The sequence below is a fragment of the Blastococcus sp. Marseille-P5729 genome (genome assembly GCF_900292035.1).
In the GTDB taxonomy this organism is placed as follows: domain Bacteria; phylum Actinomycetota; class Actinomycetes; order Mycobacteriales; family Antricoccaceae; genus Cumulibacter.
The window spans coordinates 454,900-510,921 of sequence record NZ_OMPO01000001.1 but is presented as its reverse complement, the minus strand read 5'-3'; the positions used below and the strand labels follow the sequence as shown (position 1 = coordinate 510,921).

The window sequence follows — 56,022 nt, the reverse complement described above, 5'->3', positions numbered from 1 at the left end:
CCGGGCGCGGGACGCGGCCCTGATCCCGGTGTGGATCAGCGCCGTCCACGGGATCGTGGCCTACGGCCGCGACCGCCGCACCGCCTCCCCCGCCCAGACCCACGCGCTCATCGCCCGGGACGGCGGGTGCAGCTTCCCCGGCTGCCAAGCCCCACCCGACCACTGCCAGCGCCACCACGTGATCGCGTGGTGGTCCGGCGGGCACACCGACCTGGACAACCTCACCCTGGTGTGCGGGTATCACCACCGCGAATTCGAACGCCGCGGCTGGGCCGTGGACATCATCAACGGCATCCCCGTCTGGACCCCACCGGCGTGGCTCGACCCCGAGCAGAAACCGCAGATCAACGCCCGGATCAAGATCCCCTGCCAAAACGAGATCACCCACCTCGCCGAGACCGTCAGGCACGCTCGAGAACAACGAGCTCGCGGCGGAGGCAGAGATCCCGGAGACCCCGCAGACCCTCACGGGCTGCTCGGCGGGCTGCTCGACCCCGGCGAGGACATCGACGAGCTCATCCAGCTCATCGCCGCACACATCCCCGCCGAACACCGCGACGCCTTCTACCGCGACGCCGCCGACCTCATCACCACCCACCTCCCCGCAGTCGTCACCCGCGGCTGAGCGGGGGGCCGAAGTAACGGCCACCGGGCGCGACGATTGCCGGGGCGAAGGCGTCGCGCGAGATGTCGGGTGGCGCGGGCAGAATGTCAGGCGTGGTGAACGAGACACAGACCCCGCCGGCCCCGGATCCGCGTGATGCGGCCGAGCGACACGCGCAGCTGAGCGTAGAGATCGCCGAGCACCAGCGGCGTTACTACCAGGACGACGCGCCCACGGTGAGTGATGCCGAGTACGACGTGCTGTTCCAGGAGCTGCTCGACCTCGAGGCCACCTATCCCGACCTGGTCACCGACGCCTCGCCCACCCAGCGAGTCGGCGGGTCGGTCAGCTCGACCTTTGAGCCGGTCGAGCACCTGCAGCGCATGTACTCCCTCGACAACGCCTTCAGCGACGCCGAGATGCAGGCTTGGGCCGCGCGCGTCGAGCGGACCGTCGGGGAGGGTGCGCGCTATCTGTGCGAGCTGAAGATCGACGGCCTGGCCGTGGACCTCGTGTACGAGAAGGGCGTGCTGGTGCGCGGCGCCACCCGCGGCGATGGTCGCGTCGGCGAGGACATCACCAGCAACGTCCGCACCGTGAAGAACGTCCCGCACCGGCTCTCCGGCGACCAGATCCCCGAGCTGCTGGAGGTCCGGGGCGAGGTCTACTTCCCGGTTGCGGACTTCACCAAGCTCAACGAGCAGCTCGTCGAGCTCGGCAAGGCCCCGTACGCGAACCCGCGCAACACCGCTGCCGGGTCGCTGCGCCAGAAGGACGCCAAGGAGACCGCCAAGCGCGGCCTGATGCTGATCGTGCACGGCATCGGGGCATCGCAGGGAGCCAGCTGGAGCTCGCAGTCCGAGGCGTACGAGCTGCTGGCCGGCCTGGGCCTGCCGACCTCACCGCGCTACAGGGTCGTCGATGACCTGGACGAGGTGCGCGAGTTCATCGGGTACTACGGCGACCACCGCCACGACGTCGAGCACGAGATCGATGGTGTCGTGGTCAAGGTCGACAGCCTCGGCATGCAGCGGGAACTGGGATCGACCAGCCGCGCCCCGCGCTGGGCGATCGCCTACAAGTATCCGCCCGAGGAGGTTCACACCAAGCTCCTCGACATCCGGGTCAATGTCGGCCGCACGGGTCGGGTGACGCCGTACGGCGTGATGGAGCCGGTGAAGGTCGCCGGATCGACCGTAGAGATGGCGACGCTGCACAACGCCCACGAAGTCAAGCGCAAGGGCGTGCTGATCGGCGACACCGTCGTCCTCCGCAAGGCCGGTGATGTCATCCCCGAGATCCTCTCGCCGGTCGTCGCACTCCGCGACGGTAGCGAGCGCGAGTTCATCATGCCGACCCGCTGCCCGGAGTGCGGCACCGATCTGCGTGAGATGAAGGAAGGGGATGCCGACATCCGGTGCCCCAACGCCCGCACCTGCCCGGCGCAGCTCCGAGAACGGCTGGCCTACCTGGGATCGCGGGGCGGCTTCGACATCGACGCACTGGGGGAGAAGGCAGCGAGCGCGCTCGTCGAGTCACCGGGCTTCACCGATGAGGGCGATGTGTTCAGCCTGACCGCAGAGTCGTTGGCCGACATCCCGTTCTTCACCAAGAAGGACGGCACCCCGAACGCCGCCGGTCACACCCTGCTCGGCGCGCTGGACCACGCTAAGTCGCAGCCGGTGTGGCGGGTGCTCGTGTCGCTGTCGATCCGGCACGTCGGACCGACGGCCGCGCAGGCCCTGGCCACGCACTTCCGGTCGGTGCCGGCCGTCTTCGACGCCCCGGTCGAGCAGCTCGCCGAGGTCGAAGGCGTCGGGTCGATCATCGCCGAGTCCGTCAAGGCGTGGTGGGAGGTCGACTGGCACCGCGCGATCGTGCAGAAGTGGCAGGACGCCGGCGTCCGCATGGCGGACGACGCACCGGAGGCCAGCGACCTCCCACAGCACCTCGACGGCAGGTCGATCGTCGTCACCGGCACGCTCAGCGGCTTCACCCGCGACGAGGCGCAGGAGGCGATCACCAGCCGCGGTGGCAAGGCCGCGAGCTCGGTCAGCAAGAAGACCTCGTACGTCGTCGTCGGCGACTCCCCGGGAAGCAAGGCCAAGAAGGCCGAGGATCTCGGCGTGCCCATCCTCGATGAGGAAGGCTTCCGCATCCTGCTGGAGCACGGCCCCCAGGACGCCGAGGGCTAGTCGAAGTCGCGGCCCTCGACGTGGCGTAGCCACACCGACCGGCTGATGCCGACCAGGTGAGCCAATCGCGAGAGCTCGCTCGGCCGGAAGTCCGGACCCCCGGGACGACCCGCGACGAACGCCCACGTGTCGCCGGCCGGCGCCGCCATCAGCGAGGTGTCGAGCGTGGTCCACTCGGCCGGCACCCGATCGGCCACGGGGTCGAGGATCTTCGAGCGCACCGGCTGCTGCCACGGCGCCACCTGATCCAGCTCCGGGGCGCTGGCGCTCCGCGCGAACACCTCGCCGTCCGCGTTGACCAGCACGGCCCACCCCGAGCGGAAGATCCGCGGCAGCTCGTCGACCATGAGCTGCCCGGCTCCCTGGGGATCGACCGACATGGCCTCGAGCAGCTGTAGCTCGCGGTGCGTCGACAGCGCTCCGTCGAACGGCCGGATCGTCTCGACGCTCACGCCTTCGAGACTGTGCGCGGCACTCAGCACGGTGTCCGGGAGCTGGCCGGGCCCGATGTCGATGACGATGTCGTCGACGACGAGGTTGTCGTACTTGTCCACGATGTCGACGCTCACGATGTCGGCGCCCGTGGTGCCGATCGCGGTCGCGACCAGCCCGAGCGAGCCGGGCCGATCGGGCAGGATGACGCGCAGCAGGTAGGACATCTACAGCACCTCCGCGCCAACGAGCCCTATGACGATGACAAGTCCACAGATTAGTTGCAGCTTCCCGGACGCGGCGAGAACTGGTATCAGATCGCGACCCGTCGCACCGCTGAGCACCAGCCGGACCGGGCGCACCGCGAGCAGACCGGCCAGCAGCGGGAGGATGAGCCACGGCCAGCCGACGACCAACAGGGCGACTGCGAAGGCGCCGGCCACGCACGTCGTGTACGCGATCCGGGTGCGCTGGTCGCCCATTCGGACCGCCGTCGTGCGCTTGCCCGCCACCGCGTCTTTGGGCAGGTCACGCAGGTTGTTCACGATCAGCAGCGCCACCGACAGCAAGCCCGGCGGCACCGACGCCAGGACCGCCAGCCAGGTCACCTTCGGCGAGTCGCCGGCGACGTACGCCGTGCCGGTGACGGCTACCAGCCCGAAGAAGACGAACACCGACAGGTCGCCGAGGCCTAGATAGCCGTACGGATTCGACCCACCGGTGTAGAACCAGGCAGCCAGGATCGCTGCCGCACCGACCAGCAGCAGCCACCACGAGGTCGTCGCCGCGAGCGCGAGACCCGCCGCGGCGGCAAGCCCGAAGCTGACGAACGCGGCTACCTTCACTCGTCTCGGCGGGACCAGACCCGAGCCGGTGAGCCGCAGCGGTCCGACCCGGTCGGCGTCCGTGCCCCGGACACCGTCGGAGTAGTCGTTGGCGTAGTTCACGCCGATCTGCAGCAGTAGCGACACGAGCATCGCGAGTACGACTCGCCACCACGAGATGTGCTCGTACCACGGATCGGCGACGTAGCGCGTCGCGACGGCCGTGCCCACCGCCACGGGCACCACGGAGGCCGGAAGCGTGCGTGGCCGGGCACCCTCCCACCAGAGCGCGAGGCCGCTCGGCGGGTGGATGGACGATGACGGAATCGCTGCAGGCACGACCTCCATCTTGGCCGACCCGTAGAATCGAGCGGTCGCCGGCCTGGCGGCCGCACCCCGTACGACGCCGACCGAAAGCAGAGGCATGGCCGAGGAGAAGATCTCGCGCGAGGACGTCGCGCACCTGGCGCACCTGGCGCGGCTCGAGGTGACCGACGACGAGATCGACGTCTTCGCCGCGCAGCTCGAGAGCATCCTCGAGAGCTTCGCCGCGATCGGTGAGGTCGCAGCCGACGACGTCCCCCCGATGTCGCACAACGTGCCGATGACGAACGTGACCCGCCCGGACGTCGTGGGGGAGTCCCTGGACCGCGACGAGGTCCTGGCCCAGGCGCCGGCCGCCGAGCAGGACCGCTTCCGCGTCCCCCGCATCCTGGACGAGGAGTAGTGCGATGAGTGATCTCACCCGCCTCGGCGCGGCCGAGCTCGCCGCTGCGATCGCCGACGGCTCGACCAGTTCCGTGCAGGCGACTCGGGCACACCTCGACCGGATCGAGCAGATCGACGAGCGCACCGGCGCCTTCCTGCACGTCGGCAGCGAGCGAGCGCTGGCGGCCGCTGAACGCGCGGACGCCGCGATCAAGGCCGGTGCCGCCGGGCCCCTGACCGGCGTGCCCGTGGCGGTCAAGGACGCCTTCGTCACCCGGGGCGTCCCCACGACGGCCGGCTCCCGGATCCTCGAGGGCTGGCTTCCGCCGTACGAGTCGACTGTCACCGGGCGGCTCGCGGACGCCGGGATGGTCGTGCTCGGCAAGGCCAACATGGACGAGTTCGCGATGGGCTCGACCAACGAGAACTCCGCCTACCGCCCCGCCGCGAACCCGTGGAACCTCGAGCTGACCCCGGGCGGTTCATCGGGCGGCTCCGCGGTCGCCGTCAGCGCGTACGAGGCGCCGCTCGCGGTGGGCACGGACACCGGCGGGTCGATCCGTCAGCCGGCAGCACTGACCGGCATCGTCGGCATGAAGCCGACCTACGGCACCAGTTCCCGCTACGGCCTGATCGCCTTCTCCTCCAGCCTGGACACGCCTGGACCGTTCGGACGCAGCGTGCTCGACACGGCGCTGCTGCATGAGGCAATGAGTGGTTACGACCCGCGCGACTCCACCTCCATCGACGCTCCGGTCGCCCGCGTCGTCGAGGCCGCCCGGCGTGGCGCCACCGAGGGCCTGGCGGGACTGCGCGTCGGCGTGGTCACCGAGCTGCTGGGTGCGGGCCTGGAGGCGGGGGTGCGAGCCGAGTTCGACGCGGCGGTGCAGACCCTTCGTGACCTCGGCGCCGACATCGTCGAGATCTCCTGCCCACACTTCTCGTACGGCGTCGCGGCGTACTACCTGATCGCGCCGTCCGAGGCGTCGTCCAACCTGGCCCGCTTCGACTCGGTGCGCTACGGCCTGCGTGTCGGGGACGATGGCCGGCGTGGCCTCGAGGAGGTCGTGTCGATGACCCGCGAGGCTGGCTTCGGACCGGAGGTCAAGCGGCGCATCATCCTCGGCACCTACGCGCTGTCGGCCGGCTACTACGACGCCTTCTACGGCCAGGCGCAGAAGGTCCGCACGCTCATCGCCCGCGATTTCACCAGTGCCTTCGAGGACGTCGACGTCCTCGTGTCACCCACCGCCCCGACCGTGGCCTACCCGCGCGGAAAGGCCAATACCGACCCGCTCGCGGTGTACCTGCTCGATTTGACCACCCTGCCCGCCTCCCTCGCCGGCACCCCCGCCATGTCGGTGCCGATCGGGCTCTCCGACGATCCGCGGGCTCCGGGCGGGCAGCGGCTGCCGGTCGGTATGCAGATCATGGCCCCGTCCCAGGGCGACGAGCGCTGCTACCGCGTCGGTGCCGCGCTGGAGAAGGCACTCGTCGACGCGCGCGGCGGCCTATTCCTGGACGGAGCACCGGTCCTGTGAGCGCGCGCAAGAAGGAACCGGTCGACATCTCCCAGACCGACGAGCTCGGCCTCACCGGGTCGGGGCGGGCAGTCAACATCGCCGCCTGGGTGCTGTCGGCGCTGGTCATCATCGCCGGGATCGTCGCGCTGGTGACCACCGGCAAGAAGATCTTCATCCTGTTCATCGTGATCGGCGTCCTGACACCCCTGAACGTGCTGATGTACGACAACCTGATCCTCAAGCCCAAGGTCGCCCGGCTGAAGAAGGAGCGCGCTGATCAGCGCGCGGCGCAGACGCCGCTGGACAAGGAGGCCGAGCAGTGAGCACGCAGACCAGCCAGGATCCGCAGGTAGCCGAGGTCCTGCGGACCTACGAACCGGTCGTCGGGCTCGAGACGCACGTCGAGCTGGGCACCGCCTCCAAGATGTTCTGCGGGTGCGCCACCGCGTTCGGCGCCGAGCCCAACACCCAGATCTGCCCGGTCTGCCTCGGGCTCCCCGGGGCCCTGCCGGTGCCCAACGAGAAGGCCATCGAGTCGACCATCCGGATCGGCTTGGCGCTGCACTGCAGCATCGCCGAGCACTCGCGGTTCTCCCGCAAGAACTACTTCTACCCGGACATGCCCAAGAACTTCCAGACCTCGCAGTACGACGACCCGCTGTGCGCCGACGGATATCTCGACGTGCAGGTGGACGGCGAGAGCTTCCGCGTCGACGTCGAGCGCGTCCACCTGGAGGAGGACACCGGCAAGACGCTGCACGTCGGCGGGTCCACCGGTCGCATCCAGGGGGCCACGCATTCCCTGGTCGACTTCAACCGCGCCGGCATCCCGCTGGTCGAGATCGTCACCAAGCCGATCGTGGGCGCGGGCGAGAAGGCTCCCGCGGTCGCCCGCGCGTACGTGACCGAGCTGCGCGAGATCTGCCGCGCGCTCGGCGTCTCGGACGTGCGGATGGAGCAGGGCTCGTTGCGCTGTGACGTGAACCTGTCGCTGAACAAGCCGGGGGAGCCGTGGGGCACCCGCACCGAGACCAAGAATGTCAACAGCCTGCGCTCGGTCGAGCAGGCGGTGCGCAGCGAGATCGTCCGCCAGGCGCCGATCCTCGACGACGGCGGCCGGATCGTCCAGGAGACCCGGCACTTCCACGAGGACACCGGGCAGACCACACCGGGGCGCAGCAAGGAGGAGGCCACCGACTACCGGTACTTCCCCGAGCCCGACCTGCTGCCGATGACCCCGGACCCGGATTGGGTCCGGGGGTTGCGCGACGAGCTCCCCGAGCTGCCCAGCGCCCGGCAGGCACGCCTGCAGGGCGAGTGGGGGCTCAGCGACAAGGAGATGGCCTCCCTGATCGGCGCCGGAGCGATGGATCTCGTGATCGCCACGATCGACGCCGGCGCGCCGCAGGCCGACGCCCGCAAGTGGTGGACCGGCGAGCTGGCCAGACGCGCCAACGAGAACGGCATCGAGCTCGCCGAGCTCGCCATCACGCCCGCCCAGGTCGCTGGGGTCGTCGCGTTGGTCCAGGAGGGCAAGATCAACGACAAGCTCGCTCGCCAGGTCGTGGAAGGCGTGCTGGCGGGGGAGGGTGAGCCCGAGCAGGTGATCACCGACCGCGGGCTGGCCGTCGTCTCGGACACCGCCGCGCTGGGCAGCGCCGTCGACGAGGCGATCGCGGCCAACCCGGACGTGGCCGAGAAGATCCGCGGCGGCAAGGTGCAGGCGGTCGGCGCGCTGGTCGGTGCGGTCATGAAGGCCACGCGCGGCCAGGCGGACGCCGCCGCGGTCAAGACCCTCATCCTCGACAAGCTGGGCGTGTCCTAGCCACCGAGAGGAGCGCGACGACACGTGCTGGTCCTGACTCACGGCTCACCGGCGCACGAGGCACAGCGCCGTACCTTCAAGGTGCTGCACGACTTCGGCCTCGGTGCCCAGGAGCGCCGCGGCCTCGTGGTGCTCGGTGACGGCTTCGAGCGCTTCGGTCCCATCGCCGGCGTGGTGTGCACCCCCGAGGCGATGGCCGTGATCGCGGCGCACGAGATCACCGGGGCGGACGGATATCTCTTCGCGCCGCTGCGTGGCGGGTGGACGATCGGCGGGCGACCGGCGTTGGTCGACGGCAGCGGCACGAACCCGGTCCCGCAGGTCGACGCCGCGGCCAAGCAGATCGTCGCGGCCGCGCGCCGGGGCGGCCTGGACCCCGGCTACGTGCAGGCGATCCTCGTGCTGGACGGTCCGATCACCGGGATCGCGCAGCCAGAGACCCAGCGTGGCGGCGGGGTGGCGATCGTCCCGCTCAGCCCGGAGGGGCTGCGCCAGGCGGTCGACGTCGCGAGCACGAACCGCGAACCGGGGCTGGCCAGCATCTGGACGACCGCCGACGTCATCGAGCTGCTTCAGGTGCTGGGCTTCGACGCGCGCGACCTGGACGTCCAGCTGCTCACGGCCGAGGGCTTCCCGTACTCGCCGTACGTGCTGCGGCCGACGTCCACGGACGACGTGCCCTTCTCCCGGCCCGAGAGCACGCCGCGCGCGACCCGGGCACTGCGTCATCTCTCCGACCGCCCGGGAGGCCTCAGCATCGCCAGCGTGCTCGGCGCTGCGGCGGGGGATCAGCGCCCGACCGGCCCGGTGCCGCAGGTCACGCCGCCGCTTCGCGCAGCTCCGGTCGAAGCGCCACCGCCCACCGGCCCGGCCGCGCTCCTGGTGGACCCCGAGCACGAGCCAGAGCCGCGGCGCAGCCCGTGGCGGTGGCTGGTCCCCCTGCTCGCACTGGCCGTGCTCGTCGCCGCGATATGGATCGGTGCCACCACCCTGCTCGGGGACGCCGACAAGCCGGACGCCGATACCGTGCCGTCGTCCGCCGCGGAAGGCGACGGGCCCCCGGCTGGCGGCTCCGAGTCGGACCCCAGTGAGCCGGGCCCTCAGGAGGCCGGTGGATACACCTTCCAGCAGACCGCCGCCGACCAGGTGCAGGACTGCGCAAGCCACGCCTTCGGGCAAGCGGGGGACTTCCTGGCCGAGCACGCGTGCACGTCGATGGAGCGCGCGATCTACTTGACCACCGTGGACGGCAAGCAGGTGGTGATCTCGCTCGCCGAGGTACAGATGCCGGACGCCGGGTCGGCCGCCGAGCTCAAGGCGCTCCTGGACACCGAGGGCACCGGGAATGTCAACGACCTGCTGCGGGAGAACAAGGCGCCGGAAGGGTCGCCGCCGAAGGAAGTGCTCGGCGACAGCGAGTACGCATCGTCGGTCGACGGCGAGCAGGTGCGGATCGTGCTGGCGGCGTATGCCGACGGCGCGGCCCCGACTGCGAAGGTCGACGCTGCAGCGGACGCCGCCCTGGCGCTGAAGATCAGCCCGCGCTAGCTGATGTCCCCACCGTCTCCACCGCCGGCCGGCGGTGGGAGGTACAGGATCTTGTCGTCGTCCGCGGCCGGGTCGCCGACCCCGTCGCGGTTGTAGGTCCCGACCCACAACCCGCCCTCCACCGGGTCGAGAGCGAGCGCCCGCAGCCGGCCATACTCGCCCACCAGCGAGAGGGTCGGATCGCCGGTCGGCTGCAGATTCTGGTCGAGGACGGTCGTCATCAGCGCCTGCGAGTCGGTGCCCGCGGCGATGATCGCGACGCTGCTGGCGACGCACCCCGCCGCGCCGGCGTCCTTGCCCGCTGTGTAGCTGACCACGGGCTTCATAGCGCTGCCGAGGTTCCCGCCGCTCGTCTCCTCGCCGGCCACCTTGTAGATGGCGTTGCCGGTCAGCGACCCGGCCGGGCCCGAGCCGCCGTCGACGACATACACGTTGGTGCCGTCGGTGCACATGCCGACCGGGTTGGGGACGCCCTCCGTGACCACGAGGTTTACCTTGGCGGACCCGCCGGGGCCACCCCACGGATCGATGCTGAGCACCTGGCCGGCGTTCGGCGATCCGGATCCGCCGGTCGCCACCATCACGTCGCCGTCCGGCCCGATCGTCATCGCCGCCGGCGCCTTCGGCAGTCCGCCGACGAGGGTCTTGGGCACGCCGGAGGCGTTCAGCGAGACAATCCGCCCCTCGGTGGGAGTGGTGAGATAGGCGTAGACCAGCCCGTTCTCCAGGTAGTACGGCGAGGCGACCATCGCCAGCAGCCCGGTGCCGCCGGAGCCGTCCACCTCGGGGATCTGGTAGAGGGTCTCCTGCGGCTGGTCCTTGATCGGGTGGACGCGGGTGACGACGCCGCTGGAACGCTCGCCCACGAGCGCGGTGCCGTCCGGCAGCGCGGCGATGGCGGACGGCTGGTCGAGACCGGTGGCCCGGATCCCGTCGTCCTGCGGTTGACCGGGCTCGGCACCGCCGCCCGGTGGTCCGGGCTGCTGCGGCTTGGGGATCTCCGGCGGCTGCGCGCTCGGCTTCTGCTCCCAGGATCCCGAGCCGAGATAACCGTCCTCGCCGCAGCCGCTCAGCAGCACGCAGACGAGGGCCCCAGCGAGGCCCGTGAGGGCGCGGCGGGACCGATGTGTCATGCGGGAGGCCCTTCCTGGCAGGGGATCGTCGAGCCGGTACGACGCACCAGTCTACGGATCGGTGCCGCGCCCGCGCTCGCCCGCAAGCGCTCAGAGGTAGGCCTTGCCCGCCCCGCGGTAGGTCGACCACGCGCCGCTGAGACGATCACCGCTGATGACCTGCAGCTCGTTCAGCCGCTCGCACAGCTCGCCGGCCTTGGCGTGCCGCAGCCACACCCGGTCCCCGATACGCAACCGGTCCGCGGCCGGACCGGTCACCGGCGACTGGGTCTCGCCCGGCCCCTCCATCGACGTGAACGACAACCCCTCGGGCCAGGCGATCGCCGGCATCCGGTCTGCGCCCGGCGGACCGCTGGCGACCCAGCCGCCGCCGAGCAGCGTGGCGATGCCCGGCACCGGCCGGCGGACGACGTCCAGCCCGAACAGCATCGCCGGGCGCGGCGCCATGTCGACATAGCGGTCGAACAGCGCCGGCCCGACGAAGCCCGAGCCCGCGGCGATCTCGGTGACGCATGCCTCGGCGCCGGTCGAGTCGATCGATCCGCTGCCACCGCCGTTGACGAAGCGCAGCCGGGCCACGCGGCTCACCGCCTCGATCGCGGCGGCTCGCCGCTCGGCGAGCTCTCGGCGGGACACGGTCTTCATCGCGCGAACCGCGCGGGCACGCGGCCCGCCGCCGGCGTCCGCGACGCCCGCGATCTGTCCCTCGTACGCCATCACGCCTTCGATCCGTACCTCCGGGCGGCGGGCCAGCGTCTCTGCCAGCGCGACCAGCTGGCCCGGCGTGTGTATAGGCGAGCGGCGCGGCCCGAGGTGGACCCGTGAGCCCACGCGCAACCCGGCATCGAGCTCGAGGCACACCCGCAGCGGCCGTTGCCGGGATGCTCCGGTGAGCGACTGCGCCAGGTCGACCTGAGCGACCGAGTCCACCATCAGCACGACGGGCAGCTCGTCCTCGGCGGCGGCGCCCAGCCGGGCGAGTGCGGCGCGGTCCACGGTCGGGTAGCCCACCACGATGTCCTCGACACCGTGGGCGTGTAGCCAGAGGGCCTCGGACAAGGTCAATGCGAGGGCACCGTGGATGCCTGGCATCCGCAGCAGATGCTGGATGAGCGGGAGGCAGCGCAGCGACTTCGTGGACAGCCTGATCGGTGTGCCCGCGGCGCGGCGCAGCATGTCCGCGGCATTGTGTTCCAGCGCGTCCAGGTCCAGGATCCCCACAGGGGCGCTGAGCTCACCGGTCAGCCCCTGGTACCGGGCGAACCGGCCGGCCAGCGAATCGGTCATACGACCTAGTCTTGCACGGCCCGCAGGCGGGTGGCGAGGTACTCGCCGTACCCGCGCAGGGCGTCGTCGAGACCCGGGGTCGACGGATCGATGATGTAGCGCAGCGTCGTGCCGTCGAGGAAGGCCACGAGGTTGACCGCCAGCGTGTCGATGTCGTCGAGCCAGACGTACTGGCCGTCGGCCACGACATGGCTCAGGATCGAGACCGCGGCCTGATGGAACTGCTGGTACTGGAAGGCGCCCAGCTCGCGCAGCTCCGGGTCGTAGTACGACGTCATCGCGATATCGAAGAAGACCGCGTGCATCGCCGGGTTCTCGACCACGTCCTTCCAGTACGCGCCCAGGGTTCGGTGCGCGCGTTCGAGAACGGTGCCGGTGGTCTCCAGCTGCTCGACCGAGCGCTCGACATAACCGGGGATCCGACTGGTCACGACGATCTTCAACAGGTCGGTGCGGCTGTCAAAGCAGTAGTGGAAGGAGCTCTGCGGCATGCCCGCCTCGGCGCAGATCGCGCGCGTGGTGGCCGCGGCCACGCCGTGGTTGACCATGACCCGCCACGCCGCCGCGATCAGCAACTCCCGGCGCTCGGTGATGGCAAGGCGCACCACGTGTCCTCCTTCGGAGCAACGACCCTGGTCACAGGGGGTTGCGACATACTAATCGGCTGACGAGACCCCGTCCTGCGACGGGTCTGCATCGCCCGCGGCCGGCGGATCGTGACGAGCCCCGAACAGGACCGAGCGCAGCCGCGGCAGGTCGCGGGGGCGCACGGTCGGGATCCGTACCGTCGAGCCGTCGCTGCGCACCAGATGAACGTGCCGGGCGTCAGGCACGGCCAGGCCGGTCAGATCGTCGCGCCGGACGCTCAGTGACGACAGCGCGCCGCGCACCACGACCTCCTGCGCGGTGATGTCGGCGCCCACGCGCAGCAGCGCAATCGCGGCCAGCACGAACGGCACCAGCACCAAGAGGCCCCACGGACCCAGGCCGACCGCCAGCGGGACCGCGCAGATCACACCCATCATCAACGGCAGCAGCGCAGCCCTCGCGTAGCGGATCCGCATCACCGGGCGGCTCGGGTCTGACGCGACCGCGGATCCGGCGGCTCGGCGGTCGTGGGTGTCGGGCTGGGGCGATCTCACCCCCTCATGGTCGCACTTGGATGCCGCTGGGCTGTCGACCCCATACGCTCTAGGGCGGAGGTACCACGTGAGCCAGGACGACTCGGACCACACGCAGCAGCTGCACCACCTCATCGAGGAGGGTGCCGACCTGCCCACCGCGCTGACCGCACGGCCCGGCCACCCCGGCGCCGGCGGCTACTCGGTGTCCTCGCGTCAGCAGCGCGTGACCCTGGGCCGCGGCGGTCAGTGTGACGTCGTGATCGATGACGACCGGGTGTCGCGGCTGCACGCCGTCGTCCGGCTGCTGGGCACCCGCGCGGTCCTCGAGGACGCCGGGTCAACCAACGGCACCTATGTCGACGGGGTGCGGGTCGAGGGACCGGTCGAGCTGAACGAGGGTGCCATGGTGCGGTTCGGCCGCCGCGGCCCGGTCTTCCGGTACGGACGAAATATCGGGCGCCCGCCGGGCTCGGACGGCCTCATCAGGCCACCCAACTTCGGATGCTGAGGCGTCAGGATCCGAGGGTTGTCCCAGGATTCGAGCCATACGTCTCGCATCGTGGGACGGAGTTGACCTGCTTCGGCAGGGAGGAGGACGCTGGGCTCATGCAGTTCAGCGGAATGCTCGTACTCATTTCCTAGCGCGTCGGCTCGCCGACGCGCTACTCCCCGATGTGCCTGAGGCACACGGGGATTTTTCATGTACACATGCCGATGACCTGCCACAGCAGAATCGACGGGCCGACGGCCCGCACCGTCCCACAAGGAACCCGCACGGTCCTGAGCTCGTGATCCGAGGAAGGAAGCACCATGGCAAGCCCACCCGCAGCCGCGCCATCCGCACCGCGTCGCGGTGCCGCAGCACCCGAACCGCAGATCGTCGAGCACTGCAGCGGCGCACAGTCACTGGTGCGTTCGCTGGAGTGCGTCGGCGCGGAGACGCTGTTCGGCATTCCCGGTGGCGCCGTGCTGCCGGTCTACGATCCGCTGTTCGACTCCTCGTTGCGCCACATCCTCGTGCGCCACGAGCAGGGGGCAGGGCACGCCGCCGAGGGCTATGCCCAGGCCACCGGCAAGGTCGGCGTCTGCATCGCCACCTCCGGCCCCGGCGCGACCAACCTGGTCACGCCCATCGCTGATGCCCACATGGACTCGGTGCCCATCGTGGCCATCACCGGCCAGGTGTCCGCGAGACTGCTCGGCACGGACGGGTTCCAGGAAGCCGACATTTGCGGCATCACCACCCCCATCACCAAGCACAACGTCCTGGTCACCGATCCCGAGGACATCCCCCGCGCCGTCTCGGAGGCCTTCCACATCGCCGCCAGTGGCCGCCCCGGTCCGGTGCTCGTCGACATCCCCAAGAGTGTGCTGGAGGCGCAGACCGTCTTCCAGTGGCCGCCGCAGCACCACCTGCCCGGCTACCGACCGGTGACCCGCCCGCACCTCAAGCAGATCCGCGAGGCCGCCAAGCTCATCCACTCCTCCGTGCGTCCGGTGCTGTACGTCGGTGGTGGCGTGATCAAGGCCGAGGCATCCGCCGAGCTGCTCGCGCTCGCCGACCTCACCGGGATCCCGGTCGTCACGACCCTGATGGCGCGCGGCGCCTTCCCGGACTCGCACCCGCAGCACCTGGGCATGCCCGGCATGCACGGCACCGTCCCTGCCGTCACCGCGCTGCAGAAGGCCGACCTGCTGATCGCCCTCGGTACCCGGTTCGACGACCGCGTCACCGGTGACCTGTCGACCTTCGCGCCCGGCGCCAAGGTAGTGCACGCCGACATCGACCCCGCGGAGATCGGCAAGAACCGGGTCGCCGACGTGCCGATCGTCGGTGACTGCAAGGAGACGATGGTCGAGCTGGTCACCGCGCTGACGGCCCTGCGTGAGGAGTCCGAGCCCGCCGACATCTCGTCCTGGAAGCAGCAGCTCGAGCGGTGGCGCGAGAAGTTCCCGCTCGGCTACGACTGGCCGGCGGACGGCACGCTGTCTCCGCAGTACGTCATGGAGCGCATCGACGCGCTGACGCCGGACGGCGCGGTGTACGTCGCCGGCGTCGGTCAGCACCAGATGTGGGCCGCGCAGTTCGTGAAGTACGAGCAGCCCCGCACCTGGCTGAACTCCGGCGGGCTGGGCACCATGGGCTACGCGATTCCGGCAGCGATGGGCGCCAAGGTCGGTGCGCCGGAGAAGGTCGTGTGGGCGATCGACGGCGACGGCTGCTTCCAGATGACCAACCAGGAGCTGGCCACCTGCGCGATCGAGGGAATCCCGATCAAGGTCGCGGTCATCAACAACGGCAACCTCGGCATGGTTCGCCAGTGGCAGACGCTGTTCTACGACGAGCGGTACTCCAACACCGATCTGGGCACCCACAAGCTGCGCATCCCCGACTTCGTCATGCTGGCCGAGTCGCTGGGCTGCGTGGGGCTGCGTGCCGAGTCCAAGGAGGACGTCGACGACGTCATCGCGCAGGCGCTGCAGATCAATGACCGGCCGGTCGTCATCGACTTCACCGTCGGCAAGGACGCCCAGGTCTGGCCGATGGTCGCCGCGGGCCGAAGCAACGACGAGATCCTCGCCGCGCGTGACATCCGCCCCGACTTCGACGAGGAGTAGAAGCATGGCCACCACCCGCCACACCCTGTCGGTGCTCGTGGAGGACAAACCCGGCGTCCTGGCGCGCGTCGCCGGACTGTTCAGCCGCCGCGGCTTCAACATCGAGTCGCTTGCGGTAGGCCCGACCGAGCAGCCGGAGATCTCTCGCATCACCATCGTCGTCCAGGTCGAGGACAACCTCATCGAGCAGGTCACCAAGCAGCTCAACAAGCTGATCCAGGTCATCAAGATCGTTGAGCTGGAGCCCGCGAACTCGGTGCAGCGCGAGATCGTGCTGATCAAGGTGCGCATCGACGCGCACCACCGCACTCCGGTGCTGGAGACGGTCAATCTGTTCCGTGCCAAGGTCGTCGACGTCACCACCGACTCGTTGACCATCGAGGCGACGGGCACCCGGGAGAAGCTCGCCGCGTTGAGCTCGGCGCTGGAGCCCTTCGGGATCCGCGAGCTCGTGCAGTCCGGCGTCGTCGCGATCGGCCGTGGCCCCCGCGCGATCACCGCCTCCCAGCCCCGCCTGGCCGACCGGGCCGGCTGACCCGCAGCACCCACGAACCACCAGACACCCCAGGCCGCGAGGCCGCACCACACCGAAGGGAAGCCAACGATGGCAGCAACAATGTTCTACGACGACGACGCGGACCTGACCAAGATCCAAGGACGCAAGGTCGCCGTCATCGGCTACGGCAGCCAGGGCGAGGCGCACGCGCTGTGCCTGCGCGACTCAGGGGTCGACGTCCGCGTCGGCCTGCAGCCGTCGTCGAAGAGCGTGCAGAAGGCGACGGACGAGGGGCTGCGCGTGGTCACGCCGGCCGAGGCCGCCCAGGAAGCCGACCTGATCATGATCCTGGCTCCCGACCACGTCCAGCGCACCCTCTACGCAGAGGAGATCGCCCCGCACCTGAACGAGGGCGATGCGCTGTTCTTCGGCCACGGCTTCAACATTCGCTTCGGCTACATCCAGCCCCCGGCCAATGTCACCGTCGCGATGGTCGCCCCCAAGGGGCCAGGGCACCTGGTGCGCCGCGAGTACGTCGACGGCAAGGGCGTCCCGTGCCTGGTCGCGGTCGAGCAGGACCCGACCGGCGAGGGCATGGCGCTCGCGCTGTCGTACGCCAAGGCACTTGGCGGCACCCGCGCCGGCGTCATCCAGACCACTTTCACCGAGGAGACCGAGACGGATCTGTTCGGCGAGCAGGCCGTGCTGTGCGGTGGCATGAGCCGCCTCGTGCAGCAGGGCTTCGAGGTACTGACCGAGGCCGGCTACCAGCCCGAGGTCGCCTACTTCGAATGCCTGCACGAGCTGAAGCTGATCGTCGACCTCATGTACGAGGGTGGCATCGCCAAGCAGCGCTGGTCGGTCTCGGACACCGCGGAGTACGGCGACTACACCTCGGGCCCGAAGGTCGTCGACGATCGCGTCAAGGAGAACATGCAGCAGGTCCTCGCCGACATCAAGTCCGGTGAGTGGGCCAAGAACTTCATCGAGGACCAGGACAACGGCGCCGCCGACTTCAAGAAGCGTCGTTCCGAGCAGGAGACGCACCCGATCGAGGCCACCGGCAAGGAGCTGCGCAAGCTCATGAGCTGGGTCTCGGCGAAGGACGACTACCAGGAAGGCACCGCGGCCCGCTAAGCGGATCGCGAGAGGACGCAAGGGAAGCCCGAAGAGAATGAAGCTCGCAGTAATCCCCGGCGACGGGATCGGCATCGAGGTCACCGCAGAGGCGCTGAAGGTTCTGCAGGCCGCTGGCGTGGATGCCGAGCAGACCCACTACCCGCTCGGCGCGAAGTTCTGGCACGAGACGGGCGAGCTGCTGCCCGACTCGATGATGGAGGAGCTGCGCGGCCACGACGCGATCCTGCTCGGCGCGGTCGGTGACCCTTCCGTGCCGCCGGGGATCCTCGAGCGCGGCCTGCTGCTGAAGCTGCGCTTCGCCTTCGAGCACTACGTCAACCTGCGTCCGGCCAAGCTGTACCCCAACACCGACTCGGTCCTCGCGGGAGACAAGAAGATCGACTTCGTGGTCTTCCGCGAGGGCACCGAGGGCCCGTACGCCGGCAATGGCGGAACCCTGCGCCAGGGCACCCCCAACGAGATCGCCACCGAGGTCTCGCTCAACACCGCCTTCGGTGCCCGCCGGGTCATCGAGGCCGCCTTCCAGGCTGCCCAGCAGCGCGAGCGCAAGCACCTGACCCTCGTGCACAAGACCAACGTGCTGGTGCATGCCGGCGGGCTGTGGCAGCGCACGTTCGACGATGTTGCCGCGCAGTACCCGGACGTCGATACCGCCTACTCGCACGTCGATGCCGCCATGATCTATCTCGTCAACGATCCGCAGCGCTTCGACGTCATCGTCACCGACAACCTCTTCGGCGACATCGTGACCGACCTGGCGGCTGCGGTCACCGGAGGCATCGGTCTCGCGGCGTCCGGCAATATCGACGCTTCTCGAAGCAACCCGTCGATGTTCGAGCCGGTACACGGCTCGGCACCCGACATCGCCGGACAGGGGAAGGCCGACCCGACAGCGGCGATCCTCTCGGCCGGCATGCTGCTCGATCACGTGGGGGAGAACTCGCTTGCCGCCAAGGTCGAGCAGGCGGTCGCCGACGACCTCGCGACCCGCGAGCGCAGCAACCCCGGCTCGACGTCCGAGATCGGCGACCGCATCGCCAAGCTGGTAGCCGACTCCTAGACCTCCTGCACAGAAGGAAACCCCGCGATGACCACCGACGCGAGCCTGCCCCTGGGCGACTCCTTCCACGTCTACGACACCACCTTGCGTGATGGAGCGCAGCGGGAGGGGATCACGTACTCGGTGGCCGACAAGCTAGCGGTGGCCAGGTTGCTGGACGAGCTCGGAGTCGGGTTCATCGAGGGTGGGTGGCCCGGCGCCCTGCCGAAGGACACCGAGTTCTTCCAGCGGGCCCAGCGCGAGCTCGATCTGCAGACCGCCCAGCTGGTGGCCTTCGGCTCGACTCGCAAGGCCGGCGTGGACGTCGCCGGCGATCCGCAGGTACAGGCGCTGGTCGACTCGCAGGCGCCGGTGGTATGCCTGGTGGCCAAGTCCGACGTGCGGCACGTCGAGCAGGCGCTGCGCACCAGCCGAGAGGAGAACATCGCGATGGTGCGCGACACCGTAGCGCACCTGGTCTCGCTCGGCCGGCGGGTCTTCGTCGACTGCGAGCACTTCTTCGACGGCTACAAGTTCGACGCGGATTACACGGTGTCGGTGATGCGCGCGGCCTTCGAGGCAGGCGCCGACGTGGTCGTCATGTGCGACACCAACGGCGGCATGCTCCCGACCGGGGTGCAGCGAATCGTCGGCGAGGTCCGGGCGGCGGTCGACGGGCGGCTGGGCATCCACTGCCAGGACGACACCGGCTGCGCCGTCGCGAACACCCTGACCGCGGTCGAGTCCGGGGTCACCCACGTCCAGTGCACGGCGAACGGCTACGGCGAGCGGACCGGGAACGCGGACCTGTTCGCGGTGGTCGGCGGGTTGGCAGCCAAGCTGCAGATGCCCGTCCTGCCTCAGGGCCGGCTCACCGAGATGCAGCGCATCTCGCATGCCCTCGCCGAGAAGGCCAATCTCTCCCCGAACACCCACCAGCCGTACGTCGGGTCGTCGTCCTTCGCCCACAAGGCCGGGCTGCACGCCAGCGCGATCAAGGTCTCGCCCGAGCTCTACAACCACATGGACCCCGCCGACGTCGGCAACGACATGCGCATCCTCGTCACTGAGATGGCCGGCCGGGCGAGCGTCGAGCTCAAGGGTCGCGAGCTCGGCGTCGACATCGCCGAGCACCCCGAGGCGGTCGGCCGGGTCGTCGAGATCGTCAAGGCGAGAGAGGCCCAGGGCTGGTCGTACGAGGCCGCGGACGCCTCGTTCGAGCTGTTGATGCGCGACGAGCTGGAACCGGACCGCAAGCCGATCTTCACCCTGGAGTCCTACCGAGTCATCGTCGAGCACCGCGCGGACGACGCGGTCGTCTCCGAGGCGACTGTGAAGGTGGTGCTCGGCAGCGAGCGCGTCATCGCCACAGCCGAGGGCAACGGCCCGGTCAACGCGCTCGACGAGGCGTTGCGGCTGGCGATCATCGGACACTACCCGCAGCTGGAGGGGATCGAGCTCGCGGACTACAAGGTCCGCATCCTGGAAGGCCGGGCGGGCACCGACGCCACCACACGCGTGCTGATCGACACTACCGACGGCGAGTCGACCTGGACCACCGTGGGAGTACACCAGAACGTTGTCGAGGCATCCTGGAAGGCCCTGGTGGACTCCGTCGCTTACGGTCTGCAGGCCTAGCCGAGGGGGACTCGGCCCGCGGCCAGCCGGCGCACAGCGCGAATCACCTCGCGCAGCGCAGGCTCGGTCCGCCCGACCGGTACGACGTACGGCGTGGCATAGAGCCGCTCGGGACCGCTGATTCTCGGCTCGGGCTCGCGCTGCGGCGGTTGTTCCTCGTCTTCCGGCAGCGGCGTAATCTGCTCGAACACGGCGCGGTCGGGGGGGGGCATCTGCGGCGGTGGATCGTTTGCGAAGTCCAGCGGTCGCAGGAACTCCGGCTCGGAGAGATCCAGATCCGTCCGCGGTTGCGGCTCGGGCTCGGTGGGCGGCTCGGTCTTGCGGTAGAAGGCCATCTCCGGGTCGCGGTGCCCGACCAGGCGCACCAGCTCGAGGTCCTCCCACCGGACGTCGAGTGAGTCCTGCCGCCGTCCGGCGGGGATCTGCACGCCGCGCTCGCTGAGCGTCATCAGTGGCCCGCGCCGGCTGCCGGTACGTAGCCACAGCATCATCAGCCCGGCGCCGAGGACGATCAGTACGACGGTCGCGATGAGCGCGGTCCACACGATGCCCGTCTTGAAATAGCCCGGCTCGCGGCGGATCAGCACGATCAACGCCGGCACCCAGAACAGCAGGACGCTCGCGCCGGCCAGCGCAACCACGAGCCCCCGCACGATGCCGCGATGGTCGCGGCGTACGACGACCTCCGCGGGCGGCCCGTCGACGGTCGGCGCCGGGGCGCCGGTGGGTGCGGGCTGGCTGGTGGGGGCAGGAATCGTCACAGTCACCCACCCTAGACGAGCCCCGGCCCACGGGCGGTTTCGCCGTGGGGCGCTGCCGACGCCGCCGGGTTGGTTATAGGTTGGGCAGGTAGTTACAACAGCGAACGATCTGGCCGCGGGCCGTGGCCGCGAGGAGGTGCCGTCGTGAACGGTGCGAACGCCCTGATGCAGACCCTGATGGCCAACGACGTCGACGTGTGCTTCGCCAATCCGGGTACCTCCGAGATGCACTTCGTCGCCGCGCTCGACGCCACCGAGGGGATGCGGTGCGTGCTGGGGCTGTTCGAGGGGGTGGTCACCGGGGCGGCCGACGGCTACGCGCGGATGACCGGCACTCCAGCGGCCACCCTGCTGCATCTCGGGCCGGGCATGGCCAACGGGCTCTCGAACCTGCACAACGCGTTGCGCGCTCAGTCGCCGATGGTGAACGTGATCGGCGACCACGCGACCTATCACCGTCACCTCGACGCGCCGTTGACCTCCGACATCGAGACCGCCGCGCGGCCGTTCAGCCATTGGGTGCGCACCACGCCGGACGCCGACTCGGTCCCGCTGGACACCGCTGCCGCCATCCGCGAGGCACGCCGCAGGCCCGGCCGGATCAGCTCGCTCATCCTCCCGGCGGACGCCGCCTGGAACGAGGTGAGGTCGTCGTCCGTCCAGGCTCCGCAGGCGGGTGACCCGCAGCCGGCACCGCTGGACGGTGAGGCCGTCGACGCGGTCGCCGCGCTGCTGCCGCGCGCCGAGTCGCCGGCGATCATCCTGGGTCCGGGAGCCACGCTGGAGCAGCCGCTGGGCGCGGCCGGCAAGGTCGCGGCCGCCACCGGGGCCAAGCTGCTGACCACCACGATGACCTCGCGGATAACCCGCGGTGCCGGCCGGGTGCCGGTCGCCCGCATCCCGTACCCGCCCGACCAAGCCGCCACGTTCCTGGCCGAGCACGATCTCATCGTGCTCGTGGGCGCGAAGGGTCCGGTGAGCTTCTTCGCCTACCCGGACCGGCCGAGCGTGCTTTGGCCACGCACCGCTCAGGTCGTCGAGCTCGCCCGCCCCGACCACGACCTGACCGAGGCCCTCGACGGGCTGGTCGATGCCCTCGCTGCCGGCGACGCGACGGCCCGCACCAGCCCGCTCGAGCTGCCGCAGCGGCCGTCCGGTGAGCTGAACGTCGCCGGGCTCGGCGCCCTGATCGGCTCCCTGCTCCCGGAGCAGGCGATCGTCGTCGATGAGTCGATCACCTCAGGTCGCACGCTGGTCGCTGAGACCGAGACCGCGCGGCCGCACGACTGGCTGGTCGGCACCGGTGGGTCGATCGGCTACGCGATGCCGTGCGCAATCGGCGCGGCCGTGGCCTGCCCCGACCGCAAGGTGATCGTGCTGGAGAGCGACGGCAGCGCGATGTACCAGCCGCAGGCGCTCTGGACGGCGGCGCGCGAGCAGCTGGACATAGTGATCGTGCTGTTCGCCAACCGCAAGTACAAGATCCTGCACAACGAGATGCGCAATGTCGGCGTCCCCGCCTTCGGACCGAAGGCGCAGGCACTGCTCGACATCGACAACCCCGCGATCGACTTCGTCGCGCTTGCCGGATCGATGGGGGTGCCCGCGTCCGCCGTGACCACGATGGACGAGCTGGCGACGGCGCTGGAGGGCGCGCTGGCCGAGCCTGGCCCGGCACTGATCGAGGTGCGTCTGTAGACCGCAGCCAGAGCGGAGTGACCGATCGCGAACCGGCCGACTGCTACTCCGAGATTGGAAGGCCTACCCCGGTCCCCTCTACGACGGACGTGATTCCGGCTTGCATCTCAGCCGCCCACAGCTCGGGCATGCTCGGTTCGAGGACGGCCCCCGCTCCACCTTCGCGAATGTCGACATTGATCCACAGGCTCCCGACCGCGAGCGCATGGAACTGCTCGTGGACGCGCACCGGAGTTCCGGGCGGGAAGTCGACGCGGCGGTGATGCCATACCGCTATCGACCCACCTCCGGCGTAGGCCACCACGATCACGTCGGCAGCTGTCCGCGCGAAGCCATCGCGCCAGCCCCAAGGCGTCTTGCCCACCTGCTTGGCGTGGACCCAGTGCATGGTGTGGCCTGGGCCGTAGCTCTGGCAGTTCTGAGGGTGCTCAGTGCGCGGCTGATTAGGCATGATGACCTCCATCGTTCTCGGATACGGAGGTTCCGTTCCGTCTGTTCCGCCACCGGTCGGCAGCGGCTGGTCTGCTCCCGGAGCACCCGCGACGGAGCGGGTTGCTGTCTGGCCAGCCGGGACTTCGCGCCAGATCTCTCGACCTGCGGTGAACGATACTTCACGGCGCGGCGCGCCGGCCCGGGCACCCGGTCGTCGACGGGCGTGTAGTGCCGTCAGCGGGGAGGGCCATATTGGTCCGTGAGCGAGCTGCGCATCATGACTAGACCGCAGCCCGAAGGGACTGGCAGACCGCGAGCAGCTGCTCGCGGATCGGTCGGGCCCGCTCGGTGAACTCCCTCTGGAGCGCCACGTACTGCGCCCGGCCGGACGCCGTCTCCACCCGGATCGGCGCGATGCCCAGCTCGCTGAGGTCGTACGGACTGGCCTGCATGTCGACATACCGGATGTCCCGGGCGAGCTCGAAGGCGTCGGCGACGAGGCTGGACGATGTCGCCGGCGCGAGCTTGTACGCCCACTTGTAGAGGTCCATTCCGGCGTGCAGGCAGCCGGGTTGTTCCTGCGCGAGCTGGTCCTGCCGGCTGAGCTGGGTCTCGTTGAGTGGCGCCGCGGGCTCGGTGAAGAACCGGAAGGCATCGAAGTGAGTGCAGCGCAGCCCGCGCTCGTCCACCGTGGCCGCCACCTTCGTGGGCGGCAGCCGCAGCGGCCAAGAGCTGTGCCGAACCTTCTCGGACGGAAGTCCGTACACCATCGCCCACTCGTGCATCCCGAAGCAGCCGTGTCGCGCCGGACGGTCGAGGGTGGAGCGCATCAGCCGCCGGACGAGCTCGACCGCGCCGCTGCGCTGCCGCGCGAGCGCACGTGCATCGACCGTGATCGATGAGTCGCGGACGGTATAGAACGGCCAGTCTCGATGCGGTGCCGTCAGGTCGCTGATCGCGGTGCCGATCCCGGGATGCCAGCGGCGCAGCTGGTTGGGCCGGTAGACGTAGTAGGTGAATAGGAAGTCCTCGACCGGGTGCGCGATGGCCCGTGCCTGCCGCGCCTCGTGTGCACCGACCAGAGCGTCGATCCGCGCGAGATGCTCGCGCTGGCGCGCGACCCAGCAACGCTCGAGAATCACCCGTCCTGCCGGCGACGGACGACCACCACCGGGCACTCGGCCTCCCGCACGACCGTGTCGGCGACCGAGCCGATGATCCGGCCCGCGAGCCCGGTGACACCGCGGTCGCCGACTACCACGACATCGGCAGTCCGGGACAGCTGCAGGAGTGCCTTGGTGGGCGAGCCGTGCAAAGCCATGGCGTGCACGGGCACGTCGAACCGAGCGGCGACCGACTCGGCGCGGGCACGGGTGTGCGCCTCGGTCGCATCCTGGAACTCCTGGGTCGAGGGGATCACGCCTGGGCCCACGTCGGCGGGCCGGACGGCGTTCTTGATGTTCCAGGCGCGGACGACCGTCAGGGACGTGCCACGACGCGCGGCCTCCTCGGCCGCGTACTCGATCGCCTCGAGCGCCCGTCCCGAACCGTCGTCTCCGACGACGACCCCGGTCACAGCGTCAGGTACGGGGTGGTCGGGGATGCTCATCGGGTCCTCCTCAGGCTGATGGCGCCACGCTTCCGTAGCCACTCGATCCTATGCCAGCGGTCGTCCGGGTACCGGTCCGTCGCGGTAGGTTGGGCGGGTGCTGCCCGTGCCGGGTAGGCCCGCCATGAACCAGGAGGAACAATGCGCATCGCTCGGTTCGTTGACCCGCAGGGACGAATGACCTTTGGTGTGATCGACGGGGATGGGGATCGCTCGGGTTGGACCATCGAAGCGATCGACGGGCATCCCTTCGGCCGCCTGTCGCGCACCGGGGACCGGTGGGCGTACGACGACGTACGACTGCTCTCGCCGATCCTGCCCTCGAAGGTGGTCTGCGTCGGTCGGAACTATGCCGCCCACGCCGCGGAGCTCGGCAACGAGCTGCCCAAGGAGCCGATGCTGTTCCTGAAGCCCTCGACGTCGGTGATCGGGCCCGGTGATCCGATCCGGCTCCCGGCGGTCTCGCAGCGGGTGGACCACGAGGCCGAGCTCGCGGTCGTCATCGGTGCGACCGGGGCCCGCAAGCTCACCCGCGAGGACGCCGATCAGGCCATCTTCGGCATCACCGCGGCAAATGACGTCTCGGCGCGCGATCTGCAGAAGTCGGACGGACAGTGGGGAAGGGCCAAGTGCTTTGACTCCTTCTGTCCGCTCGGCCCGTGGATCGACACCGACATGGCGTACGACGACGTGCCCGTCATCTGCACGGTCGACGGGCAGCCTCGCCAGGATGGCTCGACCAAGGATCTGATCTTCGACGTCCCGACGCTGATCTCGTACATCTCGCACGTGATGACCCTGCTCCCGGGCGATGTGATCATCACCGGCACCCCCGACGGGGTCGGCCCGATCGTCGCCGGCAACGAGGTGAGCGTGCGCGTCGGCGATCTCGAGCTGACCAACCCCGTCGTCGCGGACGAGTAGTTGTTGCGAGGGGCACACTCATCCCGGTGGCGGCTCGGCAACGCGGTCCGGTAACATCTACCGCTGGCGCTCTCGCCGGGTAGCTCCGGGGGAAAGAGCCGCCTGCCTTGGGGTATGGTGTAATTGGCAGCACGACTGATTCTGGTTCAGTTAGTCTAGGTTCGAGTCCTGGTACCCCAGCTCTGAATGCGATCGGGGTGCCCATGAGTGCCTGTCGAGGCTCTGATAGAGTTTCCGCTCGCATCAGGTGCAGGATCTGCCCCCGTCGTCTAGTGGTCCAGGACGCCGCCCTCTCAAGGCGGTAACGCCGGTTCGAACCCGGTCGGGGGTACCACTTCTCGAGGCCCGTCTCCATTGGAGATGGGCCTCGCGACTTTGGCCCCCGCGCAGAAGCTTTGGCCCCCGCGCAGAAGGAGGCCGCATGCACGAGTCCGCCTCCGACCAGCCGCTCACCGGCCTGCCTGCCACCGGCCTTCCGGCCCATGCCGTGGTCGTCGGGGATCCCGCCCGCGCGGCGCAGGTCGCCGACCGGCTCGACGGTCCGCGCGAGCTCGCCCACCGCCGAGAGTTCCGCTCCTTCCTCGGATCCTGGCGCGGCGTCCCGGTCGTGGTCGCCTCGCACGGCGTCGGCGCACCGGGTGCGATGTGCCTGTTCCAGGAGTTGGCGGACGGCGGCGTCCGTTCCGTCGTCCGGCTGGGCACCGCCGGCGCCCTGCAACCGGGCCTGGGGGACGGGGAGCTCGTGATCGGCGAGGCATGTGTGCGCGACGACGGCGTCACCGGCCAGCTCGTGCCCGATACCTTCCCGGTCGCCGACGGAGTCGAGTCCGCCATCTGAGTAGCGCTCGACGGCCTGGTGGGCGCGGCGTGAGCGGGCTGCTCGTGGGCGCGGACGCGGTGCTGGTCTGCGATCCGGACGAGACGACGCTGGGGGCGAGCGCCGTGCTCATCGAGGACGGCGTGATCGCCGCGATCGGCGAGCTCGACGGGATGCGTGCCACGCATTCGGACCTCCAGGTGCTCGACGGCGCGGGGTGCGTTCTGCTGCCCGGCTGGATCAACACGCACACCCATCTGGCGATGAACATCTTCCGCGGGCTCACCGACGACGTGACCCTGGAGGTCTTCCTGCAGCGGTCGGTCGCCGCCGAGGTCGACCCGCTCACCCCGGAGCTAGTGGCCACCGGTGTACGTGCGGCACTGGCCGAATGCCTCCTCGGCGGCACGACCGGCGCACTGGACATGTACTTCTTCCACGAGTCAGCGGCAGCGCACATCGCGCACTGCCCGGCCTCGAACCTGAAGCTGGCGTGTGGAATCGCACCGGTTGCCCGGATGCTCGAGGAAGGGGTCGATGTCGCCTGCGGCACCGACGGTGCGGCATCGGCCGGAGCGCTGGACATGTTGCAGTCGGTGCGGCTGGCCGCGCTGCTGGCCAAGGGGCAGACCCAGAGCCCTACGGCGATCCCGGCCTATCGCGCGATCCGGATGGCGACGGCGGATGCCGCACGGGCTCTCGGCTGGGAGGCGGTCGGTCAGATCGCGGTCGGCATGCGTGCCGATCTGCAGCTGATCGACCTGGGCTCCGCAGCGACCGCACCGTGGCACGATCCAGCAGCCCGGGTCGTCTACAGCGCCGGCGCCTACGACGTACGGCACGTCATCGTCGACGGCGCGGTCGTCGTCCGGGACCGCGAACTGCGCACGATCGATGTGACAGCGGCGCTGGCGGATCTGCAGGTCGCGGCGGACCAGGCCGCCGCGGTGGTCGCCAGGCTCGCGGCGTCCTAGAGCTTGCGCTCGAGCTCCGCCGCCGCGTTCAGCAGCGGCCGCGACCACCGGGTGCCGGGGGAGCGGCCGATCCGCTCGGCCGGGCCGGAGATCGACAGCGCGGCCACCACCCCGCCGCGGCGATCGCGGACCGGCGCGGAGATCGACGCCACGCCCGGCTCCCGTTCGGCGATGGACGCCGACCACCCACGCTTGCGGACGCCGGCGATGGTGCGCGTGGTGAACGCCGACTCGGTGAGGGTGTGCGCGATGTCCTGGTCGTCGCTCCACGCGATGAGCACGTGTGCGGCCGACCCCGCCTTCATGGAGAGCCGGGCGCCGATCGGCACGGTGTCGCGCAGGCCGCTGGAACGTTCGGAGGCGGCGACGCACACGCGGGTGTCGTCCTCCCGGACGAACAGCTGGGCGCTCTCCCCGGTCAGGTCGCGAAGCTTGCGCAACACCGTCAGTGAGGCATCGACCAGTGGATCGCGGGCGAAGGCAGCCAGCTCGAGGATCGCCGGCCCCAGGACCCACCGGCTCTCGGTGTCGCGGCGCAGCACCCGGTGCGTCTCGAGCGCCGAGGCGATCCGGTGCGCGGTGGCGCGCGGCAGTCCCAGCTCCTCGACCAGCTCGGCGAGCGAGCGCGGGGTTCGCGCGCAGCACTCGACGATGGCGGCCGCCTTGTCCAGGACCCCGATGCCTGTCACCGCATGTTCCATGACGTGATACTACGTTCTCACTTCCTGGGATCGCCTTACGGGTCCGGCGCCCCAGCGCCTACAATTTCACTAGTTGAGACATACTCTCACATATTGAGACGAACGGAGAGGCTGCTCATGGGCAAGACCATGGCCGAGAAGATCTGGGAGCAGCACGTCGTGCACAGCGCCGACGGCGAGCCCGATCTGCTGTACATCGATCTGCACCTGCTGCACGAGGTGACCAGCCCACAGGCCTTCGACGGCCTGCGCGCCGCGGGGCGTCCGGTGCGCCGCACCGACCTCACTCTTGCGACCGAGGACCACAACGTCCCGACCACGGACGTCGACAAGCCGATCGCCGATCCGGTCTCGCGGCTGCAGGTCGACACGCTCCGCAAGAACTGCGCGGAGTTCGGCGTGCCCATCTACCCGATGGGCGACGAGAACCAGGGCATCGTGCACGTCATCGGCCCGCAGCTGGGGCTCACCCAGCCGGGCATGACGGTCGTCTGCGGCGACAGCCACACCTCTACGCACGGTGCGTTCGGTGCGCTGGCGTTCGGGATCGGCACGTCCGAGGTCGAGCAGGTACTCGCCACCCAGACGCTGCCGCTGCGTCCGTTCAAGACGATGTCGGTGACCGTCGACGGCGAGCTGGGTCAGGACGTGACCGCCAAGGACATCATCCTCGCCGTGATCGCCCAGATCGGCACGGGCGGCGGGCAGGGCCACGTCATCGAGTATCGCGGCTCGGCGATCGAGGCGCTGTCGATGGAGGCCCGCATGACGGTCTGCAACATGTCGATCGAGGCCGGCGCCCGCGCCGGAATGATTGCCCCCGATGAGACCACCTTCGAGTTCCTCAAGGGTCGCGAGCGTGCGCCCCAGGGAGCCGATTGGGACGCCGCGGTCGAGTACTGGAAGACGCTGCGGACCGACGATGACGCCACGTTCGACACGGAGGTCACCCTCGATGCGGGCACGCTGACACCGTTCGTCACCTGGGGAACCAACCCCGGCCAGGGGTCGACGCTTGACTCCTCGGTGCCGGATCCGACCGCGATCAAGGACGCCGAGAAGCGTGGCGCGGCCGAGAAGGCGCTGGCCTACATGGGGCTGGAGGCCGGCACGCCGTTGCGGGAGGTCGCCGTCGACACCGTGTTCGTCGGCTCGTGCACCAACGGCCGGATAGAGGACCTACGCGCCGCCGCGGAGGTCATCAAGGGGCGCAAGGTCGCCGACAGCGTTCGCATGCTCATCGTCCCCGGCTCGATGCGGGTCAAGCAGCAGGCCGAGGCCGAGGGCCTGGATGCGGTGTTCACGGCAGCGGGTGCCGAATGGCGCTCGGCGGGATGCTCGATGTGCCTGGGAATGAACCCGGACCAGCTCGCCCCCGGCGAGCGGTCGGCATCCACCTCGAACCGCAACTTCGAAGGACGGCAGGGCAAGGGCGGCCGCACTCACCTCGTGTCCCCCCTGGTCGCTGCGGCGACCGCCGTCCGCGGCACCCTGTCCTCCCCGAGCGATCTGGACGAGTAGGCGAGATCATGCAGAAGTTCATTACCCACACCGGAACGATGGCGCCGCTGCGCCGCAACAACGTCGACACCGATCAGATCATCCCGGCCGTCTACCTCAAGCGGGTCACGAAGACCGGTTTCGAGGACGGGCTGTTCTCAGCATGGCGGGCGAACGAGAAGGACTTCGTCCTGAACCGGCCGGAATACCAGCACGCCTCGATTCTCGTCGCCGGACCGGACTTCGGAACCGGTTCGTCCCGTGAGCACGCAGTCTGGGCGTTGCGCGACGGCGGATTCCGCGTCGTCATCTCCTCGCGGTTCGCGGACATCTTCCGTGGTAACTCGCTCAAGGACGGTCTGCTGACGATCGTGCTTCCCGAAGCGGACGTCGAGACGTTGATGGCCCGTGCGGAGTCGGATCCGGCGGCTGAGGTCACTGTCGATCTGGGCGCCAAGACCATCAAGGTCGGAAGCCAGAATGCCCAAGGCACAAGCGATGCAGACGCTTTGTCGATGTCCTTCGAGATCGATGACTACAGCCGCTGGCGGCTGATGGAAGGGCTTGACGACATCGGTCTCACGCTCCGCTACGAGGACGAGATCGACGCCTACGAGCGAAAGCGGCCCGCGTTCAAGCCGGTGACGAAGTAGCGAGCAGGGGCTGCGCGTCGGCGCGTAACCCTTGACACACCAAGGAATTGGGGCCGTGGTCATTGAACCACGGCCCCTCATTCCCTACCGTTACCGACAAGCCGGTCATCGGGAACGGCCGCGTTCGCTCCAGTCCTCCTCGGAAGCGGCGCACCGCAGAACGTCCTGGGAGGGACACGTGAACAAGTCCGAACTGATCGATGCGCTCGCCGTGCGCCTCGGCGGAGACAAGAAGGGCGCCAACGCCGCCATCGACGCCTTTGTCGATGTCGTCTTCCGCGCGGTCGCCAAGGGTGAGAAGGTCTCGATCGCCGGTTTCGGTGTGTTCGAGAAGCGCCCGCGTGCTGCCCGCATCGCCCGTAACCCCGCCACCGGTGAGCCGGTGAAGCTCAAGAAGACCTCGGTGCCGGCCTTCCGCCCGGGCACCTCGTTCAAGGGCTATGTCTCCGGTCAGATGAAGCTCGGGCCCGCACCCAAGCCTGCGAAGACCACCACCAAGTCTGCGGCGAAGTCGACCGCCGCAGCAGCGAAGGCGGCACCGGCCAAGAAGGCTGCCGCCAAGAAGACCGCCTCGAAGGCCCCGGCCAGGGCGGCCGCGAAGAAGTCCGCCGCGACGGCGCCGGCCAAGAAGACGGCTACGAAGTCGACGGCTACGAAGTCGACGGCAGCGAAGAAGACTGCGGCGAAGAAGACTGCGGCGAAGACCACCGCCCGGAAGACCGCTGCGAAGGCACCGGCGAAGAAGACCACGGCCCGCAAGGCCCCGGCCAAGAAGACCACGGCCCGCAAGGCCCCGGCGAAGAAGTAGCGTCGATCCGTCGCGAAGGTGCCCCGGGGTGATTACCCGGGGCACCTTCGCGTTGTAGTCGTCCCTTACGTAGGCAGCAGCGAGGGATAGTAGTCGTAGGTGACGATGCGGTCATCAATCGCGCCGATCACCCACATCCCGCCCTTCTTCGTTGCATAGCTGGCGCTACGCTTCGGCAGCATCGAGTTGAGCGCCGCCTCCATCACCTTGCCTTGGCTGACCGCGACCACCCGCTCGCCTTTGATCGCCAGCCGGTGGAGACGGTCGATGGCCGCCTCGGGGTCTGATTCCCAGCAATGATCGGAGATCAGCGCCGACGTCTCGATCATCATCCCGGTTCTCGACGCGAGCGGCTCTGCGGTCTGCAGGCACCGCGCGGGCGGGGCTGAGAGCAGCCGGGTGGGGGCGAGGCTCGGGACCGTGCGTCCGACCATCTCCGCCTGATCCGTGCCCTTGCCGTCCAGCGGGCGGAGGTCGTCGGGCCCGTCCCACCGTGAGCGGCTTCCGGCCCGCCCGTGCCGGACCAGGATCAGGCTTACTGGGATAGTGCCGACCTTCGCAAAACGGCTGAGGATCTGTCGGTCAGCCGGATAGGTCAGCGCCTTGAAGGCCTTGGCGAGCGGCAACCAGGCAAACTCGTCCACCTCGTCGTCGTCGATGGGCCGCGGATCATCGGTGCATTGCGGATCGAGCCGCATCGACCAGTACCAGACAGTCTTCGACCGGCCCTTGACCGGGTACCGCACGGATCCGAGCCGCGGGCCGACGGCGAAGCTCAGGCCGGTCTCCTCCTCAACCTCCCGGACAGCCGTCTGAATGGAGTTCTCGCCCTTGTCGGGCTTTCCCTTCGGGAGGGACCAGTCGTCGTAACCTGGCCGGTGGACCAACAGCACGTCCGGTCCGCTGGAGGTAGGCCGCCACAGGACCCCGCCTGCTGCCGTGAGTCGTTCTTGTTGCGCCATGTCGCTACCGCTACGCTCCTGTCCCGATTCGCTGGATCTGCTCCACCTGCGCATCGACCATGACGCCGTCCGAGCGGTCGGCCGAGTTGATCCAGGTGCCGTCGGGCTGCAGGTCCCAGCCGATGATGTCGTCGTCCATGAGGCGGCGGATCATCCGCGTGATGCGCGTCTTCGCGTACTGGTCGTCGACCCGCACCAGAACCTCGACACGACGGTCAAGGTTGCGGTGCATCAGGTCAGCGGAGCCGATGAAGATCTCCGGCTCACCGGCGTTGCGGAAGTATGCGACGCGCGAGTGCTCCAGGAACCTACCGACGATCGAGCGGACCCGGATGTTCTCCGAGAGCCCGGGCACACCGGGCCGCACCGAGCAGTTCGTGCGGATCACGAGGTCGACGCGGACACCGTCCTGGGATGCGCGGTACAGCGCATCGATCGAAGCCTCGTCGACGATGTGGTTGCTCTTGATGATGATGTGCGCCTCGCGACCGGATCGCGCGTGCTCGGCCTCTCGCTCGATCCGCTCGATCAGCCCGCTGCGCACTCCGTGGGGCGCGACCAGGAGCTTGCGGTACTGCTGCTGACGCGAGTACCCGGTGAGCACGTTGAAGAGATCGGTCAGGTCGGCGCCGACGTCGGGATCTGCGGTGAGCAGGCCGAGATCCTCGTAGAGCCGCGCAGTCTTCGGGTTGTAGTTTCCAGTGCCGATGTGGCAGTAGCGACGTAGCGATCCGCCCTCCTGGCGCACCACGAGCGCGGTCTTGCAGTGGGTCTTCAGGCCGACAATCCCGTACACGACATGACATCCGGCACGCTCGAGGGCTCGGGCCCAGCTGATGTTCGCCTCTTCGTCGAACCTGGCCTTGATCTCGCCCAGAACCACGACCTGTTTGCCGGCCTCGGCAGCGCTGATCAACGCTTGCACGATCGGGGAGTCGCCGGACGTGCGGTACAGGGTCTGCTTGATCGCGAGCACGTGCGGGTCCGCAGCGGCCTGCTCGATGAACTTCTGGGTTGTCGTGGCGAACGAGTCATAGGGGTGGTGCAGCAGGACGTCCCCGCCACGGAGCACGTCGAAGAACGAGTCGCCCTTCGCCAACCGGGCGGGTGAGCCCGGCACGTACGGATCGTCCTTCAAGTCCGGCCGGTCGACCGCGAAGATCGCCCACAGCGACGAGAGATCCAGCAGCCCCGGGACGACCAGCACATCCCCGGGATCGATGTCGATCTCCCGGGTGAGCAGGTCGAGGGTCTTCTGGTCCATCGTGTCGGTGACCTCGAGGCGCACCGCCGGCCCGAACCGGCGTCGCGCCAGCTCGCGCTCAAGCGCCTGCAGCAGGTCCTCGTCGCGGTCCTCCTCGACATCGAGATCGGCATTGCGGGTGACCCGGAAGGGATGGTGGGCGACGACCTCCATGCCGGGGAACAGCCCATCGAGGTTGGCCTCGATCAGCGACTCCAACGGCAGAAACCGGTCGCCTCCGAGGCCGACGAACCGATCGACATTAGGCGGAATCTTCACCCGAGCGAACCGTTCCAGCTTGCTGCCCGGCTCGCGGATGACCACGGCGAGGTTCAGTGAGCGTCCGGAGATGTACGGGAAGGGGTGCGCCGGGTCCACAGCCAGCGGCGTGAGCACGGGGAAGACCTTCTGCCGGAAGTAGGCATCCATCCGCTCCTTCTCCGGATCCGACAGCTGCGCGTGCGAGATGATGTCGATTCCCTCGGCGCGCAGCGCCGGCAGGACGTCGTCGGTGAAGCAGGCGATGTGCCGGTGCACGAGCCCCTGGGCCTTCTCGTTGATGACGGCGAGCTGCTCCGCGGCCGTGAGCCCGTCGGCGGACCGGGCGAGCAGCCCCATGCTCTGTCGGCGCTTGAGCCCGGCGACGCGCACCATGTAGAACTCGTCGAGATTGCTGGCGAAGATCGCGAGGAACTTGACCCGTTCCAGCAACGGAGTCCGTGGATCCTCCGCGGAGGCGAGCACCCGGGCGTTGAAGTCCAGCCAGGAGATCTCCCGGTTGGTGTACCGGTCCCTCGGCAGGGGGCACTCGCTGGGGGCAGGCGTGTTCATCGGTCCATCGTCGCGCACCCGAGTGCCGCGCGCAGCAGTCGGGTGGTTGCCGGGCCGCAGCCCAGGAGCTGCGCCGAGCCCAGGTCGGCCGGAAGGTCGACGTCCTGCCGCAGCCCCGGCTCGTCGAGCTCGAGCCGGACCGCGCCCGAGCGCTGGTGAGTGGCCGCCGAGTCAACACCGAAGGACGGCGCGAGGTCGGCTCCACGGAGGGCGGCCACGAACGCGGTGCCCGTACCGGCGTGGTCAGGTACGAAGGACCGGCGGTGCTGGCCAGCCTGCAGGAGCGTGCGGGCGAGCTCGTCGGGCCGGAGCGCGGGCAGGTCCGCGGTGAGGGCGGCGACCGGTTCAGCAGCCAGTCCGGCGCGTTCGATCCCAAGCACGATGGCGGCGTTGAGCCGCGCGAATCCGCGCGGCGCGCCGTCATGCTGCTCCTCGATCACGTGGGCGCCGCTGCCCAGGGCGATCTCGCGCACCTGCTCGTCCTCGGTCACCACCACCGTCCCTGCCACGAGGGGACAGGCGACTACCGCGCGCAGCGTGTCGCTGGCGAAGGCGACCGCGAGCCGGGCGCGGTCCAGGCCCGCGAGGCGGGTCTTGGATGCCGCGGCGCGTTTGACCGGCAGGATGACCTGCCAACGAGGCTGGTCGGGAGTTGTCATCGGATCCAGTGTCTCAACTGGCTAAGGTGACAGACAGCGCGGGCAGTCGGGCAGCCCCGCGTGGACGAAAGGACGACGCGTGAGCGAGAACCCCGACGCAGCGGTCAGGCGCGGCCGTAAGACCGCCGGCAAGCTGGGACCGGCGCTGCAGTTCATGGTGCCGGCGGTGCGCGGTCTCTCGCGCACTGTCTTCAAGGAGAAGTTCGAGGGCCAGGACCACATTCCCGTCACCGGGCCGGCGCTCGTCGTCCTGAACCACATCTCGGTGCTGGACCCGCTCGCGACCGCGTCCTTCGTGTGGACCGCGGGCCGCCTGCCGCTGTTCCTGATCAAGGACAGCGTCTTCAATGTGCCACTGGTCGGCAAGCTGTTCACGAAGTCGCGGCAGATCTCGGTCAGCCGCGGCTCCTCGGCCGCACAGGCGTCCCTGGACGCGGCGATCGCCGCGCTCCGTGACGGGCAGGTCGTCGCCGTCTACCCCGAGGGCACCGTGACACGCGATCCCGACTTCTGGCCCATGCAAGCCAAGACCGGCGTAGCGCGGATCGCGCTCGCCGTGCCCGAGGCGCCCGTGATCCCGGTCGCGCAGTGGGGTGCCCACCGCTCGTTCGACTACCACACCAAGAAGCTGCGGCTGTTTCCCCGCAAGCAGACCCACATTCGCGCCCTGCCGCCGATGGACATCTCGAAGTACCACGGGCGAACCGATAACCAGGCTGCCCGCCGGCTTACCGACGAGATGATGCGCGCCCTCGCCGACGAGGTGGGCCGGATGCGCGGCAAGCCCGCACCGGCCGAGCTCTACCGCTTCGTGACCCCGAAACGGGCCGGCAGGCCCGGTGACGAGAAGGGCGCGAGGTGATCACCAGAGCCGCCGTGATGGGCGCCGGCTCGTGGGGAACGGCGTTCGCCAAGGTCCTGGCGGACGCCGGGCTGCCGGTGCGGCTGTGGGCCCGGCGCTCGGAGCTGGTCGAGGCGATCCAGGGCAGTCGCGCCAACCCGGACTATCTCCCCGAGATCACCCTCCCGGACGGGATCGAGGCGACGGACGACCCGCGGTACGCCCTGGACGGCGCGGATCTGGTGGTGCTGGCCGTCCCGTCGCAGTCGCTGCGCGAGAACCTCCAGCAGTGGCGTGCGTACATCGGACCCGACGCGACGTTGATGAGCCTCATGAAGGGGATCGAGCTCGGCACCATGCTGCGGATGTCGCAGGTCGTGGCCGAGACTGCCGAGGTGACCAGCGATCGGGTCGCTGTGCTCAGCGGGCCGAATCTCGCCCGGGAGGTCGCGGAGGGACAGCCGGCAGCCACCGTGATCGCCTGCGAGGATCACGACCGCGCGGTCGAGGTGCAGAGGATCTGCCAGACCATGTACTTCCGGCCCTACACCAGCACGGACGTCGTGGGCTGCGAGCTGGGCGGCGCGGTCAAGAACGTCATCGCCCTCGCCTGCGGCATGGCCGAGGGGATGGGATTCGGTGACAACACCAAGGCGACCTTGATGACCCGGGGGCTGGCCGAGACGGCACGGCTGGGCCTGAAGCTCGGCGCCTCGGTGACCACCTTCTCCGGTCTGGCCGGAATCGGTGACCTCGCGGCCACCTGCTCGTCCCCGCTGTCCCGCAACCGCACCTTCGGCGAACGGCTGGGCCGCGGCGAGACCCTGGAGGAGGCGGCCAGCCACACCCGACAGGTCGCCGAGGGCGTGAAGTCCTGCCGGTCCGTGCTCGACCTGGCGCGCGCCAACGAGGTCGAGATGCCGATCACTGAAGCCATCGTGATGATCTGTCATGCGGGGCGGGACGCCCGCGATGTCGTTCCAGTGCTGATGGGGCGGGCACCCAAGCCGGAGGGGATCTAGGCGCCGGTGCCCTTCAGGCGCTCGCCGAGCACCTTCGAGATGGGGGAGATGATGGCGCTGCCGGAGGCGTCGGACGGCACAGCGACCGAGACGTAGACCTCCCGGTCGACCGCCGTCCACACCACATTGCTGCCCGGCAGGCCATAGTCCGAGGTGTCGGTGTCCTGCTCCACCATCCAGGTCACGCCGTTGACCGCGGTGAGGTTCGTGGCGGTCTCGATGTCGTCGGGCTTCGGCACGCCGCACACCAGCGTGATCGGCGGGTCGCCCCACGCGAGTGAGCCCGGATGCCCGGTGACTGCCCGCTTCTGCCGCCCGTCGAGCTCGTCCGGCAGGCCGATCACGACGTTCGCGCAGACGTCTTCGGTGCCGTCGGCCTCCTGCACGCTCACCTTCTCGAGCGGACCGGTCTCACCCGCGTCGCCGAGATTGCTGGAGATCAGCCACGCCGTCACCAGCCCGGCGAGCAGGGCGGCGGGGAGGGCGATGAAGGTTGCCTTGCGGGCGGGCGACATTGGCACCCGCCCATTCTAGGGCGGGGCATTGGTACGGTCGCCGGGTGCACAACGACTCTGGAACAGTGGGCGAGCAGGGTGAGTTCCCCTCGATCGACCGGATCGTGCGGCTCGCCGCAGACCAGACCTCCGGCCCCGGCGTGCTGCTCGGGCCCGGGGACGACTCAGCGGTCGTCGCCGCGCCCGACGGGCGAGTGGTCATCAGCACCGACGTGTACGTCGAGGACCGGCATTTCCGGCGCGACTGGTCCAGCGCCGAGGACATCGGGCACCGCGTGATCGCGGCCGCCGTTGCCGACGTCGCCGCCATGGGTGCCAGCCCCACGGCGGTCGTCGTCGGGCTCGCCTGCCCGGCTGACACCCAGGTCGGCTGGCTCGACGGTTTCAGCAGGGGAGTGCGCGACGAGTGTGCGACCGCCGGGGCCAGTCTGGTCGGGGGCGACATGTCCCGTAGCGATCTCATCTTCGTGTCGGTGACCGCGCTCGGCGATCTCGACGGGGCCGCTCCGGTCCGGCGGGACGGCGCCAGAGACGGGGACGTCGTCGCCGTCTGCGGAACGCTTGGCCACGCCGCGGCGGGGCTGGCCATCCTCTCGCGCGGGTTCCGCGCCGGGAAGCAGTTCATCGACGCGCACCGGCGTCCCGCGCCGCCGTACGCCGAGGGCCCGAGGGCCGCGCGATCCGGAGCGAGCGCCATGTGCGACGTCAGCGACGGGCTCGTCGCGGACCTGGGACACATCGCGACCGCCAGCGGCGTGCACATCGACCTCGATCCGGCCGCCTTCGACATCCCGCCGCGCATGGCCGAGATCGCCTCCGCGCTCGGCGCCGACCCGCTGCACTGGGTGAGCGCGGGCGGTGACGACCACGCCCTCGCTGCCACCTTCGCCCCGGACGCCGTCCCGCCCGGATGGTCAGTAGTCGGGACCGTGCGGTCGTCGAGCGAGCCCGCGGTGACCATCGCCGGGTCGCCACCGCAGGCGGCCGGATGGACGCATTTCAACCGGACGTAGTGCGTCCGCCGCCGAGGTGGGATCATGCAGGGATGACCGTGATCACCATCGCCAGCGCGTTCGGGCTCCGCGGCTCGCACATCGGCGCGACCGTCGCGCGCACGTTTGGTATCCCGTTCGTCGATCGGGCCATTCCCCGCGCGATCGCTCGCGACCTGGGCCTGCCCATCGAGACGGTGATGGCGCAGGACGGCAAGGCCGCAACCGGCATCTGGCGGATCATCAGCGCGATGGCGGTGATTCCTGACATCACCGGCACGGAGGTCATGGCGCACAGCATGGGCGCCGATCACGCGACCTACAAGGAGAAGACCGAGAAGATCATGCTCGAGACCGCGCGCAGCTCGGGCGGGGTCTTCGTGGGCCGGGCAGGGGTGCTGGTGCTGCGCGAGATCCCCGGGGCGCTGCACGTACGGCTCACCGGGCCGAGAGAACAGCGCATCGCCGCGTTCGCCGCCGCCAAGAAGATCTCCGAGAAGGACGCGCGGGAGGTCGTGGAGACCATCGACAAGGCGCGAGCGGCGTACGGGCGCACTCTCTACCGCACCGACCTGACCGACGACTCGCTGTACGATCTCGTGCTGAGCGAGGCCCGCTTCGGCGAGGAGGCGACGGCCGAGCTCATCACCACCGCAGCCCGCGCCCGCGACCGGTCCCGCTGAGCGACAGAACGCAGCAGAACGCAGAAGGGGCGAGACCAGAACGGTCTCGCCCCTTCGCCTTGGATCTAGTTAGCCCTTGACGACCTTGCCGGTCTTGATGCAGGTAGTGCATGCATTCAGGGTCTTGTGGGTGCCACCGGCGAGGACGGCGTGCACACGCTGGACGTTCGGGTTCCAGCGGCGGCTCGTACGGCGGTGGGAGTGGGACACCGACTTGCCGAAGGACGGCTTCTTGCCACAGACGTCGCAAACGCTGGCCACGGGAACTCCTGGGAATCGAGGTAAGAAACTGCAGATGACAACCGGTCAATCCTAACCCGGGCCATGCGGTCCGTAAAGCCGGCGCCGCGTCGGGTGCGCCACACCGGCCGACGATCGCCTACGCTATGGTGCACCGCCGTCCGAGTCGACCCAGGAAGGAAGGTCGCGCGATGCCCCCGCCGCCGCCGGCTCCTGAGGCCGAGGGCGTCCGTATCGACGCCGCCACCGTACGCCGGTGGTGCGTGGCCGCGGTGCAGGCATTGGGCGCACATCGCGACGAGATCGACGACCTGAACGTCTATCCCGTACCCGACGGCGACACCGGCACGAACATGCTGCTCACCCTGCGGGCGATGACCGACGCCCTGCGCAGAGAGCGACCGGCTGCCCTCGCGGCCGCGGCGGCCGTCATCGCCCGCGGCGCGTTGCTGGGGGCGCGAGGGAACTCCGGGGTGATCCTCAGCCAGTTCATCCGCGGCATGGCCGAGGTGCTCGGCGCCCTCGTGGACGGGCAGGCGGTGACCGACGCCCCCGGGCTGCTGGCGAAGTCGATCCGACGAGGCGCCGAGCGGGCCCGCGCCGGCGTGGCCGACCCCGCCGAGGGCACGATCCTCACGGTCGCCGACCGCGCCGCCGATGCCGCCCTGGCCACCGCCCAGCAGGTCGCCCAGACCATGGAGGGCGTCGCGGCCGTGAGCACGGCCGCGGCCCAGGCTGCCGCGGAGGCGGTACGTCGTACCCCCGAGCAGCTCAAGGCGCTGCGGGTGGCCGGCGTGGTGGATGCCGGCGGCCGCGGCCTGTCGATCATCTTCGACGCGCTGGCCGCCGCGACCGGCGGCACGCCCGCCGGGGGTGCCGACTGGGCTCGGAGGACACCGCTTGAGGATGAACCCGACGAGTGGCCGCATTCCTCGGAGGACTACGAGTACGAGGTGGTGTACCTGCTGGAGACCCGGCGGCAGGACGCCGAGCGGTTGACCGAGCAGCTGCGCGAGCTCGGCGACAGCGTCGTGGTAGCCACCGCCGACGACGACTCGGACGCAGAGGCGCGAGTCCTCTACAAGGTGCATGTGCACGTCAACGACATCGGCGCGGCGATCGAGCGGGGCGTCGAGGCCGGCCGGCTGCGCGACATCGAGGTCACGAGGTTCGCCGGCCAGCCAGTACGGGCCCCCGCCGGGGGGTCTGTGGGTATCGTCGCGATCGCGCCCGGCGACGCGTTGCGGGAGGTGTTCGAGGCCGAGGGCGCCGTGGTCGTGGACAGCGGCAGCAGCCGCCGTCCGTCCACCGCAGAGGTGCTGCAGGCTATCGAGCGCACCGGCGCCCCGATGGTCGTGGTGCTGCCCAACGACCGCGACACCTCGGCGGTCGCCGACGCGGCGGCGGGCGAGGCCCGCGAGGCCGGGATCGAGGTCGCCGTCGTCCCCACCAAGTCGCTGGTGCAAGGGCTGGCCGCGATCGCGGTGCACGAGCCGGAGCGCTATTTCGGCGACGACGTGATGGCTATGGCGGACGCCGCCGCCGGCACCCGCTATGCCGAGGTCACCGTCGCCGTACGCGAGGCGCTGACGATGGCGGGTACGTGCCAGCCCGGGGACGTGCTCGGGCTGGTCGAGGCGGACGTCATCACCATCGGGCCCTCCATCCTGGAGGTGACGATGACGCTGCTCGACATGCTGCTGGCGACCGGTGGCGAGCTGGTCACGCTCGTCATCGGGCGGCGCGCACCGGACGGGCTGGCCGAGGACCTCGCCAGCGATCTGAGCGCGCGTCACCCGGAGGTCGAGGTCGCCGTCCTCGCCGGCGGTCACCTGGACCATCCCGTGCTGCTGGGCGTCGAGTAGTGGCGCTCTCCTTCGACTCCTCGCTGGTCGACGCCCTCGGCCGCGCCTCGGCGGAGAAGCTCGCAGCGGAGCTCGATCTGCTGTCGGTCGCGGACCTGCTGACCCACTACCCGCGCAAGTACCTGCAGACCGGCGATGCGAGCTCGGAGTCCACGCTCACTGAGGGCGACCATCTCACCTTCTTCGCCGAGGTCGTCTCGTGCTCGTGGATCCCCAACAAGTCCGGACGTCGCGGGAAGGGCCGCTGCGTGGCCACCCTACGGCTGCAGCAGGGCACCATCGACGCGGTCTTCTGGAACCAGCAGTGGATTGCCAAGCGGCTCACGCAGGGAACCCGCGCGCTGTTCACGGGCATCGTCGGCACTTTCAAGGGCCGCTGGCAGCTGACCCAGCCGTCCGCCGAGGTGCTCGTCGACGGGTCCGAGAGCCTCGACGGCCCGAGGCACAAGGGCCTGACGTTCACCAGCATCGCTGACTTCGCCGACCGTCTGATGCCGATCTACCCGGCCACCGCCAAGCTCGACTCGGGCTCCATTCGCCGTTGCGTGGAGCTGACCCTCGACCTGCTGCCGCCGCTGGTCGACCCGCTTCCGGCGGACGAGCTCGACCGGCTGGGCATGGTCGACCTCGACACCGCGTTCCGTACCAAGCACCGCCCCAAGGACCGCGGGCAGGTGCAGGCCGCCGACCGGCGTCTGAAGCTGCAGGAGGCACTGACCATGCAGCTGGCGCTGAGCGTGGACCGGTACGAGAACACACTGCTGCCGGCGATCGCCCGCCCGCAGACCGACGGCGGCTTGCTCGCTGAGCTCGACTCCTCCCTGCCGTACGAGCTCACCGAGGGCCAGCGACAGGCCGGCGAGATCATCGCAGCCGAGATCGCGCGTGAGCACCCGATGCACCGGCTGCTGCAGGGTGATGTCGGGTCGGGCAAGACCCTGGTAGCGCTTCGCGCCATGCTGCAGGTTGCCGCCTCGGGCGGTCAGAGTGCACTGCTCGCGCCCACCGAGGTGCTCGCGCACCAGCACGCCCGCTCTATCGGGGCGCTGCTCGAGCCGTTCGGCGAGCCCGGGACGCTCGGCGCGCACCCGGAGGCCGTCAAGGTCGTCGTGATCTCCTCCGGGATGCCTGCCGCCAAGCGCAAGCAGGCGATGCTGGACACCGCGTCCGGCGCGGCATCGATCGTCATCGGCACGCACGCGCTCCTGGAGTCCAAGGTGTCCTTTGCCGACCTCGGGCTGGTGGTGATCGACGAGCAGCACCGCTTCGGGGTCGAGCAGCGCGACATGTTGCGCCGCAAGGGCCGCGACGGGACCGCCCCGCACACTCTCGTCATGACCGCGACCCCGATCCCTCGCACCATCGCCATGACCGCCTTCGGCGACCTGGAGACGATCGTCATGAGCGACCTCCCACCGGGGCGGTCCCCGATCAGCACGACGGCGATACCGGCGGGGGAGAAGCCGGCCTGGCTCGACCGTGCCTGGGAGCGGATCCGCGAGGAGGTCGCCGCCGGGCACCAGGCGTACGTGGTCTGCCCGCGCATCGGCCTGGACGACACCGCAGCGGACGACGAGACCGGTGAGGAGCCCGGGCCAGAGGACGACGGCGCGAAGCAGCGCGTGAAGGCCTCGGTGATCGAGGTCGAGCGTCGCCTGTCGGAGGGACCGCTGGCCGGACTGCGACTCGCCGTTCTTCACGGCCGGCTCACCTCGGAGGAGAAGGACGCCGTCATGGGTAGCTTCGGGGCCGGCCAGATCGACGTCCTGGTGTCGACGACCGTCATCGAGGTAGGGGTCGACGTCCCGAACGCGACCACGATGGTCGTGCTCGATGCCGACCTGTTCGGTCTGGCCACCCTGCATCAGCTACGTGGACGGGTCGGTCGTGGATCGGCGAAGGGGCTGTGCCTGCTGGTCACCCCGATGCCGTCGTCCACCAAGCCGTTCGAGCGGCTGCGGGTACTGGAGGAGACCTCCAACGGGTTCGAGATCGCCGATCGCGACCTCGAGCTGCGGCGGGAGGGTGACATCCTGGGCGTGGCGCAGTCCGGCACCCGGTCGCAGCTGCGACTGCTGTCGCTGCGCGACGACGCCGACCTGCTGATCCTCGCGCGTGAGCTGTGCGACCGGATCATCGCGGAGGACCCGCGGCTCGAGCAGCACCCCATGCTGCGCAGCCTGCTGTCATCCCTGGATCAGCAGCGCACCCTCGATTACCTGCTGAAGGGCTGAGTGATGAGCCGCATCATCGCCGGCGAGCTCGGGGGACGGCGAATCGCCGTCCCCGACGGCCGTGCGACCCGGCCGACCTCGGACCGGACCAGGGAGGCGCTGTTCTCCTCGATCGAGGCGACCCACGATCTGGACGGCGGTCTCTTCCTGGACCTGTACGCAGGAAGCGGGGCGGTCGCGCTCGAGGCACTGAGCCGCGGGGCGCCCTCTGCCGTGCTGGTCGAATCCGCCCGCCCCGCACTGCAGGCGATCGAGCGCAACGTGCGTGACCTCCGGGTCGCTGACCGGGTCACCGTGCTGGCCGGACGGGTCGAGAGCCTGACCGCGCGGCTGGCCGGCGTCCGCGCGCTGACCGTGTTCGTGGATCCGCCGTACGACGACGATGCGGACGCGCTGGCCGCGCTGCTCGGAGATCTTCTGGCGGCGGAGGCGATCGATTGCGAGGCGCTGGTCGTCGTCGAGCGTGACCGTCGAGCCGGCTGGAGGTGGCCCCCGCAGATCGAGCCGGTGCGCGACCGGCGCTACGGCGAGACCGTGCTTTGGTACGGTCGGCCACTATGAACGTCGACGAGCAGGCCCCCGCAGCGACCAGCGCACAGCAGCTGCCCTCGAGCGACGGGCGAACTGCCAGGCCGATCCGCCGGGTCGCCTGTCCGGGCTCGTTCGATCCCGTGCACAACGGGCATCTGGACATCATCTCGCGTGCGGCCGCGATCTTCGACGAGGTCGTCGTGCTGGTACTCGTCAACCGCAACAAGAGCACCATGTTCTCGCTCGAGCAGCGCCAGCGGATCGTCCTGGACTCGGCCGCTGAGGCCGGGCTGGACAACGTGCGGGTCGACACCATGTCGGGCCTGCTGGTCGACTACTGCACCAAGAACGACGTGTCGGGCGTCGTCAAGGGCCTTCGGGTGGCGACAGACTTCGACTACGAGATCCAGATGTCCCAGATGAATCACAAAATCGCCGGGGTCGAAACGCTCTTCCTTACGACCAATCCGGAGCACTCTTACATATCCTCAAGCCTGGTGAAAGAGGTCGCGAAGTACGGCGGCGATGTCCGCCCCTTCCTGAGCACAGCGGCGTACGACGCGCTCATGGAGCGACTCGCGGAGGACGTCGCGGCCTCCTGAGACCCCACGTCGACAAGGAGAGCAGGGCATGCGGGTATTCGAGATCCTCGAGGAGATCATCGAGGCGGTCGAGGACGCCAAGGGCGTGCCGATGTCGTCGTCCGCGATCGTGAACCGCCCGGCGCTGCTGGACCTGCTCGACGACCTGCGCGATGCCTTTCCCGCGGCGGTCGAGGACGCCCGCGAGATCCTAGAGCAGCGCGACGAGATCATCTCCTCCGCCCGCGCGGAGGCCGACCGGCTCGAGGAGTCCTGCAACAACGAGGCACACCGGCTGGTCACCGAGGCCCGGGACGGCGCCGAGCGCACGACGCGGGAGGCCGACGAGTACGCCGATCGCACGGTCTCGAAGGCCAACAGCGACGCCGACCGGATCGTCGCCGGTGCGCAGGCCGAGGCGACCGCCATCAGCCAGACCGCTCGCGCGAAGGCCGACGGCATCGTCCAGACTGCCCGCGATGAACACCAGAGGCTGGTCTCCGACCACGAGGTGCACCGTTCGGCGGTCGCGGCGGCAGAGGACGTGCGCGTCGACGCCGAGCGTCAGGCCGCGAAGCTGCGCAGCGACGCCGACCGGTACGTGGAGGACTCGCTGTCCCAGCTGTCGCTGACCCTGCAGAAGCTCATGCACACCGTCGAGGGCGGCCGCGACCAGGTGCACACCCGCCGCTCGGGCTACCGCGACGTCTACGACCAGGACGGGCGCCGCTGACCCACGGGCGGGTGTGATCTTTGCCCGCTGCCCACTGTGCTGCGCGGCGCAGTATCGCCAGGCGCGCATCTGATCGGGTAGTCTTATCTGCTGGCCCGGGCAACCGGGTCACTCGCTGAGATGGTCTCGTGCGAGGTAGTTCTCGTACTGCACCGGGTGACATGACTGCTAACGGCTCTCACGGGCACAAGCATCCGCCGTCCGGCCCCTTCGTCATCGACACGAGGGAGCTCGGACGCCGACCCGGCGCGATGCAAGAGGTACGTCGTACCGAGGCTGCACCAGCCGATCTCGGGGTCGAGCTGATCAAGCTCCCCCCGGGCAGCCCGATCGATCTTGACCTGCGGATGGAATCGGTGGCCGAGGGAGTTCTCGTCTCCGGCGCCGTGTCAGCCACGGCGTCGGGGGAGTGCGGACGCTGCCTGGACCCCGTCGAGGAGCAGGTGCAGGTGCGCATCGTCGAGCTGTTCGCCTACCCGGGCAGCACGACGGACGAGACCACCGACGAGGACGAGATCTCGCGGCTGGTCGATGACCGCGTCAATCTCGAGCCCGTGAGCCGCAACGCGATCGTGCTGGCCCTGCCGCTCACGCCGTTGTGCGACCCCGACTGCATGGGGTTGTGCGCCGGCTGCGGTGAGCGGCTGGAGGATCTGCCGGAGGATCACACCCACGAGCAGATCGACCCTCGCTGGGCGGCGTTGCAGGAGAAGTTCGGCAACCTCGACCAGTAAGGCACACAGCGTCCCGCCGTACGCCGTCCAGATACTTGTCAGCAGCACACCGTAGGAGACCACCGTGGCCGTTCCCAAGCGCAAGAAGTCCCGGGCCAACACCCACTCGCGTCGCTCGCAGTGGAAGACCACCCCGACCGCCCTCACCACCTGCAGCAACCGCGCCTGCGGCGCCCCGGTGCGTCCGCACACCGCCTGCAGCAACTGCGGTCACTACGCAGGCCGTCAGGTACTCGAGGTCTGAGCTCGCGGGGCGAACCCGTGAGCCAACCCCACAAGGTGAGCGACCTGCCCGAGGAGGCAGTCGCTCATCTTTGTGATTCTCTGGGCATCGACGAGGTGCCTGCGAGTCTCGGGCTGGCGCTGACGCACCGCTCCTACGCCTACGAGAACGGCGGGCTGCCACCGAACGAGCGGCTGGAGTTCCTCGGGGACGCCGTCCTCGGCCTGCACGTCACCGAGCACCTCTACCGCGCCTACCCCGACCTGCCCGAAGGGCGGCTGGCGAAGCTGCGCTCCGCGGTCGTCAACATGCGCGCCCTGGCTGACATCGCCCGCCGTCTTGGCGATCACGGGCTCGGCCCGATGATCCTGCTGGGCCGCGGTGAGATCGTCACGGGCGGTGCCGACAAGGACTCGATCCTGGCCGACGCCTTCGAGGCCGTCCTCGGGGCCATTCATCTAGACCTTGGGCCCACGGTCGCTGGCGCGGTCGTCCGCCGGCTTCTCGTGCCCGAGATCGATGCCGCCGTCCGCACCGGAGCCGGGCTGGACTGGAAGACGCACCTGCAGGAGCAGTGCGCCGCCGGCGGCCACGGGCTCCCGGCGTACCGGGTTCAGCAGACCGGGCCCGATCACAGCAAGTCCTTCACCGCCACCGTCGTACTCGGGGAGCAGGAATACGGCTCGGGAGCCGGCCGCAGCAAGAAGGAGGCCGAGCAGGAGGCGGCCCGCCAGACCTCCCTGATGCTCGACGTCCCCGAGCCCACGAGCTGACGGTGCCAGAGCTACCCGAGGTCGAGGTGGTGCGCCGCGGCCTGCACGAGCACCTCGTCGGCCGCGAGATCGCCGCGGTCGAGGTCTTCAACCCGCGCGCCGTACGCCGGCACGTTCTCGCGCCACTCGATCAGCTGCTGCCCGGCGCGCAGATCACCGATACGGCCCGCCGCGGGAAGTATGCCTGGCTCGTTCTCGATGATCGCGATGCGCTGCTGCTGCACCTCGGGATGTCCGGCCAGATGCTGATCGTCCCGGCTGGTGCCGATGGCGCGGTGCACGAGCGGATGCGAGTGCGATTTGCCGACGACAGCGCAGACCTGAGCTTCGTCGACCAGCGCACCTTCGGGCATGTTCTCCTCGACCCGGGTGGTGCGGTACTGCCCTCCCAGATCGCACATATCGCGCGGGACCCGCTGGATCCGCAATTCGACCAGGACGCCGTCGTGGCGAGGATCCGGCGCCGGCGTACCGGCTTGAAGCGGGCGCTGCTCGATCAGAGCGTCGTCTCGGGCATCGGGAACATCTACGCCGACGAGGCACTGTGGCGAGCCCAGTTGCACGGCGCCCGCCCGACCGAGAAGCTGACCCGCGCCCAGGTCGGACGCGTGCTCGACGCCGCGCGCGAGGTGATGACCTCCGCACTGGCTCAGGGCGGCACCTCCTTCGACGCGCTCTACGTGAACGTCAACGGCGCCTCCGGCTACTTCGATCGATCACTGAACGCCTACGGGCAGCGGGATCGTCCGTGTGCCAGGTGCGGGACGCCGATCGTGCGTGAGCAGTTCATGAACCGCTCGTCGTTCTCCTGCCCAACCTGCCAACGCCGCCCCCGCAACGGACGCTTCTAACAACGCTCGTCGATGACCGCGGAGCGGGCAGAGACGTCGCGGCATGCTGGCTCGGGTGCCCACGCGGAGGGCTGTGCAGGTTGGCCAACCTCTTGAGGTGACGGCCAGTAGCACGCGGTTACGACACACGTCGCGTCTCGCGGGCTGTCTGTCCACAGTCGCGGGGTTGTCCACAGAAGCCCGGGGTTCGGGCTTCTTGTCGTCGGGATTGTCGGTGGGGGTTCGTAGCGTGTGTGTCATGGATCCCCGGCAGAACAGCGAACTAGCACTCGAGATGACGCGTGATGCGCGGCTCATCGAGTCGCTGCGTGCCGCCCTCGACGGCCTCGGATCACTCGCTGGCCAGGACGCCGCCGAGACGCTCGCCGGTGTGGACGACGCGGTCCTGATCGACCTCCTGCAGGTGTTGCGCCGTGTGCGTGCGGTTACCGCGGCGGTGGAGGCGCGGGTGCAGGTCGCGTTCGATGCCTCCCAGCGTGCTCTCGCGGAGCAGCGCGGCGTCGCGAAGGCTGAACGTGGCAAGGGTGTCGCTGATCAGATCGCCCTGGCCCGCGGAGTGAGCGCGCATCGCGCGGCGAACGACCTGGCTCTGGCCAAGGGCCTGGTGACAGAGCTGCCGCACACCCTCGCGCGGCTCGCAAGTGGCGGGATTGGTGAGGGCGCTGCTCAGGCCGTCGCGAAAGAGACGGTGTGTCTAATGCCGCAGGACCGCGCACTCGTGGATGAGCGGGTCGCGCCGCGGCTCCGCGCCGGCACCAGCGCCCGCCGCGCCGCGGCAATCGCTCGCGCTGAGGCCGCGCGGGTGGATGCCGCGTCGGTGACGCGGCGGATCGCGATGGCCCACAAGGACCGCACCGTGACCACCCGCCCCGCACCCGACGCCATGATTTACCTCACGGGCTTGTTGCCGGTGAAGGAGGGCGTGGCGGCCTACGCCTCCCTCGCGAAGCACGCCGACGCCGCCAAAGCGGCCGGCGATTCCCGGTCGCGGGGGCAGATCATGGCCGATGAGCTGTTCGCTCGGCTGACCGGGATCAGTGATGCTGATCTGGTCCCGGTGGAGATCCAGCTGGTGATGCCCGCCGAAGCCCTTCTCGAGCCTGACCCCAGCACCCAGCCCACCGCGCCTGCCGCGGACGTCGAGCCCGCGGTGCCGGGTGAGTGCGTCTCGCCGTGCGGCGCGGTGATGAGTCCGGCGCCCTGGCCGTTCGGCACCCGGACACCACCCCGCGGCCCAGAACCGACAGAACCGGCGGAGCCGGTGGGTGGGTGCGGTGAGCTGCCGGGGCGGATCGGTGAGCATGTCATCCCCGCGCCCGTGGCCCGGCAGATCGCGTTGATCGCCGACGAGAAGGCGCGGCGGTGGATCCGCCGCGTGTTCACCGACCCGGTCTCCGGTCAGGTCCGCCAGGTCGACGAACGCCGCCGCTCCTTCACCGGAGCCCTGCGGCACGCGATCCAGGTCCGTGATCAGGCCTGCCGCGTCTGCGGCGCCCCGATCCGCGACATCGACCACATCACCCCACACGCATCCGGTGGCGCCACGAGCTGGCTGAACGGGCAGGGGCTGTGCCGGCGGTGTAACCAGACCAAGACCCTGCCCGGCTGGAGAACCGGCGCGTTCGAGGTCGAGGGAGCACACGTGACGGTGATCCGGACCCCGACCGGGCACCGCTACACCAGCCACCCACCCCTGCTGGCAGCCCCCGACCCGACACCTGCCGCGACTGTCGACGCAGATCGCGACGCCGGGGCCGGCCACGGCGCCCTGAACCGAGCCCGAGGACCAGCGCCACCCGATATCGAACGCCGACTATCGAAGGTCCTCGACGCCATCTGGGCCCCGGGAGCGTGATCGCGATCTCGTGAGCGTCTCGCGCAGCGCGATCACGAGGCCAGCGAGCTCGCGGTGCGCAGCAACGACGCCGTTACGCGGCTCGTCAGAGCGCGTTATGGCGGACGTCGAGATCGACCATCAGCTCTCCTGCGATACGTTCCAGCGCGGCGCGGGCCTCGGCTAGGTCCGCATCGGCGGCCGCGGGCGCCTGAACGGTTGCCTGAAACAGTCGGCCGCCGCCCATCGGGGCGTCGACCACCTCGCTCGTCAGTCGGTCGATCGTGATTTCGTGATCCCGGAGCACCGCCGAGATCTCCTGCACGATGCCGCGCCGATCATTGCCCACCAGGTCGAAGGTGAGGGCGTGCCCGCCGGACGGATGCCGCGTCGTGCCGCTGTGCACGGCGACGTCGAGCAGGCCAGCAAGCGGTCGAAGGGCGCCGGATAGCGCCGCTACCTGGTCGTCGTCGGCCTCGACCTCGACGATGCCGGCGAATTTCCCCGCGAGCTCGGCGAGCTCGCTGCGCGACCAGCTACCGCCATGGGCGGCGATCACCTCGGCGAGCGCGTTGACCAGCCCGGCGCGGTCGTCGCCGATGACGGTGAGCACGAGAGTTGCCATGCCGTGATCCTAGGGCGCGCAGACCGCGAGGGCAGCCCGGGCAGGCTCGGTGCGAGAATCGAGATCATGCGTGCCGAGCCGCTCGATCTACGCAAGGACATCGACGTCCTCCAGGTGCTGCTGGAGCGTCGGGATGCCGGGACCCCGCCAGGAAGGCATGAGGACGGGCACACGGTCGCAATCGTGGTCGCCGGTGGCGGAATGCGCGGCGGCTCCACCGGGGGCATGGTGCTCGCGCTCGAGGAGGCGGGCCTGAGCGACTGCTTCGACGTCGCGTACGGCGCGTCGTCCGGGGCGTTCATCGCATCGGCGATGATCCACGGCAGGGGACACGCGGCCAGCAGGATCTTCCGGGAGGACATGTCCGCCCGCGAGTTCATCGACGTCAAGCGGCTCTGGTCGCGCTCGCCGGTCATGTCCTTGGACCATCTGCTCGACGAGATCCTCGCGCACAGCAAGCCGATCGACTGGGCGGCGACCATCGCCCACCCAGCGCCGATGCACATCGTCGTCACGGACGCCGAGACGCTCGAGCCGGTCGACCTCACCGGCCTGGAGACCCCCGAGCAATGGCAGCGCGCCTTCAAGGCGACCTCAGCGGTCCCCGGCTTCGCCGGCGGTGCGATTGAGATAGATGGACATCGATACATCGATGGATCGGTGAGCGAGCCGCTCCCCGCGATGCGGGCGATCCGCGACGGTGCCACTCACGTCCTCGCGCTGTTGACCTGGAGCGAGGAGTCGCTGCTGAGGCACGAGCCGAGCTTCTACACCCAGGCCGAGCGGGTTGCCCTGGACCGGGTGCGGCGCGGGCTAGGCGGTATGGCGCAGGGCCGGTTGCACTACGCCCGCGAGCTCACCGACCTCGCGTCCGCGCCCGCTCGCGTCTACGCCATGTCCAACCCGGTCTCGACCGGCGTCAAGAGCCTCACCCGCGACCTGCCCAAGCTCGAGCGGGACGCCGCGCTCGGGTATACCACCGCCCAAGCCGCTCTGTATCGTGCGATCACCCACGACCGCGAGCGGGAGGTGCGATGACCAAGGGGACCGTCAGCAGCGGGCTGATTATCGTCGACAAGCCCGCCGGCATCACCTCCCACGACGTCGTGGCGCGGATGCGCAAGATCGTCGGCACCCGCAAGATCGGCCACGCCGGCACCCTCGATCCCATGGCCACCGGCATTCTCGTGCTGGGTGTCGAGAAGGCGACGAAGCTGCTCGGCTACGTCATGGGCCACGACAAGACCTATGCGGCCACGGTGCGGCTGGGGGAGCGCACCACGACCGACGATCGGGAGGGCGAGACCGTCGATCGCACCGACGCCTCGGGGCTCACCGAGCAGCAGATCCGGGACGCCTTCGCCACCCAGGTCGGACGAATCAGCCAGGTGCCCTCCGCGGTGTCGGCAATCAAGGTCGCCGGTCGCCGCGCCTACGACCTGGTCCGGGAGGGGGTGCAGGTCGACCTGGCGGCCCGCGAAGTCGACGTCCACGCCATCAACGTCTCCCGAATCGAGCTGGGGGCGGTCGCGGACGTCGACATCACCGTCCGATGCAGCGCCGGCACCTACATCCGGGCCATCGCGCGCGACGCCGGCGACCGGCTCGGCGTAGGTGGCCACCTCACGGCCCTGCGGCGCACTGCCAGCGGCGCAGTCGACGAGTCGGTCGCCCTTACCTTGGAGCAGATCGCCGACCTCGACGACCCCGTGGCGGTGCCGCTGGACGAGGCGGTCCGACGTACCTTCGCGGTCCGCGCGCTCACCGCCGAGCAGGCCCGCGAGCTGTCCTTCGGCCGCGCGATCGGTGGTGACGGGGGAGCGGACGAGGGGCTGGGCGCCGTCGCCCCCGACGGTCGCGCGATCGCGCTGGTCGACGGACGGGGCAAGCCCAGGGTGGTCTTCGCGCCCGCCTGACCTAGGATCATCAAGGTGTCCCACGCCGCACACCTGACGGGTGCGGCCCACCGCGGCGGCGCCGGCCGCCCAGTCCAGGAAGGCGGCTCATGAGCGCGCTGTCAGCGAACCTGCCCACCCACCTCAGTGAAGGGCTCCCGCTGCAAGTAGTGCCCAACGAGCGGACCCGCACGGACGCCGAACGCCAGCAGATCCTCGCCAGCCCCGGCTTCGGCCAGAACTTCAGTGACCACATGGTCGTCGTGCGCTGGAGCGAGGGACAGGGCTGGCACGACGCTCGGCTGCAGGCCTACCAGCCGTTCTCGCTCGATCCTGCTGCCGCCGTCCTCCATTACGCGCAGGAGATCTTCGAGGGCCTGAAGGCCTACTATCGCGCCGACGGCACGATCGCCACCTTCCGGCCAGAGGCCAACGCCGAGCGCTTCAACAACTCGGCGCGCCGCCTGGCGATGCCCGAGCTCCCCACCGAGGCGTTCGTCGCGGCGTGCGACGCGCTGGTGCTGGCCGACCGCGACTGGATCCCCACCGGCGGCGAGCGCAGCCTGTATCTCCGCCCGTACATGTTCGCCACCGAGGCATTCCTCGGCGTCCGTCCCAGCAAGGAGTACGTCTTCTGCGTGATCGCCTCACCCGCGGCCGGTTACTTCGGTGATCACGTGAGCGGAGTCAGCGTCTACGCGAGCGAGGACTACGTTCGCGCCGTTCCCGGCGGGACTGGTGAGGCCAAGTGCGGCGGCAACTACGCCGCATCGCTGCTGGCCCAGGCGCAGGCCGCGCACGAGGGCTGCGATCAGGTCGTGTGGCTGGACGGCGTGGAGCGCAAGTACGTCGAGGAGATGGGCGGCATGAACCTGTTCTTCGTGTACGGCGCGGACCCGGACGGCGTCGAGATCGTGACGCCCGACCTGACCGGATCGCTGCTGCCGGGCATCACGCGACGGTCGCTGATGGAGGCCGCCGGCGACCTCGGCGTCACCGCCGTCGAGCGCAAGATCTCGCTGCAGCAGTGGCGCGAGGACGTCGTGAGCGGCGCGATCACGGAGGTCTTCGCCTGCGGTACGGCCGCCGTGATCACGCCGGTCTACACGTGCAAGGCGCGCACCGGTGACTTCGTGATCGGCACCGAGCCGGGCCCGGTCACCATGCGGTTGCGCGATTACCTGCTCGGGGTGCAGTACGGCACCACCGACGACGCCCACAGCTGGATTCACACGATCGGATAGGCACGCATGCTGCGCTGGAGACGAGCCGACAACGCCCCGGCCGGGTGGGGCCAGTCCGTGATGTCGATCGGGCAGTACGACGGCGTGCATCTCGGGCACCGCGCGCTCCTCGGCGAGACGGTGCGCCAGGCCCGCGAGGCGGGTCTACCCGCGCTGGTGATGACCTTCGATCCGCATCCGCGCGAGGTGCTCAAGCCCGGCACGCACCCGCCCATCCTCACCCCCCTGCGGCGGAAGGCAGAGCTGATCGAGGAATGCGGCGTCGATGCCTTGTGTGTCGTGCCGTTTACCCAGTCGTTCGCGAAGCTGAGCCCGCAAGAGTTCGTGCACGAGGTGCTGGTCGCGCACCTCCATCCGCAGAAGATCATCGTTGGCGAGAACTTCACCTTCGGGAACAAGGCCGCCGGGAACGTGCAGGTGCTCGCCGAGCTCGGACGCACCTTCGGCTTCGAGGTCGAGGCGTTCGGTCTGGTCAACGAAGGACCGCACACCATCTCGTCGACCTACATCCGCGCCTGCGTCGATGCCGGTGACATGCGCAAGGCGGCAGCCGCGCTCGGCCGGCCGCACCGCATCGAGGGGCTCGTCGTCCGCGGCGACATGCGCGGGCGGGGGCTCGGGTTCCCGACGGCGAACCTTCGGCCGCCGATGTACTCGGCGATCCCGGCCGACGGGGTGTACGCCGGGTGGATGACGGTACGGGAGCAGCCGCGCGCCGCGGCCGTCTCGGTCGGCACGAACCCGACGTACTCGGGCACGGAGCGGCGCGTCGAGTCGTACCTGCTCGACTTCGAGGGAGACCTCTACGGCGAGCAGGTGCAGATCGACTTCGTCGAGCGGCTGCGCGGCATGGAACGGTTCGAGTCCTCCGATGATCTCGTCGACGCGATCCAGCGCGACGTCGCGGCCACCCGCACGGTCCTGGGGGATCTCGCGTGACCACGGCAGTGCAACCCGGGGATGCCCTGCCCGTCCTGGACGATGCGGAGCCGTTCTCGGTCCATGTGGACGACGTCCGGCTCGGCGGGTACGCCTGGTGGCAGCCAAGCCCCGCGCCGGCGATCGTGCTGATCCACGGCTGGGGTCAGGACGCCTCGCACCTGGCTGGACTGGCGAGGCAGCTGCACGGGCGCGGCTGGAACGTCCTCAGCCTGGCCGCTCGCGGGTGGCCGGGCTCGACCGGCGACGCCGGCGACTACGGGCTGAGCAGCGACCGCGACATCCCCGCCGTCGTCTCTGCAGTTCATCGGCGGGGCGTGAGCAACGTGTGGCTGCTGGGCTACTCGGCAGGCGGGCTGCAGGCCGCCCGCGGCGTCGTCGCCGCGGAGGGGGTTGCCGGCGTCATCACCGTAAACTCGCCGATGAACGTGCACACCGAGTACCGCGACACCCCGTCGCAGATGATGCGCGCCTACTACGACGACATCCTGACCCCGGCGCACTGGGAGCGGTGCTCACCGGTCACCGTCGCCGATCAGGTCACCGTCCCGATGCTGCTGATCGCCGGCACGGAGGACCGGATCATCCCGTGCACCCAGTCGCAGGAGATGGCGGCGCTGGTGCCGAGCGCGAGCTATGTCGAGATGCCCGGGATGCGCCACCTGCCGACGGACGAGCAGTGGGACGACATCCTCGCCCGGGCGTTGGGCTGGATCGAGCAGGTAGGAAACGAATCATGAGCGATCCCTACGGCGCCGGCGGAGCCGGCGTTCCCCACGGACCGCCCGGTCCGTGGGGGCAGTCCGGTCCCTACGGCCAGCCGGCCGCATCCGGCCAGCCGGGGGCGTACGGCGCGGCACCCTATCCGCCGCCGCAGCCGCTGATCCCCACCACCCCGCCGCCGCGTAGCTACGACGCGTACGACGCGAGTGTGCCCGACCCGCAGGCTGCGATGCGGTACGCGGAGGCGGTGGCGGCCGAGCCGCAGATCGGCTCGTTGCCCACCACACCGCGACCGGCGTCCGCCTACGAGCTCGGCTATGCACAGCTCCCGCCGGAGCGCTTCTACCAGTTCAAGATGTGGCTGCAGTCTCCCGAGGGCCAGAACTACAGGGAGTGGGAGGACGAGGCGCGCAAGATCCTCGACGTGCTCGAGCCCTTCAACGCCCGCTGGGTCCAGGGCTGGATGAGCGCCGAGATGGCGCTCCTGCGGCCGGTGCGCGACTACCTGGACATCTACGACCAGTACACCCAGCAGCTGCTCACCTACGCCGACCTCAACCCGGCGGCCCGGAGGGCCCAGCTGTTCGGCCAAGACGATCCGGCCAATCCACTGCCGGTCGAGGTGCTCATGCAGCGGCTTCCCGAGCGCAGCCGCCTGCAGGAGCGTCTCGCCTCGTACGACGAGTTCTGGCGGGAGCAGATGGGCATCGAGTTCGCCACGGGCTGGAAGACCAGCTGGGGCCCGGCAGATCACGACCCCTTCGTCATCGCCGCCTCGCTACGTCAGATCACCGACAATGTCACCGCCCGGCTGTGGTCGGCCTCCCAGCTGCCCGACCTCCCAGCGCTACCCGTCTACGCTCCTTCGGCGACCGGCATCCCACGCAGCATGACAGCGCTCCAGCAGCAACTGTGCCAGCTCGCAGGGGGAGAGGAGCTGCCCGCGCACACCGTGCCGGAGCCCTTCCACCCGCCGTCCCTGCCATCGCCCCTCGCGCCGGCTCACCCCCGCTGGTCGCGCGGGGAGTTCTACACCGGACGCGCCGTCGCCTGCCGAGGCCGGACTGCCTGGGCCGAAGGCGTTGCCCTCGAGGGCGTCCACGGGCCGACCGTCAAGGTGCAGCGGTACGACGGCTCACTGGGGTGGTTCCCGGTGAACGAGGTCCGCGGGATCAGATGACCGGCGGTCGTGACGGCGACCGGCGGGATGCTTCACCGGGCAGCGACCACGTCCGGT

General features: G+C 69.7%; 58 protein-coding genes, 2 tRNA genes and 1 riboswitch (2 of these 61 cut by a window edge). Of the genes, 42 read left to right on the top strand and 18 right to left on the bottom strand.

What is annotated here, in order from left to right:
• Positions 1–625, top strand: the 3' portion of a protein-coding gene (locus DAA40_RS02465; RefSeq protein ID WP_106848142.1) for an HNH endonuclease signature motif containing protein. It extends 1,103 nt beyond the left edge of the window; 625 of the gene's 1,728 nt are visible here — the last part of the coding sequence; its start codon lies off the left edge, out of view; it ends in the stop codon at positions 623–625.
• A 92-nt stretch (positions 626–717) separates the two neighbouring features.
• Positions 718–2,799, top strand: a complete 2,082-nt coding sequence (gene ligA / locus DAA40_RS02460; RefSeq protein ID WP_234356206.1) for an NAD-dependent DNA ligase LigA — start codon at positions 718–720, stop codon at positions 2,797–2,799.
• Here the strand turns inward: ligA and DAA40_RS02455 are convergent.
• Complete coding sequence (locus tag DAA40_RS02455) at positions 2,796–3,458, bottom strand: amino acid-binding protein (protein ID WP_106848140.1); 663 nt, start codon at positions 3,456–3,458, stop codon at positions 2,796–2,798. The genes ligA and DAA40_RS02455 overlap by 4 nt on opposite strands.
• Entirely contained in the window at positions 3,459–4,481 is a 1,023-nt protein-coding gene (locus tag DAA40_RS02450) for a 1,4-dihydroxy-2-naphthoate polyprenyltransferase (RefSeq protein ID WP_234356205.1), read from the bottom strand.
• On the opposite strand from DAA40_RS02450, the gene gatC reads away from it, so the two are divergent.
• The 5 genes from gatC to DAA40_RS02425 are packed head-to-tail and all read left to right on the top strand — an operon-like array spanning position 4,480 to position 9,659.
• Entirely contained in the window at positions 4,480–4,782 is a 303-nt protein-coding gene (gene gatC, locus DAA40_RS02445; protein ID WP_106848139.1) for an Asp-tRNA(Asn)/Glu-tRNA(Gln) amidotransferase subunit GatC, read from the top strand. The two genes, DAA40_RS02450 and gatC, sit on opposite strands and share 2 nt — an antisense overlap.
• Positions 4,783–4,786: 4 nt before the next feature.
• Positions 4,787–6,304: an Asp-tRNA(Asn)/Glu-tRNA(Gln) amidotransferase subunit GatA gene (gene gatA, locus DAA40_RS02440; protein ID WP_106848138.1), complete on the top strand. Its 1,518-nt coding sequence runs from the start codon at positions 4,787–4,789 to the stop codon at positions 6,302–6,304.
• Positions 6,301–6,609, top strand: coding sequence for a hypothetical protein (locus DAA40_RS02435; protein ID WP_106848137.1), 309 nt, complete (start codon positions 6,301–6,303; stop codon positions 6,607–6,609). The genes gatA and DAA40_RS02435 overlap by 4 nt, the downstream gene beginning before the upstream one ends.
• On the top strand, positions 6,606–8,111 hold the full coding sequence (gene gatB / locus DAA40_RS02430) for an Asp-tRNA(Asn)/Glu-tRNA(Gln) amidotransferase subunit GatB (protein ID WP_106848136.1): 1,506 nt from the start codon (positions 6,606–6,608) through the stop codon (positions 8,109–8,111). The genes DAA40_RS02435 and gatB overlap by 4 nt, the downstream gene beginning before the upstream one ends.
• Positions 8,112–8,135: 24 nt before the next feature.
• Positions 8,136–9,659, top strand: a complete 1,524-nt coding sequence (locus tag DAA40_RS02425) for a hypothetical protein (protein WP_106848135.1) — start codon at positions 8,136–8,138, stop codon at positions 9,657–9,659.
• On the opposite strand, the gene DAA40_RS02420 is transcribed toward DAA40_RS02425, so the two are convergent.
• The 4 genes from DAA40_RS02420 to DAA40_RS02405 all read right to left on the bottom strand — a co-directional run bounded on the left by DAA40_RS02420 (position 9,656) and on the right by DAA40_RS02405 (position 13,221).
• Positions 9,656–10,792, bottom strand: a complete 1,137-nt coding sequence (locus tag DAA40_RS02420) for a sorbosone dehydrogenase family protein (protein WP_106848134.1) — start codon at positions 10,790–10,792, stop codon at positions 9,656–9,658. The two genes, DAA40_RS02425 and DAA40_RS02420, sit on opposite strands and share 4 nt — an antisense overlap.
• 90 nt (positions 10,793–10,882) lie before the next feature.
• Complete coding sequence (locus DAA40_RS02415) at positions 10,883–12,079, bottom strand: alanine racemase (protein WP_106848133.1); 1,197 nt, start codon at positions 12,077–12,079, stop codon at positions 10,883–10,885.
• A gap of 5 nt (positions 12,080–12,084) precedes the next feature.
• The gene (locus DAA40_RS02410; RefSeq protein ID WP_106848132.1) at positions 12,085–12,687 is read right to left on the bottom strand and encodes a TetR/AcrR family transcriptional regulator; all 603 of its coding nucleotides are present in this window, start codon (positions 12,685–12,687) and stop codon (positions 12,085–12,087) included.
• Positions 12,688–12,735: 48 nt separating this feature from the next.
• Entirely contained in the window at positions 12,736–13,221 is a 486-nt protein-coding gene (locus tag DAA40_RS02405) for a hypothetical protein (protein WP_106848131.1), read from the bottom strand.
• 67 nt (positions 13,222–13,288) lie between these two features.
• Here DAA40_RS02405 and DAA40_RS02400 point away from each other — a divergent pair, with 67 nt between their 5' ends.
• The 6 genes from DAA40_RS02400 (at position 13,289) to cimA (ending at position 20,135) form a co-directional block, all read left to right on the top strand.
• Positions 13,289–13,711: an FHA domain-containing protein gene (locus tag DAA40_RS02400; RefSeq protein ID WP_158716187.1), complete on the top strand. Its 423-nt coding sequence runs from the start codon at positions 13,289–13,291 to the stop codon at positions 13,709–13,711.
• Positions 13,712–14,013: 302 nt separating this feature from the next.
• Complete coding sequence (locus DAA40_RS02395; protein WP_106848129.1) at positions 14,014–15,822, top strand: acetolactate synthase large subunit; 1,809 nt, start codon at positions 14,014–14,016, stop codon at positions 15,820–15,822.
• Positions 15,823–15,826: 4 nt separating this feature from the next.
• Positions 15,827–16,357: an acetolactate synthase small subunit gene (gene ilvN, locus DAA40_RS02390; protein WP_106848128.1), complete on the top strand. Its 531-nt coding sequence runs from the start codon at positions 15,827–15,829 to the stop codon at positions 16,355–16,357.
• Between the two features lie 69 nt (positions 16,358–16,426).
• Entirely contained in the window at positions 16,427–17,455 is a 1,029-nt protein-coding gene (gene ilvC / locus DAA40_RS02385; protein ID WP_106848127.1) for a ketol-acid reductoisomerase, read from the top strand.
• A gap of 37 nt (positions 17,456–17,492) precedes the next feature.
• On the top strand, positions 17,493–18,518 hold the full coding sequence (locus DAA40_RS02380) for a 3-isopropylmalate dehydrogenase (RefSeq protein WP_106848126.1): 1,026 nt from the start codon (positions 17,493–17,495) through the stop codon (positions 18,516–18,518).
• A 27-nt stretch (positions 18,519–18,545) separates the two neighbouring features.
• Complete coding sequence (gene cimA / locus DAA40_RS02375) at positions 18,546–20,135, top strand: citramalate synthase (protein WP_106848125.1); 1,590 nt, start codon at positions 18,546–18,548, stop codon at positions 20,133–20,135.
• On the opposite strand, the gene DAA40_RS02370 is transcribed toward cimA, so the two are convergent.
• Positions 20,132–20,896 (bottom strand): hypothetical protein, encoded by a 765-nt coding sequence (locus tag DAA40_RS02370; RefSeq protein WP_106848124.1) that lies wholly within the window; start codon positions 20,894–20,896, stop codon positions 20,132–20,134. The genes cimA and DAA40_RS02370 overlap by 4 nt on opposite strands.
• A gap of 144 nt (positions 20,897–21,040) precedes the next feature.
• Between DAA40_RS02370 and DAA40_RS02365 the strand changes: the two genes are divergently transcribed.
• Positions 21,041–22,594 (top strand): acetolactate synthase large subunit, encoded by a 1,554-nt coding sequence (locus DAA40_RS02365; RefSeq protein ID WP_106848123.1) that lies wholly within the window; start codon positions 21,041–21,043, stop codon positions 22,592–22,594.
• Positions 22,595–22,637: 43 nt separating this feature from the next.
• Here the strand turns inward: DAA40_RS02365 and DAA40_RS02360 are convergent, their stop codons facing one another.
• The 3 genes from DAA40_RS02360 to DAA40_RS02350 all read right to left on the bottom strand — a co-directional run bounded on the left by DAA40_RS02360 (position 22,638) and on the right by DAA40_RS02350 (position 24,635).
• Positions 22,638–23,045, bottom strand: coding sequence for a hypothetical protein (locus tag DAA40_RS02360; protein WP_158716186.1), 408 nt, complete (start codon positions 23,043–23,045; stop codon positions 22,638–22,640).
• A gap of 35 nt (positions 23,046–23,080) precedes the next feature.
• Positions 23,081–23,189: riboswitch (SAM riboswitch) on the bottom strand.
• A gap of 118 nt (positions 23,190–23,307) precedes the next feature.
• Entirely contained in the window at positions 23,308–24,168 is an 861-nt protein-coding gene (locus tag DAA40_RS02355) for a 3-methyladenine DNA glycosylase (protein ID WP_106848121.1), read from the bottom strand.
• Positions 24,165–24,635 (bottom strand): universal stress protein, encoded by a 471-nt coding sequence (locus tag DAA40_RS02350; RefSeq protein ID WP_106848120.1) that lies wholly within the window; start codon positions 24,633–24,635, stop codon positions 24,165–24,167. The genes DAA40_RS02355 and DAA40_RS02350 overlap by 4 nt, the downstream gene beginning before the upstream one ends.
• A gap of 141 nt (positions 24,636–24,776) precedes the next feature.
• Between DAA40_RS02350 and DAA40_RS02345 the strand changes: the two genes are divergently transcribed.
• From DAA40_RS02345 to DAA40_RS02325, 5 genes are all read left to right on the top strand, one after another.
• A complete protein-coding gene (locus tag DAA40_RS02345; RefSeq protein WP_106848119.1) occupies positions 24,777–25,559 on the top strand; it encodes a fumarylacetoacetate hydrolase family protein in 783 nt (260 codons plus the stop codon).
• 108 nt (positions 25,560–25,667) lie between these two features.
• Positions 25,668–25,739, top strand: a tRNA-Gln gene (locus tag DAA40_RS02340).
• A gap of 78 nt (positions 25,740–25,817) precedes the next feature.
• Positions 25,818–25,893 (top strand) — tRNA-Glu (locus tag DAA40_RS02335).
• Between the two features lie 87 nt (positions 25,894–25,980).
• Entirely contained in the window at positions 25,981–26,397 is a 417-nt protein-coding gene (locus DAA40_RS02330) for a hypothetical protein (RefSeq protein WP_106848118.1), read from the top strand.
• A gap of 29 nt (positions 26,398–26,426) precedes the next feature.
• Entirely contained in the window at positions 26,427–27,350 is a 924-nt protein-coding gene (locus DAA40_RS02325) for an amidohydrolase family protein (RefSeq protein WP_158716185.1), read from the top strand.
• On the opposite strand, the gene DAA40_RS02320 is transcribed toward DAA40_RS02325, so the two are convergent.
• Entirely contained in the window at positions 27,347–28,051 is a 705-nt protein-coding gene (locus tag DAA40_RS02320) for an IclR family transcriptional regulator (protein ID WP_106848116.1), read from the bottom strand. The genes DAA40_RS02325 and DAA40_RS02320 overlap by 4 nt on opposite strands.
• A gap of 117 nt (positions 28,052–28,168) precedes the next feature.
• On the opposite strand from DAA40_RS02320, the gene leuC reads away from it, so the two are divergent.
• The 3 genes from leuC (at position 28,169) to DAA40_RS02305 (ending at position 31,012) form a co-directional block, all read left to right on the top strand.
• Positions 28,169–29,572: a 3-isopropylmalate dehydratase large subunit gene (gene leuC, locus DAA40_RS02315; protein WP_106848115.1), complete on the top strand. Its 1,404-nt coding sequence runs from the start codon at positions 28,169–28,171 to the stop codon at positions 29,570–29,572.
• Between the two features lie 8 nt (positions 29,573–29,580).
• A complete protein-coding gene (gene leuD, locus DAA40_RS02310; protein WP_106848114.1) occupies positions 29,581–30,204 on the top strand; it encodes a 3-isopropylmalate dehydratase small subunit in 624 nt (207 codons plus the stop codon).
• A 178-nt stretch (positions 30,205–30,382) separates the two neighbouring features.
• Positions 30,383–31,012, top strand: a complete 630-nt coding sequence (locus DAA40_RS02305) for an HU family DNA-binding protein (RefSeq protein ID WP_106848113.1) — start codon at positions 30,383–30,385, stop codon at positions 31,010–31,012.
• Between the two features lie 65 nt (positions 31,013–31,077).
• On the opposite strand, the gene DAA40_RS02300 is transcribed toward DAA40_RS02305, so the two are convergent.
• From DAA40_RS02300 to cofC, 3 genes are read right to left on the bottom strand one after another with little or no spacing between them, the layout of a single operon-like run.
• A complete protein-coding gene (locus tag DAA40_RS02300; RefSeq protein ID WP_158716184.1) occupies positions 31,078–31,974 on the bottom strand; it encodes an NUDIX hydrolase in 897 nt (298 codons plus the stop codon).
• Between the two features lie 10 nt (positions 31,975–31,984).
• A complete protein-coding gene (locus DAA40_RS02295; RefSeq protein WP_106848111.1) occupies positions 31,985–34,048 on the bottom strand; it encodes an RNA degradosome polyphosphate kinase in 2,064 nt (687 codons plus the stop codon).
• Complete coding sequence (gene cofC, locus DAA40_RS02290) at positions 34,045–34,707, bottom strand: 2-phospho-L-lactate guanylyltransferase (RefSeq protein ID WP_106848110.1); 663 nt, start codon at positions 34,705–34,707, stop codon at positions 34,045–34,047. The genes DAA40_RS02295 and cofC overlap by 4 nt, the downstream gene beginning before the upstream one ends.
• 79 nt (positions 34,708–34,786) lie before the next feature.
• On the opposite strand from cofC, the gene DAA40_RS02285 reads away from it, so the two are divergent.
• Together DAA40_RS02285 and DAA40_RS02280 are read left to right on the top strand one after the other, a co-directional pair.
• Positions 34,787–35,569 carry a 1-acyl-sn-glycerol-3-phosphate acyltransferase gene (locus DAA40_RS02285; RefSeq protein ID WP_106848109.1) on the top strand — a complete coding sequence of 261 codons (783 nt, stop codon included), beginning with the start codon at positions 34,787–34,789 and terminating at the stop codon, positions 35,567–35,569.
• Positions 35,566–36,570, top strand: coding sequence for an NAD(P)H-dependent glycerol-3-phosphate dehydrogenase (locus DAA40_RS02280; protein WP_234356203.1), 1,005 nt, complete (start codon positions 35,566–35,568; stop codon positions 36,568–36,570). The genes DAA40_RS02285 and DAA40_RS02280 overlap by 4 nt, the downstream gene beginning before the upstream one ends.
• Here the strand turns inward: DAA40_RS02280 and DAA40_RS02275 are convergent.
• Positions 36,567–37,085, bottom strand: coding sequence for a DUF3515 domain-containing protein (locus tag DAA40_RS02275; RefSeq protein WP_106848108.1), 519 nt, complete (start codon positions 37,083–37,085; stop codon positions 36,567–36,569). The genes DAA40_RS02280 and DAA40_RS02275 overlap by 4 nt on opposite strands.
• A gap of 44 nt (positions 37,086–37,129) precedes the next feature.
• Here DAA40_RS02275 and DAA40_RS02270 point away from each other — a divergent pair, with 44 nt between their 5' ends.
• Positions 37,130–38,098 carry a thiamine-phosphate kinase gene (locus DAA40_RS02270; protein WP_106848107.1) on the top strand — a complete coding sequence of 323 codons (969 nt, stop codon included), beginning with the start codon at positions 37,130–37,132 and terminating at the stop codon, positions 38,096–38,098.
• Positions 38,099–38,130: 32 nt separating this feature from the next.
• The gene (locus DAA40_RS02265; RefSeq protein WP_158716182.1) at positions 38,131–38,760 is read left to right on the top strand and encodes an AAA family ATPase; all 630 of its coding nucleotides are present in this window, start codon (positions 38,131–38,133) and stop codon (positions 38,758–38,760) included.
• A gap of 69 nt (positions 38,761–38,829) precedes the next feature.
• Here DAA40_RS02265 and rpmB read toward each other — a convergent pair whose 3' ends face one another.
• Entirely contained in the window at positions 38,830–39,021 is a 192-nt protein-coding gene (gene rpmB, locus DAA40_RS02260; RefSeq protein ID WP_106848105.1) for a 50S ribosomal protein L28, read from the bottom strand.
• A 170-nt stretch (positions 39,022–39,191) separates the two neighbouring features.
• Here rpmB and DAA40_RS02255 point away from each other — a divergent pair, with 170 nt between their 5' ends.
• The 10 genes from DAA40_RS02255 to DAA40_RS02210 all read left to right on the top strand — a co-directional run bounded on the left by DAA40_RS02255 (position 39,192) and on the right by DAA40_RS02210 (position 49,380).
• Positions 39,192–40,865: a DAK2 domain-containing protein gene (locus DAA40_RS02255; protein WP_106848104.1), complete on the top strand. Its 1,674-nt coding sequence runs from the start codon at positions 39,192–39,194 to the stop codon at positions 40,863–40,865.
• Positions 40,865–43,099 carry an ATP-dependent DNA helicase RecG gene (locus DAA40_RS02250; protein ID WP_199849465.1) on the top strand — a complete coding sequence of 745 codons (2,235 nt, stop codon included), beginning with the start codon at positions 40,865–40,867 and terminating at the stop codon, positions 43,097–43,099. Before DAA40_RS02255 ends, DAA40_RS02250 begins: the two co-directional genes overlap by 1 nt.
• A gap of 3 nt (positions 43,100–43,102) precedes the next feature.
• Entirely contained in the window at positions 43,103–43,660 is a 558-nt protein-coding gene (rsmD, locus tag DAA40_RS02245) for a 16S rRNA (guanine(966)-N(2))-methyltransferase RsmD (RefSeq protein WP_106849209.1), read from the top strand.
• Positions 43,657–44,232, top strand: coding sequence for a pantetheine-phosphate adenylyltransferase (gene coaD, locus DAA40_RS02240; RefSeq protein ID WP_199849464.1), 576 nt, complete (start codon positions 43,657–43,659; stop codon positions 44,230–44,232). The genes rsmD and coaD overlap by 4 nt, the downstream gene beginning before the upstream one ends.
• A gap of 28 nt (positions 44,233–44,260) precedes the next feature.
• Positions 44,261–44,944, top strand: a complete 684-nt coding sequence (locus DAA40_RS02235; protein ID WP_106848103.1) for a hypothetical protein — start codon at positions 44,261–44,263, stop codon at positions 44,942–44,944.
• A gap of 161 nt (positions 44,945–45,105) precedes the next feature.
• Entirely contained in the window at positions 45,106–45,678 is a 573-nt protein-coding gene (locus DAA40_RS02230; protein ID WP_106848102.1) for a DUF177 domain-containing protein, read from the top strand.
• 64 nt (positions 45,679–45,742) lie between these two features.
• Positions 45,743–45,922, top strand: coding sequence for a 50S ribosomal protein L32 (gene rpmF, locus DAA40_RS02225; RefSeq protein WP_106848101.1), 180 nt, complete (start codon positions 45,743–45,745; stop codon positions 45,920–45,922).
• Positions 45,923–45,939: 17 nt separating this feature from the next.
• Complete coding sequence (rnc, locus tag DAA40_RS02220; RefSeq protein WP_199849463.1) at positions 45,940–46,674, top strand: ribonuclease III; 735 nt, start codon at positions 45,940–45,942, stop codon at positions 46,672–46,674.
• Positions 46,675–46,676: 2 nt separating this feature from the next.
• Positions 46,677–47,525, top strand: a complete 849-nt coding sequence (gene mutM, locus DAA40_RS02215) for a bifunctional DNA-formamidopyrimidine glycosylase/DNA-(apurinic or apyrimidinic site) lyase (protein ID WP_106848100.1) — start codon at positions 46,677–46,679, stop codon at positions 47,523–47,525.
• A gap of 238 nt (positions 47,526–47,763) precedes the next feature.
• Entirely contained in the window at positions 47,764–49,380 is a 1,617-nt protein-coding gene (locus DAA40_RS02210; RefSeq protein ID WP_158716181.1) for an HNH endonuclease signature motif containing protein, read from the top strand.
• 85 nt (positions 49,381–49,465) lie between these two features.
• Here DAA40_RS02210 and DAA40_RS02205 read toward each other — a convergent pair whose 3' ends face one another.
• Positions 49,466–49,972 carry a glycine cleavage system protein R gene (locus DAA40_RS02205; RefSeq protein ID WP_199849462.1) on the bottom strand — a complete coding sequence of 169 codons (507 nt, stop codon included), beginning with the start codon at positions 49,970–49,972 and terminating at the stop codon, positions 49,466–49,468.
• 78 nt (positions 49,973–50,050) lie between these two features.
• Here DAA40_RS02205 and DAA40_RS02200 point away from each other — a divergent pair, with 78 nt between their 5' ends.
• From DAA40_RS02200 to DAA40_RS02175, 6 genes are all read left to right on the top strand, one after another.
• Positions 50,051–51,022 (top strand): patatin-like phospholipase family protein, encoded by a 972-nt coding sequence (locus DAA40_RS02200; protein WP_158716180.1) that lies wholly within the window; start codon positions 50,051–50,053, stop codon positions 51,020–51,022.
• A complete protein-coding gene (gene truB / locus DAA40_RS02195; RefSeq protein ID WP_106848097.1) occupies positions 51,019–51,900 on the top strand; it encodes a tRNA pseudouridine(55) synthase TruB in 882 nt (293 codons plus the stop codon). The genes DAA40_RS02200 and truB overlap by 4 nt, the downstream gene beginning before the upstream one ends.
• An 89-nt stretch (positions 51,901–51,989) precedes the next feature.
• Positions 51,990–53,123 (top strand): branched-chain amino acid aminotransferase, encoded by a 1,134-nt coding sequence (locus DAA40_RS02190; protein WP_106848096.1) that lies wholly within the window; start codon positions 51,990–51,992, stop codon positions 53,121–53,123.
• Between the two features lie 6 nt (positions 53,124–53,129).
• A complete protein-coding gene (locus DAA40_RS02185) occupies positions 53,130–54,062 on the top strand; it encodes a bifunctional riboflavin kinase/FAD synthetase (protein ID WP_106848095.1) in 933 nt (310 codons plus the stop codon).
• Positions 54,059–54,802, top strand: coding sequence for a S9 family peptidase (locus DAA40_RS02180; protein WP_106848094.1), 744 nt, complete (start codon positions 54,059–54,061; stop codon positions 54,800–54,802). Before DAA40_RS02185 ends, DAA40_RS02180 begins: the two co-directional genes overlap by 4 nt.
• Positions 54,799–55,965: a hypothetical protein gene (locus tag DAA40_RS02175; protein WP_106848093.1), complete on the top strand. Its 1,167-nt coding sequence runs from the start codon at positions 54,799–54,801 to the stop codon at positions 55,963–55,965. Before DAA40_RS02180 ends, DAA40_RS02175 begins: the two co-directional genes overlap by 4 nt.
• Here the strand turns inward: DAA40_RS02175 and DAA40_RS16055 are convergent.
• Positions 55,958–56,022 carry the 3' end of a hypothetical protein gene (locus DAA40_RS16055; protein ID WP_158716179.1) on the bottom strand. 529 nt of this gene lie beyond the right edge of the window, so only the last 65 of its 594 coding nucleotides appear in the window; its start codon lies beyond the right edge, outside the window — the gene reads right to left on this strand; the stop codon is at positions 55,958–55,960. The two genes, DAA40_RS02175 and DAA40_RS16055, sit on opposite strands and share 8 nt — an antisense overlap.

What these genes read in the sequence shown, in the direction of transcription:
- DAA40_RS02360 (WP_158716186.1), bottom strand. Translation starts at nt 23,045, where the DNA reads ATGCCTAATCAGCCGCGCACTGAGCACCCTCAGAACTGCCAGAGCTAC.
- DAA40_RS02450 (WP_234356205.1), bottom strand. Translation starts at nt 4,481, where the DNA reads ATGCCTCTGCTTTCGGTCGGCGTCGTACGGGGTGCGGCCGCCAGGCCG.
- DAA40_RS02265 (WP_158716182.1), top strand. Translation starts at nt 38,131, where the DNA reads ATGACCGTGATCACCATCGCCAGCGCGTTCGGGCTCCGCGGCTCGCAC.
- DAA40_RS02255 (WP_106848104.1), top strand. Translation starts at nt 39,192, where the DNA reads ATGCCCCCGCCGCCGCCGGCTCCTGAGGCCGAGGGCGTCCGTATCGAC.
- DAA40_RS02395 (WP_106848129.1), top strand. Translation starts at nt 14,014, where the DNA reads ATGGCAAGCCCACCCGCAGCCGCGCCATCCGCACCGCGTCGCGGTGCC.
- DAA40_RS02420 (WP_106848134.1), bottom strand. Translation starts at nt 10,792, where the DNA reads ATGACACATCGGTCCCGCCGCGCCCTCACGGGCCTCGCTGGGGCCCTC.
- gatA (WP_106848138.1), top strand. Translation starts at nt 4,787, where the DNA reads ATGAGTGATCTCACCCGCCTCGGCGCGGCCGAGCTCGCCGCTGCGATC.
- gatC (WP_106848139.1), top strand. Translation starts at nt 4,480, where the DNA reads ATGGCCGAGGAGAAGATCTCGCGCGAGGACGTCGCGCACCTGGCGCAC.
- DAA40_RS02380 (WP_106848126.1), top strand. Translation starts at nt 17,493, where the DNA reads ATGAAGCTCGCAGTAATCCCCGGCGACGGGATCGGCATCGAGGTCACC.
- DAA40_RS02200 (WP_158716180.1), top strand. Translation starts at nt 50,051, where the DNA reads ATGCGTGCCGAGCCGCTCGATCTACGCAAGGACATCGACGTCCTCCAG.
- DAA40_RS02235 (WP_106848103.1), top strand. Translation starts at nt 44,261, where the DNA reads ATGCGGGTATTCGAGATCCTCGAGGAGATCATCGAGGCGGTCGAGGAC.
- cofC (WP_106848110.1), bottom strand. Translation starts at nt 34,707, where the DNA reads ATGACAACTCCCGACCAGCCTCGTTGGCAGGTCATCCTGCCGGTCAAA.
- DAA40_RS02230 (WP_106848102.1), top strand. Translation starts at nt 45,106, where the DNA reads ATGACTGCTAACGGCTCTCACGGGCACAAGCATCCGCCGTCCGGCCCC.
- DAA40_RS02295 (WP_106848111.1), bottom strand. Translation starts at nt 34,048, where the DNA reads ATGAACACGCCTGCCCCCAGCGAGTGCCCCCTGCCGAGGGACCGGTAC.
- DAA40_RS02300 (WP_158716184.1), bottom strand. Translation starts at nt 31,974, where the DNA reads ATGGCGCAACAAGAACGACTCACGGCAGCAGGCGGGGTCCTGTGGCGG.
- DAA40_RS02350 (WP_106848120.1), bottom strand. Translation starts at nt 24,635, where the DNA reads ATGAGCATCCCCGACCACCCCGTACCTGACGCTGTGACCGGGGTCGTC.
- DAA40_RS02345 (WP_106848119.1), top strand. Translation starts at nt 24,777, where the DNA reads ATGCGCATCGCTCGGTTCGTTGACCCGCAGGGACGAATGACCTTTGGT.
- DAA40_RS02320 (WP_106848116.1), bottom strand. Translation starts at nt 28,051, where the DNA reads ATGGAACATGCGGTGACAGGCATCGGGGTCCTGGACAAGGCGGCCGCC.
- DAA40_RS02275 (WP_106848108.1), bottom strand. Translation starts at nt 37,085, where the DNA reads ATGTCGCCCGCCCGCAAGGCAACCTTCATCGCCCTCCCCGCCGCCCTG.
- rsmD (WP_106849209.1), top strand. Translation starts at nt 43,103, where the DNA reads ATGAGCCGCATCATCGCCGGCGAGCTCGGGGGACGGCGAATCGCCGTC.
- DAA40_RS02190 (WP_106848096.1), top strand. Translation starts at nt 51,990, where the DNA reads ATGAGCGCGCTGTCAGCGAACCTGCCCACCCACCTCAGTGAAGGGCTC.
- DAA40_RS02175 (WP_106848093.1), top strand. Translation starts at nt 54,799, where the DNA reads ATGAGCGATCCCTACGGCGCCGGCGGAGCCGGCGTTCCCCACGGACCG.
- DAA40_RS02185 (WP_106848095.1), top strand. Translation starts at nt 53,130, where the DNA reads ATGCTGCGCTGGAGACGAGCCGACAACGCCCCGGCCGGGTGGGGCCAG.
- DAA40_RS02415 (WP_106848133.1), bottom strand. Translation starts at nt 12,079, where the DNA reads ATGACCGATTCGCTGGCCGGCCGGTTCGCCCGGTACCAGGGGCTGACC.
- cimA (WP_106848125.1), top strand. Translation starts at nt 18,546, where the DNA reads ATGACCACCGACGCGAGCCTGCCCCTGGGCGACTCCTTCCACGTCTAC.
- leuD (WP_106848114.1), top strand. Translation starts at nt 29,581, where the DNA reads ATGCAGAAGTTCATTACCCACACCGGAACGATGGCGCCGCTGCGCCGC.
- coaD (WP_199849464.1), top strand. Translation starts at nt 43,657, where the DNA reads ATGAACGTCGACGAGCAGGCCCCCGCAGCGACCAGCGCACAGCAGCTG.
- DAA40_RS02330 (WP_106848118.1), top strand. Translation starts at nt 25,981, where the DNA reads ATGCACGAGTCCGCCTCCGACCAGCCGCTCACCGGCCTGCCTGCCACC.
- DAA40_RS02210 (WP_158716181.1), top strand. Translation starts at nt 47,764, where the DNA reads ATGGATCCCCGGCAGAACAGCGAACTAGCACTCGAGATGACGCGTGAT.
- ilvC (WP_106848127.1), top strand. Translation starts at nt 16,427, where the DNA reads ATGGCAGCAACAATGTTCTACGACGACGACGCGGACCTGACCAAGATC.
- DAA40_RS02455 (WP_106848140.1), bottom strand. Translation starts at nt 3,458, where the DNA reads ATGTCCTACCTGCTGCGCGTCATCCTGCCCGATCGGCCCGGCTCGCTC.
- leuC (WP_106848115.1), top strand. Translation starts at nt 28,169, where the DNA reads ATGGGCAAGACCATGGCCGAGAAGATCTGGGAGCAGCACGTCGTGCAC.
- truB (WP_106848097.1), top strand. Translation starts at nt 51,019, where the DNA reads ATGACCAAGGGGACCGTCAGCAGCGGGCTGATTATCGTCGACAAGCCC.
- ilvN (WP_106848128.1), top strand. Translation starts at nt 15,827, where the DNA reads ATGGCCACCACCCGCCACACCCTGTCGGTGCTCGTGGAGGACAAACCC.